This is a genomic window from Erwinia pyrifoliae DSM 12163 (assembly GCF_000026985.1).
In the GTDB taxonomy this organism is placed as follows: Bacteria; Pseudomonadota; Gammaproteobacteria; order Enterobacterales; family Enterobacteriaceae; genus Erwinia; species Erwinia pyrifoliae.
Genome location: NC_017390.1, coordinates 575,616 through 633,286, shown reverse-complemented (window position 1 = coordinate 633,286; position 57,671 = coordinate 575,616). Strand labels below are relative to the sequence as shown.

Genomic DNA, 57,671 nt, shown 5'->3' with positions numbered 1-57,671 from the left:
ACGTCTGCCCGTCAGCATCACTGAACAGGCAAACTGCCTGCTGCAGGTCAAAAATCGTCAAGTCAGCGACATAACCCGGTTCGAGCCGCCCAATCCCTGCCAGCCGCAGTCCGTCAGCAGCATGCGCGGTCACGCAGTCGATCACCTGTGGCAGCGTCATGCCGATATGCAAAAACTTCGACATAACGTGCGCCAGGCTATGCACCGGGCCGTTAACACGGTTGCGGCAATAAATATCCGAACTGATGGTGTGCGGCAAAATCCCCTGCGCAATCGCCGCCCGCGCCACCGCAAAGCTGAAGCTGGCGCTACCGTGCCCGACGTCAAGCCGCACCCCGCGCTGCAATGCGCGTGTGATGGAGGCACGCAAAATACCCGAGGGGGTGAGGATGCGGTTCGGCTTGCCGTTATAACAGTGGGTGATAATGTCGCCAGCAGTCAGTAGATCGGCGATCTCATCAAGATCCGGCGGATCGTTACCGATATGAACCATCAGTGGCAGCGGCCCGTTCTCCTGCTGTATCGCTTTGGCGTGCTCTAACGGTTTAATACCGTTTTTTTCTACCACGCTACTGCTGATACGCGCCTTGAGGCCACAAATAAAACCCGGATGTCGCTGCAGCGCGGCTTCCACCGCCTTCCCGTCCAGGCTGGCCATATCGGCCAGCTCGTTCTGGGTGAGGATGCCGCTGCGGGCAATATTCAACAGTGCATATACCCTGGTGTTGGCACAGCAAGTCAGTTGAAAAAAGTCATCAATATCGTCGGCTCCGGTACTGCCCGCATCAACTACTGTCGTCACGCCAGTTTCCACACCGATGCGATCGGCTTCATCATGGTAAATCGGTGATTTCGGGTAACAGTGGACGTGTGAATCAATCCACCCCGCGCTTAGCCAGTAACGCCCGGCCAGATGCCACTCACGCCGTGCCGAACCAGACAGCGTGCCAACGGCGGCAATTTTACCCTCCTTTATCGCAATATCGCTCAGTGAACCGTTACTCAGACGGGCCTGGCGAATAATCAAATCAAACATTGCGCACTCCTAAGCGTCGCAGCGGGCTGTCACTCCACAGGTGAGTTTAAAGTGCGACCGGGAAGATAGCGCCCAGCAGCATTGCACCGAGAATGGCCCCACCAGTAATCGGTTTATTCCACAGATAGAACAGCAGCGAGCCGAACAGGGAACCGAGGCCAATGGGAATTGATGCACTCATGGCAGACAAAATGATCAGTGGACCGAGGAAACGACCTGCTGCATTGCCTGCCCCCATCATTACGTCAGCTCCGTAGGTGGAGTCGCTGTTATTGATGGTGAATTTGCGCGCCAGAATGATCAGGTAGCCCACCGCCAAGCCGAGCGCCAGGCCGGTAACCAGCGCAGCGGCAAAGTTCGCCACCGGGTAGATAATCCCTGCCCCCAGCAGCAGCGCCGGTACGCCCAAGCCGATACCAGTCTGGATGGCACCACCAATATCGAGAATGCCGACCAGAGAACCTTCTATGATGCGCGCAAACAGAAAACTGGCACCGAAGGCCGCTACCGCGCCGTAGACGCCGGTTTCCATGCCGGAACGCAGCATTGAGACGAAAGCCACCTCGTTAAATGCCCCCAGTCCATAGACGTAATACATATGCGTGCCGGCAAACACCCCGGCGGAAAGCAGGCCGACAAAGATTGGAAATGACCAGTCCGCATACCAGAAACCGCTTTTTGACTTATCCATTGCCATCGTCCTTTTACTTACCGCTCAGGGAGTTGTGGAGCATATCCAGCCATATGGGCACGCCGAGCTGGAAGGATTGCAGCATCTGCATATCGAAACCACGGAAGAAACCGCTCAGCACAAACAGCAGGATAATGGCTACCATCATCACCCCGGTGACGCGATTCCAGCCGCTCTCCTCCACCCCTTTACCGATCAGGATGCCCAGCACCAGCCCCGGCACGGCGTTACCCATCATCAGCTGCGCTAATCCGCCAAAAATGGTGGCCCAGAAACCCGACTTTTTACCGGCGTCGATTGCCGCCAGCCAGAACAGCACCGGCATCACGGTATTCACCAGCAGATTAGCCGCCGGAACCAGCACCTTTACGGCGGTCACCTGCAAAGCAGCAGGCACGGCAGATGCAGTGGAATTAAGAAACGCCACCACAATCATGCCGATGAGGCCGCAGGCTATCGCCATTTTCTTCGGATCATGCAGGGTTTGCGCCAGGTTACGGTTTTTCACCATTAGCGCAGCCGCCCCCCAGTTGGGGATGATGCGATGGTCAACATCCTGGGTGAAAGAGCCTGCTGCAACGGAAGAGGCCCAGGCATTAAAGAAAAACCCCAGACCGAAGGAGAAGTGAGAGGCCGGATCGCCCTCACAGGAGTTCAGTTCACCGAGGGTACGAAATGCGCCCATGCCCTGCGTAGTGGGTGCATGGAACATACGTGCAGCGCCGGCTCCCACCCCCACACCGACCAGACCGCCAATAATTAACGACTTAAATAATATGATTAAAAACATCCACTTTCCCTTTGATGTTGTCGCCAAATATTGCTAGTTATTAACGGTGAACTCCACCCGATCGGTAGCAATCGCTGCAACATTTACTACGATCTCCAGCTCAACGCTGTACAGCCGTTTTTCACGCGCCAGGAAGAAAAAAAGAAACTTTTCCTTACTGACGCCCACCCCGGCACGCAGCACTTTCACCTCAACCGGCTCAATACGCAGCAGAACCTTATTGCTGGATTTCAGCACCGTGTTTTGCACCTGACTCAGCGCATCGGCAAAAGCTTTAGTTTTGCTGTTGCCTTTGCCGCTGACCTTCACCGTGGTGGTGAATTGCTCTTTCATCAGCCTTGCTTCTTGTGCCACGCCTGCACCAGGCGCTCACCCAGCTCTTCTTTGTCCATAAAGCCAAAGCCGAGCACGGTTGCACCTTCATTGATGGCGGTAACGCCTTCCTCTATGGAACGCATTCCATGTTTCGCCTTAAAGCCATATTTGTTCTGAGCCGTAATAGCACCAGCACCGCCGCTGCCGCAGAAGGAGATGCCGAAATCGGCGCTTTCTGCGTTCATCACATCTCCCAGCTTCATATCTGCCGCCACGCCCGGTACTACGATAGCTTTGCCGCCCGCTTTCTCAATACCTGCGGCGACTTTCTGACCCTTACCGAGACGGTCGCCGATAACAACGGTGATTTGAGGCATAGTGACTCCTTAATTTTGGTTTTCTTTGGCAACTTCAAAATGCACCGATAGCAGCCATGACTCTTCAACAGGCAGATTGCCAAACAGATCGACCACCTGCTGCGCCAGCGCCGTCGACTGCGGCGAAATATCTTCAAACAGGTCGGCTGCTATTTCAGGCAGCGCTTCACCGGTTAGTGAGCGCAACGCCATCGCCCGTACGTGGGACGCCAACATCTGTTGCTGTACCGGATTGGGTTGAATATTTCTGGCCGCAAACAGGCCGGCAATTTGCTTCATCACCCGTGCAGCCAATCGCTGAATATCGCCACCACATTCTGCCACTGCACTCACCGGCACCGTTCCTTTACTCACTGTCATTCCCCTTATTCGCAATGCAAATAAACTAGCCCGACGACGGCGGACTGTATAGAACGACTTTTTCCGCCGCGAAGTGGAAATAAATGGGTAATGGCTGACCTGAGTCGCAAAAAGCGTTGAAAGGTGTAAATATAAAAGCGCAAAGTGAGATAACTCACATGAAAACAGGGATATTTGCGCGCCGCTAAACGCCGTGTGGGGAAGGCGACTGACATTTTGTCTTAGCCTTATTCGTGATTCGTGCGGGATGGATTATGCGCCTGAGTTACACCTCAGCTGAACATCTGAAATCAATTGCACTATCCCCCCTATCATTAACGGGAATTAAAGCGTTTTTTGATATATTTGTTAATATTTAACGAGGAGACTCAAGTTCCTAATCAATAAATATGAAATTCAGGAATGATAAACTTTACTAAAATATCCTCTCTCTTTTTATGGGCGTCTGTGAAAGCTTCTCCAAAGCCAGTAAAAGGTAATTTTCTCATGTCAAATATCACCGGAGTTAAAAGCTCTTCGAATGAGCTTGGCATTCTCCTGAAAGACTTCGTCGGCGGTAATTCAACCAGTTTGTACGCCAGTGAGGAGAGGCTAAAAGATGAACTCAATACTTTCTTTGGTCCGTCTCGAAATCCCGTACCGGGGAACAACGACTTTCATGCAGCGTTAAATTCGTCAACAGCTGCAGTTGGCGTTGCACGCATTACCAAGCGCCAGGCTCCGCAACCGGGCCTNGCTGAGAAGTTAATTGCCTGTAAAAGTCAGCTTGATCAAGCCCGGCAAGGCAACGAATCCAGCCCTGGGTTAAAGCCGTCAGCAGCTGCAGTTGACGTTGCACACAGTACCAANCGCCAGGCTCCGCAACCGGGCCTNGCTGAGAAGTTAATTGCCTGTAAAAGTCAGCTTGATCAAGCCCCGAAAGGCAACGAATCCAGCCCTGGGTTAAAGCCGTCAGCAGCTGCAGTTGACGTTGCACACAGTACCAAACGCCAGGCTCCGCAACCGGGCCTCGCTGAAAAGTTAAAAGCTGTCGTGGACGCTGCCCGTGAAAGTCAGCTTAATCAAGCCGCGCAAGACAACGAATCCAGCACTGGGTTAAAGCCGTCAGCAGATTCTGTTCACGTTAAACAAAGTGTAAAGCGTCAGGCTCCGCAACCTCCCGTACAGGCGAATCAGGAGGTTGATAAAGCACAGCTGCTGTCAGAACTCGAAAAAACCAGGCAGGGCGCCCCACCCACTGCTTCAATAAAGGCCTTTATGGTGCAACTGGCTTCTGTCAGCCCTTTGAGACGGAAACTATGAGTGATTCGAATCCTCATTCAGGTTGGCGTTTGCCCTCAAAATAGTGTTATCACCCGGATTGGACATATTTATGGCGAGCATCGTGAGCGGCGTAGTTTGCCTGTAAGAAGCTTCAGTTGCTCACTTACGAGAGGGATAAGGGCAACGGTTTTCACCGTCGCCTTATCAGTACAGAGATAAGACGGGAAATTACTGCCCGGCTATCTTCATTTCAGGTAACAGAACCGACCCGCACTGAATATTGCTGCGCGTCTCAGTATCGCTACCCACCGAGACCATATTGCGCCACATGTCTTTCAGGTTGCCCGCGATGGTAATTTCACTCACCGGATACTGAATAACGCCATTTTCTACCCAAAAACCTGATGCACCTCGAGAATAATCGCCGGTAATCCCACTGACGCCCTGCCCCATCAGCTCAGTAACCAGCAGCCCGGTTCCCAGCTGCTTCAGCATGTCATCAAAACTGTGCCCCTGCCCGGCAATGCGCCAGTTATGAATTCCACCCGCGTGGCCGGTGCTCTTCAAGCCCAGCTTGCGCGCCGAATAGCTGGTCAGCAACCAGTTCTGCAACACGCCATCTTGGATGATGTCGCGCCGCTGGGTGCGCACGCCCTCGCTGTCGAACGGGGTTGAAGCCAGCCCTTTCAGCAGGTGTGGATGTTCTTCAATGGTCAGCCATTCGGGGAGGATCTGCTGGCCTAGCGAGTCAAGCAGGAAGGTTGATTTGCGGTAGACGCTGCCGCCGCTAATCGCCCCAACCAGATGACCAAACAGCCCGGTAGCCACTTCAGCGGCAAACATGACTGGCGCTTTCATCGTCGACAGTTTACGCGGCGACAGGCGCGATAGCGTGCGGCGTGCACACTCTTCACCGACATATTCCGGCGACTTGAGGTCTTCCATCGCACGACCAATGGTGTAAGCGTAATCCCGCTCCATATCCCCATTCTCTTCCGCGATAACGCAGCTGGAAAGCGAATGACGGCTGGAGCAATAACCCTGAATCATTCCGTGGCTGTTGCCAAACACTTTAATGCCGACGTGGCTGTTAAAGCTGCCGCCTTCGGTATTGGTAATGCGTTTATCTGATTTTAACGCCGCCTGCTCTGCGCGTGCCGCCAGTTCAATAGCGCGATCGGCATCGATCTCGCTCGGATGAAACAGGTCGAGATCCGGGGCAGTAAACGCCAGTAGATCAGGATCCGCCACGCCGGCATAAGGATCCGCCGAGGTGTAGCGCGCAATATCCAGCGCGGCCTGCACAGTGCGCTGAATGGCATCATGGCTCAGGTCAGTAGAAGACGCGCTGCCTTTACGATTCTGATGATAAACGGTAATGCCCAGCGCGCCATCACTGTTAAATTCAACATTTTCCACACTACCGTAGCGCGTGCTGACGCTGATGCCGGTGGTTTTAGTGACCGCGACTTCCGCTCCGTCGCTGCTGGCTTTTGCCAGTTCGAGTGCTGTCGCTACCGCCTGTTCCAGGGTTTTACGCTGTTCTGCAACTTGGGAGAGTAATTTCATCGACCTGCCATATAATTAAAAAGGGTGATTTTTCGGCAGTTTAGCCTGCGGGAAAATCGCGCTATGGTGATTAAGTTAATTTGAGTCTAACAGACTCAGAGAACAATTTCGCAGTAGCCGCGTAACCTGATAACATTAGCCTCTTTTTTTGGAGCCTGACCATGACCAAGCAGCCTGATGAGTGGCTCGATGAAGTACCCGATAACCAAGAAGAAGATGAAGAAGAGATTATCTGGGTCAGTAAAAGTGAAATAAAACGTGACGCCGAAGAGTTAAAACGCCTTGGGGCTGAACTGATCGAGCTGGGAAAAAACTCCCTCGACAAAATCCCGCTGGATGAAGAACTGCGCAACGCCATTGAGCTGGCGCAGAAGATTAAGAAAGAGGCGCGTCGCCGCCAGCTACAGCTGATCGGTAAGTTGTTGCGCTCGCGCGAAGAGGAACCGATCCGCACCGCGCTGGATAAGCTAAAAAACCGTCACAACCAGCAGGTCGCCCTGTTCCATAAGCTGGAGATGATGCGCGACCGTCTGGTAGAACAGGGGGATGATGCTGTCGCTGAAGTGCTTGCTCTCTATCCGGATGCCGATCGCCAGCAGCTGCGTGCGATGATCCGTAACGCGCAAAAAGAGAAAGCGGGCAACAAGCCGCCTAAAGCCTATCGTCAGATATTCCAATATCTGCGCGAGCTGGCCGAAGCCTGATCCCGTCAATGTTGCGCAGATAATATCGTGCGGATCTGAAAAGGGTTCGCCCTCTGGCACAGACTGGGCAGCCATGATGGCGTGTGGAGACCCGCTCTCCACACGCCGTGTGCGCTATGCCAGCCGATCCAGCAGCTTCTGATGGATACCGCCAAAACCCCCGTTACTCATCACCAGAATAGTATCTCCCGGATGGGCTACTTTGGCGATCGCCTCTACCAACGTATCAATATCCGCACTCCAGTGTGCTGGCTGGATGCAGGCATCTGCCACTTCTGATACCTGCCACGGAATGTGATGTGGCTGATAGAGGAACACTTCATCGGCTCGTCCTAACGCCGGAGCGAGGTCGTCCTTACTGATTCCCATCTTCATGGTATTTGAGCGTGGTTCCAGCACCGCCAGAATACGTGCCGTGCCGCCCACTTTACCGCGCAGGGCTGCCAGCGTGGCGTGAATGGCCGTAGGGTGATGGGCAAAGTCGTCGTAAACCTTGATGCCGTTGCTTTCACCACGTAACTCCAGACGACGACGGGCGTTGATAAAATCATTTAGCGCACGTCCGGCATCCTCCGGCTTCACCCCCACATGCCGCGCAGCGGCAATCGCCATCATTCCGTTACGCATATTGTGCTCGCCAACCAGTGACCAGTTGACCTCCGCCACCCGTTCGCCATCAAGCATCACTTCCCAGCATGAAGCATCCGGCGACAGTTTCTTCACCTGCCAGCAACCGTTTTCACCTACAGCTTCATGCTCGCTCCAGCACCCCATTGACATCATCTGCTTCAGGTTTGCATCATGCTCCGGCAGGATAATTTTCCCCTGCCCCGGCACGATACGCACCAGGTGATGAAACTGTTTCTGAATGGCGCGCAAATCGTCATAGATATCCGCATGATCGAACTCAAGGTTATTCAGGATCAGGGTGCGCGGGCAGTAATGCACAAATTTGGCGCGCTTGTCGAAAAACGCACAGTCATACTCGTCGGCTTCTATCACGAAGAATGGGCTTTTCCCTAAATTTGCCGAGACCTCGAAATTTCCCGGTACGCCGCCGATAACAAAGCCCGGCTCATAGCCGCAGGCCTGTAAAATCCATGCTGTCATGCCCGCCGTGGTGGTTTTACCGTGGGTTCCGGCTACCGCAATCACCCAGCGGTCACGTAGCACGAAATCATGCAGCCACTGTGGGCCAGAAAGGTAAGGAATATTGCGTTCCAGTACCGCTTCCACACAGGGATTGCCACGCGTCATGGCGTTACCAATAATGACCAAATCAGGTACAGGTTCGAGCTGTGAAGCATCATAACCCTGAATCAAATCAATACCCTGCTTTTCCAGCAGCGTGCTCATTGGCGGATAGACGTTAGCATCAGAGCCGGTAACTTCATGGCCAAGCGCGCGTGCCAGCATCGCCAGACCGCCCATGAAGGTGCCACAGATACCAAGGATATGAATACGCATAAAAGGTCCGTTTCGTAAAAGTTCAGCGCTAGTGTACCGCCCCCGTCGTGTGGAAGAAACGGATTTGCCCTATGTTCTTTACTATTCAATCGGCTAAACTGCAATCGCATATGCATACATGGGCAGTTTGTGAATTAAGCTGCTACTTAACCGCAGATTCAGGAATTGTGTTATGAAAACGTTAGGCGAATTTATCGTCGAAAAGCAACACGACTTTCCGCACGCCACCGGTGAGCTGACCGCGTTGATCTCCGCAATCAAACTTGGCGCAAAAATTATTCACCGGGATATTAACAAGGCTGGTCTGGTCGATATTCTCGGCGCCAGCGGCGCCGAGAATATTCAGGGCGAGCAGCAGATGAAACTCGATCTCTATGCCAATGAAAAACTGAAGGCTGCCCTTAAGGCTCGCGGCTTCGTGGCCGGTATCGCGTCTGAAGAAGAAGATGAAATCGTTATTTTCGAAGGTGTGGAAAACGGCAAGTACGTGGTGCTGATGGACCCCCTCGACGGCTCTTCTAATATCGACGTTAACGTATCTGTTGGCACCATTTTCTCGATTTACCGCCGTATCACCCCGGCGGGTACGCCAGTCACTGAAGAGGACTTCCTGCAGCCCGGTAGTCAGCAGGTTGCTGCAGGCTACGTGGTTTATGGTTCGTCCACCATGCTGGTATATACCACAGGCTGCGGCGTACATGCCTTTACCTATGACCCGTCGCTGGGGGTGTTCTGCCTGAGCGCGGAACGTATGACCTTCCCGGAAGCCGGTTATACCTATTCCATTAACGAAGGTAACTACATCCGCTTCCCACAGGGGGTGAAAAAATACCTTAAATTCTGCCAGGAAGAAGATAAAGCGTCGAGCCGTCCCTATACCTCGCGCTATATTGGCTCGCTGGTGGCGGACTTCCACCGTAATTTGCTGAAGGGCGGCATCTATCTCTATCCAAGTACCGCCAGCCACCCGAAAGGCAAGCTGCGCCTGCTGTATGAGTGCAATCCGATGGCTTTCCTCGCTGAACAGGCCGGTGGTAAAGCCTCAGACGGTAAAAACCGCATTCTCGACCTGGTGCCGGAAACGCTGCACCAGCGTTCACCGTTCTTCGTCGGCAACGACCATATGGTGAATGATACCGAACGTTTCCTGCGTGAGTACCCGGATAAATAAACGCCAAAAACTAACAAAGTGCGGTCCTGAGGATCGCCCTTTCTCACTCAGTCCCTGGCAGAAAAACCGCAAAATAAACGTGACGCCATTCATCCTGTGAACTCTGCCAGGCGCACCTATTTACAGTGAGTATGCATGTCAACACTGCCTTCCTCACGCCAAACGTCCCATGCTCCGGCTTTGCCCGGCGGACTATTTTGTGTCCACCAGCCATTTAACCAGGCTTTCCCGGCATACTTCACTTTCTGACAGGCTTGTTCATAAATAGTCGCGCTGTTCCAATCTGGTATGTCTTCAGGGGTTTCTTTTTGGTTATCAAGAGAAATCTTATATAAGACATTTTCTTCCACCTCGCCATCCGAGGATTTCAGTTTCAACGGCAGGATACCCATGAATTTCCCGTCAAGGATGCCAGGGTTTTTCCCGGGGTTAAACCGGACGTTAAATTCGGTATATTTATCAGAGGCCTTACAGGTGACAGAACTGTTCATCTGGGTTTCCGAGCAGGCTGTCCGCCGTGATACGTCCAGTATGACTTTTTGCATAAGATCTCTTTTTTCATCCCTGAGAATAACAGGCACCTCAGTCCTACCGTCAACGCGCCGAACAAGAGAGACAGGGCCCTGCTCCGTGTAAAATGCCACTAAACCGAGATTATCTTTACCTTCGTAGGCCCATGAAAGTTTCTCTGTCGTCTTCTCTTGCAGAACCAACTCTTTTACGATGGCTCTTTCTTCAGCGAAGGGGGGGCTAATGACATCATAAAAGCTTTCACTGATTTGGAACACGTTCTCTTCTTTATTTTGTTGCTCGTCATGCTGGGTTAAAAGGAGCCAGTATTTCTTCCATGATCCGTTAGTGAAATCCTTTTCCTCAACATCCATTGCGTACTTAAGGCTGGTTTTTCCGGGATTACGACAAAAAGGCTTTTTATCAATGGCGAATTTCCCGCAGTTATTCTCAAGCCAGAGTTTCAGTGATTTATTTTCATCCTTAACAACATCTCCTGTCTGCAGATTTTTTTTCATAAAAGTGACGAGGCTATAATCATACTGATGCTCAATATTTAATTCCGGGTCACTGGAAGAGAACCATATCGGCTTTTCTGAAATGGCCAGCTCTCCCTGGTAAGAAAATGGCGTGATTGATAGTTGGTTGGCATTGATCGCATACGATAGCGGCGGCTGGCTCTGGTTATTCTTATCAGTAATAAAAGCAGAAAGGTCTTTAATCAGAGTTTCCGCTCCAACAGCTAAATTTTTATCACTTCCACTTGCATAGTGAACACCCACTAACATCTGGCTTACTGTAGAAATGACCGGTGAGCCAGATGATCCACTGCGGGTATCACAATTGTAGGCCAGAACAGCTCCCGCGCTTAGCAATTTGCAGGGGCTGCCACTTTCAGTATCTGCCACATAAGCCGGGCGAATAGTCCCATTCCCGTATTGTGGGATATGCAATGCCTCCCCGATAGCTGGATTTTTTTTGCTAATTGCCAACCCACCAAATAATCTTTTTATATTGCCATATTTAAAGTCAAAAGGATCGGCGGTTAACAAAGCATAGTCTTTTGCACCACCACTACCGTGGGATAATAATTTATCTCCCTGAATTTTTATAGGTTTTTTTTCTGTCTTATCGTCTTCGCTACAGTTCCTGTGATACCAGTTTAGCCATATCTCGCCATTTTTCACCTCTTCCGTGGTTTTAACCACATGATGATTTGTTAAAAAGAGATTGTCTTTACCTAAAAGCGATCCCGATCCCTTGTTTCCCAGAAGCATATACACAGAGCTTAATCCATGTTCATATATTGCGTTGTTGTCGTCTTTATAGCAGACCAGGCGCCGACGTTCGTCCTTTTCTCCGATAATCGACCTGTCTTTAGCAGCCAGCGGCGTATATAAAATCCTTTTTAACACCAGCGATGCGGAGGAATAATCACTTTCCCTGGGAAAATGTACCTCCAGATTTATGGTATCCCCGGTAATTGTCATTGTTTGCCAGAGACCCTTTTTATCGAAATAAATATACTTCTCAGTGTTATCACGATTGCTCACGACAATCATCGTTTTTTCTGGCAAGTTTTGGCTATCTAATTCAGCGCGTAGCAATAACGCATCTTTCTGGGTGAATTGAAAGCTCTTTACCCTGTCACCCGGGTTTCCGTCGAGCAGATTTTTTGAGGTAATAACGACATGATCTATTTGATGGTTTTCTGGTAATCGTCGGGGTTTTTCTGCAAAAGCAGACACTCCATAAAGGTTAGCAATAAGTATCGTGCTTAATAATAATTTGTTGAATTTGGCTTCCATGTTATACGCCTTAATGTTTATTTAAATAAATGCTGTTACAGCAGGCCGAAACACGCCCTGCGACTCAAACCCTCATTTATTTTTAGCCAATTATAAACCTGTGACATCGACCACAAGAGTACTCTGCACACACGCGTTATAGCAGGCGAGCTGATTATCAAAGGCTGTTGCTACTCCCCCCCCGTAAATATCTAACAGACAACATCGTCTGCAGGCTGTGATGTTTCTGGTCAGATAGAAATAGCATGACGCCCAATGCAAGATATCACCCGATTTTGCACCACCTCCCGCGACTCTTTTCATTAGCGTTGATATCTCGATAAAGTTATTATTTTTATTCTGTGAGTGTTTGAATTGACTTTCAAACAACATGATAAAAAACAATCATAATATACAGAGTACAGCCTGCTCATTCATTGAATGCAAAACGCTACCACAACCCTTTATTTTTGATCACTTCATTTAATGAGTTTAATGCATATAATATAAATTAAGGATCGCACCATGGTAAATTCATCACTTTTATCATTAACCGATGATTTATTCCACTTGCAGAATGACATGTCTGGCGGGGGTGGGGCAGCCCCGCAAAAGGTCTGCCCCTTAATCAGGCTGGATATCAGGCCACCTGGGTGACCTTAAACACTGCCATAGTTTGCACCAGCTGCCGGGATTGCTCTTCCAGCGACTGCGTGACAGCGGCGGCCTCTTCGACCAGGGCGGCGTTATGCTGTGCCACTTCATCCATTTGCGTCACGGCGACATTCACTTGCTCAATACCGTGACTTTGCTCCTGTGATGCGCTGGAAATCTCTTTCATCAGCGTCGTAACGCGCATCACTTCGCTTGAGATCTCATCCATGGTTTCACCGGCTTTGGTTGCCATATTGGAACCTTCGCTGACGCGAGTTTGCGATTCGGCAATCAGCGTGCGGATCTCTTTGGCCGCCGTCGCGCTGCGTTGAGCAAGGTTACGCACTTCGCTGGCAACCACGGCGAAACCACGCCCCTGCTCCCCGGCACGCGCCGCTTCAACGGAAGCATTTAACGCCAGAATGTTGGTCTGGAAAGCAATACCGTCGATCACGCCCAGAATGTCGCCAACACGTTTAGAGCTGCTTGATATTTCCGACATTTTCTCCATCACATAACTGACCACTTCCGCCCCGCGTTCGGCGGTATCTGAAACGGACTTAGCCAGTAAATGCGCCTGCTGGGCATTATCCGCATTCTGCTTCACCGTGGCCGTCAGCTGTTCCATACTTGCTGCCGTTTGCTCTAGCGATGCCGCAGACTCTTCGGTGCGTTGCGAGAGATTAAGGTTGCCCGATGACAGTTCGCGGCTACCAATATCAATCTGAATACTGGCATCACGCACCTTAATGACCGAATGCTGTAGCGACTGCTGCATGATGCCGAGTGCCGCGTTCAGGCGACCAATTTCGTTCTTACTGCTTTCCGGAACTTGCTGGGTCAGGTCGCCTTCGGCAACGTGCTCCAGATGTTGGATAGCATTATCCAGTGGTTTCAGTAACAGTTCGCGCAGAATCATCCATGCCGCTGCCACCAGCATCAGCGTCAGTGCGCCGCTCACCAGAATCAGAATGGTCATCATCGATTGATTATTCGCCGCCTGCTCCAGCCGCGATGCGGTCACCTCGTTGGCATAACGACCAAAGTTGTCCACCGCATCACTATATTTACCCGCCAGTAATGAAAGGTTGCCTTCCAGTATCGCGTAAAAGTCACCTGGACTCTGCTTTTGCATCGCCGCCATCAGCGGGGTGATACCGTTAGCAAGATAATCGCGGTAGCTTACAGCTACCGCTTCGGCCAGAACACGGCCATGCTCGGTCACGGTTCCGGCTGCGATGAATTTTTTCAGCTCATTTTCTGAGGCAGCAACATAATTAAGGGCGCGTTCGCCGGTTTTAGCGGCTTTATCGGGCTTGCCCGTTTCCAGTTGACGCATTGCCAGCGAGGCTACGGCACGGGCGCGCAGCAGGCTGCCGTTGCTGATATAAAGCGCATTTAACTCAATACCCTGAATGCGGTTGACGGCGTCCAGCGAGCGATTGCCCTTTTGTATTGCAATAATGCCCATTACGCTGACTACAATGAGCAGCAGCGTCATCAGGCCAAGCAGGGCCAGTAAACCCGAACGTATTGAGATTCTTTTTAGCATGATGATTTTCCCGGTAGTGTTAAGCAAATAAATTCTCGTAAATCCAAATCGACCAAGTTATCGGCAGTAACCCCCGCTAACTTTACCGAAAATGATGATTTCATTAGTGGGTGAAAGACATGCATGCATTCATTCGTCATCAGGCCATCACTTCCGCAAACGACTGGTGTCACGCACCAGCACTCATTTTTCATATCCACTCACCGAGAGATGAACAGCGCGATCGACAATAAAGAGTAAAAATGCTTAACATTACCCGCTAAGACAAATTTCACTTCCTTCGTGTACGCCCTCAATGCTGACAACATCATCGATTCGCGACGGCGATATTATCTTCCATATAAGTCGGTACCGGCCGCCGTGCCGCTGCTGCCACGGAGCATTCCTAAAGCCCGAAAAAGGCGAGTACTTTGCCAATGAGATGGCTATAATATCGGGCACTTAACCTGAGATGATTGAAGGAATTTACCATGAGCCTGAACCACGTACCTGCTGGCAAAGACCTGCCGGATGACATCTATGTCGTTATTGAGATCCCGGCTAACGCTGCTCCAATCAAATATGAAGTCGATAAAGAGTCTGGCGCTCTGTTCGTAGACCGCTTTATGGCTACCGCGATGTTCTACCCGTGCAACTATGGTTACATTAATAACACCCTCTCTCTGGATGGTGACCCGGTTGACGTGCTGGTGCCAACGCCTTATCCGCTGCAGCCGGGTTCTGTGATCCGCTGCCGTCCGGTTGGCGTGCTGAAAATGACCGATGAGTCAGGCGAAGATGCGAAAGTGGTTGCGGTTCCGCACAGCAAACTGAGCAAGGAGTATGAGCATATCCAGGATGTAAACGACTTGCCGGAACTGCTGCGCGGCCAGATCAGCCACTTCTTCGAGCAGTATAAAGCGCTGGAAAAAGGCAAATGGGTTAAAGTTGACGGCTGGGAAGGCGTTGCTGCGGCAAAAGCTGAAATCGTCTCTTCTTTCGAGCGCGCCGCGAAAAAATAATGCGCTGCGCTGGCGCTATGGGTGCCAGCGTCAGAACCGGCATTTTTTGGTCGTCGTGCATAAAAAAACACCGCCTGCATGCAGGGGGTGTTTTTTTTTAACCGTTACTGAGCGGCAGCATCTTTTTGCAGCCAGTCCCCACTTTCGATGCGTTTTTTCCCCACCACTGACCGCTGATAGACATACAGCCAGGCGCTGCCGTAAGGGGTAGAGACCAGCTCGCGCCGGTACTCACCGCCTTTGGTTCTGAGCGCATCCAGTTCGCCCAGAGTTGCGGCGTCAATGCGATAGACTTCACAATAAACCCGTCCATCACCCATCACCACCCCAGGGTAATGGCCCAGGTTGTAAAGCGCGTAGCCGTCGATCGGGTGATCGCCCAGCCACTGCGCGTTGGTCATCCAGTGACTGTTACCCTGCTTACGCCGCAGGCTGCCGTAGACAATTATTCGCATGACTAAAACTCAAACTGATAGAGCAAATCCAGTGCCTGATCGACCCCAGACACCGCTTCCAAATAGAGCTTGGGCATCAGACGATAACGCAGCGTTAATGTCGCCAGTGAATCAAATATGCCAACACCGTATTTTACCTGTAGACCCGGCAGTACATAGCCGCTGACCTGCACCTTCTGGCTTTCGCCAACTCCGGTGGTATCCAGCGCCAGATTACTGACACCAAAGGTCTCGCCGATTTTACCCACAATCTGCCCACTTTGTGCAAGCCCCAATCCGACCAGTGCGGAGGTTAATGCGTCACTTTCGCTGCCGGAAGCGCCCAACCCCTGGCCGCGCAGCAGGTAGGACAAGGCTTCCTGCTGTGATTTCGCCGGATCCGAGAAAATCTCCACTTTGGGTTCATCCGCCAGCCCGGTCACACGTACCCCGGCGGTCACATCGTCTTCGGTGGCTTCCTGGTTACGGATCGCTTCAATATTCAGATACGGTTGATCCACCGGGCCAGAGAATTGCAGCTCGCCTTTACGCACGATCAGATCCTGTCCATAGGCGTGAAAGCGCCCGGACGGGATATTGATCTGGCCATTCAGTCCCACACCTCGCTTGTCCTGTACCATCTTCAAATCGCCATTCAGTTTCGCTTTCAAGCCAAAGGCGCTAAGGCGCACATCGTCACCGACATGAATAGTCAGATGGCTATTGATGGGGATCGAGGCTGATTTCGGTGCTATCGGCTTCAGATCCTTATCCAGCAGCACTTCGTCGGAAGAAACCCCGACAGCACTGGTTGGGACTTCCTGTACCGTGATACGCGCCCAGGGAATATCGACACGGCCTTCGAGGTTAAACAGCTGTGGAGTGGCTTCGAACACCAGATCCGGCGAGACGTCCATCCGCACCATTGGCGGCACGGTGATGCGTATCTTCTCCCCTTTCGTGGCAATACGCGCACGCCAGGCATTCAGCTGGCTCCAGTCAGCATTACCGTTAAGCGCTATCTGCCCTTGCGAGGTCTGAATCAGCCCCTCCAGCGTCGAACTCATGCCGTTAAAGGCCATGGTCAGGTTGGCCGCAGTGAGGTCGACCGGCATAAAGCTACCGTCGACATCGACGTTGCGCAGCCCCAGCTCGCCAAATACCTGAGGTTTTTGCAGGTTGCCGCCAAGACGCAAATGCGTGTTGAGCATTCCGGCCATTTTCTCACCCTGCATCAGGGCCGGATTCAGCATGGCCAGCGACAGGTTGGTGATATTGACATTACCGGACAGCGTGCGTCGCCCCTGCGGGTCGGCAATCTGCACGTTACCGTCAAGTTGCCCATTGTTGGCGATATGGATCAGCCAGTCGAGCTGCGCACGGCCATTTTTTAGCGCCGCGTTAAGGTTCAGCGTATCAAAGGCTATCGGCAGGGTATTGCCCTGCACGTCCTGATTGACCTTAACCCCGCGCCCCTTCAAGGCAACACGCCCGGTCGGCAGGCCGCCATCGGCAGTCCAGCTCACATCGGCATCGCCATTAAATACCCCGTCCAGCTGGGTGGTTTCAGGCATAAATGGTGCAATCATCGCCAGATCAAAGCGGTTAAGCACCACGCGCGCATGGCCGGATGGCCCGGCTTTTATCGTCTGTGGCACGCACAGCTCGGCGTTCGGGTTCTGCCAGCAGTGTGGCCCGATGCTCACCGCCTGTTTCGCATTAAGATAATCGAGCGCGATGGCACGGGTTAAGCGCCATTCCCCTACCGGGGTCGCGAAGCGGGTATTGTTCAGCGCGCCCTGCCAGCGCCCGCCTGCGCGGTCAAAAGCACCGTTAAGCGCCAGCTGCCCGGAAACCGGTTCACCCTGCACATTGAGTTTCAGCTGATGCTGTTTTTCCGTGCCGCTGGCATCAAGCTGCAGCAGCTTGACCGACAACGCATCCTGCTTCAGCTGCTCTACGCGCAGATTCACTTTTCCCTGAATCTGTTCGCCAGAGCGGATATCACCGTCCAGTTTTATACGGGCAACGCGCATCGCCTGCCAGCGTAAACCGCTGGCGGTTAAATCTGCCAGCAGCTGCGGCGTTTTCAGATCGCCACGCGCGCGGATACGGCCTTGCGCCGCACCGCCCAGGCCTGGCAGCGCATTATCCAGATGCCTGGCATCAATATCGGCATCAAGGTTCAGCTTATCGCCCAGCGCCCCTTTCAGATTAAGGTTATTGCGCCCCAGAACCAGCTTAATACCGGGAATATCCCACTGGTTGTAGCTGTTGCCGGATAAAGATCCGTCGGCGCTAACGGCGTTATTGCGCACGTTGCCTTTGAGCTTCAGCTCCGGCACACGCATCTGCCAGCTGCCGCCGTACAGACTGCCACGGGTAGTGATTACCCCCTCCAGCTTCGCTGGCCAGGCCGGGTAATGTTTTGCCGTATTGATACCGGACAGGGTCAATTTGCTGCGCCAGCTGATCGCTTTGCTCCAGTCAACCAGCGCCGTCAGATCGGTATTGCCCTGCAGCGCCGCCAGACGCAGCTTGTCGAGGGAGAACTGTTCGACATTGCCTTTACCATCCAGCGTCAGCGTAGCCGGTGGCATGCCTTCTCCCTGCAAGGCTGCTTTAAGCGACATCACATAGTCCGTGGCTTTACCGTTAATGCTGAAGTTGACATTGCTTGCCTGGAACTGCGCCGCTCCGTCCAGCGGCCAGCGCAGCTGCGGGCTTTGCAGGCGCATATTGAGCGGCAGGCCCGCTACGGCCAGCTGGCTGTCGGCATCCAGCTGCGCCCGCACCGGGCCGGACAGATTCAGCGCCAGCTTCGTCGTGTCGCGTAAGTCGCCGTCGAGGGTCATTTTGATCTTCTCGCCTTTAAGCGGCTCCACGTTGATCGCACTGTTGAGCGTAAAGTTCAGCGGCCAGCTACCGCTGAGGGTTGCCTGGCCCTGTGCATTCAGCTGCCCCTGGGGCGAGTCAACGTCAAGGCTTTGCAGCCATAGCTGATTTCGCTCGGTTTTGGCCTTTAACAGCAGCCGGTTGACGGTGATATCGCTATCCCCGGTGATACGCAGCTGTTCACCAAGGATCTGCTGCACGTTGACATCAAGCGGCAGGACAAATTCCGGCAGAATGGGCAGCAGCGGTTTGGCAAACAGCGCCTTAAGCGTTTCGCCCAACGGGGTATCTTGCGCCGCTGGTTGTTCAGTTTTCGGCGGTGCTACCGGCTCTTTCGCCACCTGTGCCGCCTTCGGCAGCGCCATCAACAGTCCCTGAATATGGGTCGGGGTGAGCGTCATCGCCCGTTCCTGCCAGTGCAGCCCGCTGGTGAAGTCGGCCAGTGAAATGGCCGTATCGTCGATCTTCACGTTGATGTTATGCAGCGCCAGCCTGCTCAGCGTTAGCGGATAAGGCGTGCTGATCTCGCCCGTGCTGCTTTCTTCTTCCACCGGCGGTTCGGCAGCAGGCGGCATCTTTTTGCTGTCTACTACCACGTTCACGTCTTTCAACGCCAGGTCGTTAATGCAGAACGCGCTCTGTTTCAGACAGCCAAGGCGCAGCGCAAGATGAAACTCGCCCGCTTCAACCGTCACGCCGGGCATTTTATAACTGATGCCTTTCAAAGTCAGGTTACGCCAGCCGCCGTCCACCTGCTGAATATCCAGCCCCGGTACCCAGCGTGCCGCCGAGTTCAATACCAGATGCAGGCCGGTGGTGGTGCCGAGTAAAAAAGCAATGCCGCCGAGCAGCAGGACGATAAAGATCAGAATGCCAATCAGGCCCTTTTTCCACCATTTCATAGCTCAGGCCCCAAACCAATGTAGAACTGAATATCACGCTTGTCCTCATCACCAATCGCTCGGGCAATGTCGAGTTTGACAGGCCCAATTGGCGACTGCCAGCGCACGCCAACACCGGCACCCGTCTTCACGTTGCTCTGCTTGATATCGTTGACCGCCTCACCGGAGTCAATGAACACCGCGCTCCACCATTTACCCGTCACGTTGTACTGGTACTCCAGCGAGCCGGTCGCCAGTTTCGAGGCACCGGTCAGTTTGCCATCGTCATCACGCGGCGAGATACCTTTGTACTTGTAACCGCGAATGCTGCGGTCACCACCGGCAAAGAAGCGCAGATCCGGCGGCACTTTTTCGAAATTATTGGTTTCAATCCAGCCGAGATTAGCGCGCGCGACAAAACGGTGCTTTTCAGCCAGAGTACGGATCCACACGTTCTGCGCCTGGATAACCGCGAAGTCGATATCCGATCCCCAGGTCGTATCAGAAACATCAAGAGAATAGCGCTGTGAGTCGCCCCAGGTCGGCATCAGCCCGCCGCGTGAACGGGTACGGTTAATACTGACCCCGGGGTAAATCAGCATGGTGGTATTGGTGACATTACCTTGTGTAAAGTGATCGAGGCTCCAGCGCAGGTTAATCGCACGCTGCCAGCCGCTGGAGCTGTCCCAGTAACGCGATGCGGCCAGGGTGGAGGAGTCCGCTTGGGTGTCGTTAAGATCGGTTCTTTTTAAGCCGCCCTGTAACAGGTAATACTGCTCCAGCGGGCTTTTAAGCAGCGGGATCTTGTAGCTAAAGTCGAGCTGCTGTTCCGGCGTGGAGAGGTTCGCGCTGGTGCTGAAACTGTGCCCACGGTCATTAACCCACGGCTTTTTCCACGTTGCTTTAACGCGCGGGCCGACGTCCGTCGAGTAACCGACGCCGGTTTCAATGGTGTTCTCGGTGCGCGGCGAGAAAACGCCGTGCAGCGGCAGCACCTTGCTGGCGCGTCCTTGATCAAATTCAGGCACCACCACCACCGAATTAAACCAGCCCGTCGCCGACAGGCGTCGATTCAGTTCCGCTAGGTCACGCGAGTTGTAATCATCGCCCTTTTTGAATGGCACCAGGTTTTTCAGATAGTCATCGCGGATTTGTGAACCAGAGAAGCTGACATCGCCAAAGCGATAACGTTGACCGCTGTCGTAGTCGATGTCCCAGAATGCCTCGTGCCGTTCTACGGACACGCCAAGCTGGCTTTTGCGGTAGTCCGCGTCGAAATAGCCTTTACGCAACGCCATATTACTTAGCGAGCTTTTAAATTTGTCGTAGTCGTTGTGATTAAGTACGCTGCCGAGCTTAGGTTTTGCGCCATTGACCAACCGGCGATAATCCTCATCGGTGCGTGCGCCGCCGCGCAATATCACCGTTTCTCCGGCCAGTTTAATCGGCTGTCCCGGTATGACTTTCGCCAGCAGCAGCGGGCGCTTGCCGCCTGTGGGTGGCGGCTGCAGCTCAAAATCAATCTGCGGTTCGTAATAACCCAGCGCCTTCAACCCTTCTTTCACCGCCTCGCTGACACGCGACATAAAGCGGCCATCGGCGCTCACTTCATCACTGGTGATGGTGGATAAACGCGCCCTGACATTTTTTTCCAGTTCGCCGGACAATCCTGTTACCTGCAAGCGGACATTCACCGCCTGCGCCACAGGGGCGGCGATCAGCAGACAAAACATGCAATACACATGGATTCGTGGCACGCGGACTCCCATTTATTATTGCCAGCCCTCAATCCTGAAGGCTTAACCTGATAACAATTCCCTATACCGTTCGCCGTAGCGGCGTTTCACCAGCAGGCTCGGTTTACCTGTTCAGCTGGCGCGGAACATCACAAAATTTCGTTGGCATTGTGTGCAAAGTCACGACAGGTTACAACACTGGATTGCGACCGAACGAGATAAACCCTCACAACCCGAGTTGCGGCAACCCACCTGCAGCTTGAAATGTGAAGGGTACGAAATAGTGTAACGCGCTATCAACTTCTTACCAGCCCAGCGCGTTTAACCAGCAAATAGCAGCAGAATAGCGTTCTGTTCACTGCCGCAATTGTAAGCGCTCGTCGCCGCAGTTATAATCTCTGCACAGTCCGCACCTCGGCCTGATTGCCCTTCTGCTCCGGCCGTATGCCGAACCGCAGACATTTTTGGCACGGATAGCCCTGAATCGCCGAACTTCCTGATGTGATATACGCAGAATCCGAATCCTGCGCGCTGCCCAGGCCAAAAATGACAAGTGATTAACCCGGCCCTCTCTGACAGCGCGATCGTCATCCTGATTGCCACAGAGCCAAGCCACCATATGGATGTTTTATGTTAGACAGTTTCCTTGTCATCGTCATGCTGATTGCGGTCAGCTCGTTTTTTTCTCTTTCAGAGATTTCGCTGGCTGCCGCACGCAAAATAAAACTTAAGCTGCTGGCCGATGAGGGTAATATCAACGCCCAACGCGTATTGAAAATGCAGGAAACCCCCGGCATGTTCTTTACCGTAGTGCAAATCGGCCTGAACGCGGTGGCGATCCTCGGCGGTATCGTCGGTGACGCGGCGTTTTCCCCCGCTTTCAAAGCGCTGTTTGAACGCTTTTTCGACGCTGAAATGGCGGAACGCATCAGCTTTATCTGCTCGTTCACCCTCGTCACCAGCCTGTTTATCCTGTTCGCCGACCTGTTTCCTAAGCGCCTGGGCATGATTGCACCCGAAAGAGTGGCGCTGAAAATTATCAACCCGATGCGTTTCTGCCTGTTTATTTTCCGCCCGCTGGTGTGGTTCTTTAACGGCGGAGCCAATATCATTTTCCGCCTGTTCAAAATCCCACTGGTGCGCAAAGACGATATCACCTCTGACGATATTTATGCGGTGGTTGAAGCCGGGGCGCTGGCTGGCGTGCTGCGTAAACAGGAGCACGAACTGATCGAAAATGTCTTCGAGCTGGAATCGCGTACCGTGCCCTCTTCCATGACCTCGCGCGAAAACGTGGTGTGGTTTGACCTGCATGAAGATGAAAGCAGTCTGAAAGAGAAGATCGCGCGCCATCCACACTCAAAATTCCTCGTCTGCAATGAAGATATTGACCATATCGTTGGCTACGTCGATTCAAAAGAGCTTCTGCTGCGCGTGCTGGGTAATCAGAGTATGACGCTCAACAGCGGCGTACAGATCCGCTCGGCGCTTATCGTGCCCGATACCCTGACGCTGTCTGAAGCGTTAGAGAGCTTTAAAACCGCCGGGGAGGATTTCGCCGTCATTATGAACGAGTACGCGCTGGTGGTGGGTATTATCACTCTCAACGATGTGATGACCACGCTAATGGGCGATCTGGTTGGTCAGGGGCTGGAAGAACAGATCGTTGCGCGCGATGAGAACTCATGGCTGGTCGAAGGCGGTACGCCGATCGAAGATGTAATGCGTGTTCTGCATATAGACGAGTTCCCGCAGTCGGGTAACTACGAGACCATTGGCGGCTTTATGATGTTTATGCTGCGCAAAATTCCGAAGCGTACCGACTTCGTTAAGCTGCACGGCTACAAGTTTGAGGTGGTGGATATTGACAGCTATCGCATCGACCAGCTGCTGGTAACGCGCATTGATGCGCGTCCGCTGGCTTCAGTACTGCCCAAAGACGCGGAAGAGACAGCATAATCAGCGGCGGCAATCCATAAAAAAAGGCGTAAATGCGCCTTTTTTGTTATTAGTTAAACTCGGTCTGCAAGCGCAGAACCTGTCGGTTCACTTCTGACATCACGCTATAATGTTGTTTATCTTTAACGCGTGGAATCAAAATTTTACCCTTATCGAATTCAAACGCGCCGACATCCTTGATGTAGAACCTTCCCCGAAACAGTGTCTTAACGTACTTAGCGACCTGTAATGGATTATATCGCTGGAAGATCTTCATTATCTTACTACTCCTGAAAAATTAACGACGTCTCTTCGCCGTCAAATGCGGCACGAGTTGATGAAACGCAAAGTACAGTGACTATAGAACATGGTTCGCTCCCGATGTTCTTAAAATTGAATTTTTTTACTGTTCTTACACATCATTACAGAACACCCTGTTACATGGCCGTTATTAACCAGTATAAACAGTCAACAAATAAGGTTTTGTGCGTCATATTACAAAGATGTCATAACGACGCGGCAGGTAGCATCATGCGCGCCGATTATTTCATTAGCATGACCCACCAACGGCACTTCTGAACCCGGGTCAGCGCTGGCATGACAAATAAAGAAGTTGAACGTTCAGGGATATCCTGGCAACAGCGAAAAGCAACAGTGGGTGGAACGGCTCCATCGAACTGATGCGCCAGATGAGTCCGCGTGCTGGCCGCTTAACAGGAGCAAGTCGGGTACGGAAGCGTCGCTAAGCCGATAGGTGTTATTCGCCCGGCGGGCGAACCTTTTTGTCGCCCACCCCAATGCCAGCTTGCAAGGTCAAAAAATGGATACGCGAAACCCCGGATTGAGGAATGATTCGCGCGGGGCATAATCAAGGGGTTTACCCTGCCAGTCATTAACGTGCGCACCCGCCGCCGCCGCCACCGCGTGGCCTGCACCGGTATCCCAGATATTGGTAGGCCCGAAGCGCGGATAGAGCTGTGCTTTCCCCTCTGCCACCAGGCAGAACTTCAGCGAGGAGCCAATCGCGGTGGTCTGATGGTCGCCGAGTTGCTTGAGGTAATCTTCCAGTTCGCTGTCGGCATGTGAACGACTGACTACCACCAGCGGCGGGCGCGCATCCTGCACCTGAATCCTGATTTTATGGCCACCCTCTTCCTTCCAGGCTTTGCCTTCGGCAGCGCAATACATCACCGCCAGTACCGGCGCATAGACCACTCCCAGTACCGTTTTTCCCGCTTTGATCAGCGCGATATTGACCGTAAACTCCCCGTTACGTTTGATAAACTCTTTGGTGCCGTCGAGCGGATCCACCAGCCAGTATTGCTGCCAGTGCTGGCGTATCTCCCAGCTCTGCGGCGCTTCTTCAGACAAAACCGGGATGGTGGGGGTTAACGCCTGTAGTCCGGCGACAATCACCTTGTGCGCCGCCATGTCTGCGGCAGTCACCGGTGAGTCATCGGGCTTCTGCGCCACATCCAGTGGAGCCTGTCCGTCATACACCTGCATAATGGCATCACCTGCTTCACGCGCCAGCTGGCAAATTTTTTCTAACACGGTCCACCTCCTGAATATTCTGGTGTTTTCATCAGCATAACGCACCTGTGATAGCGGAGCACGGTATACTGCCATTTTTTGAATAATCATAAAGTTAGTGGGATAGCATCCAATGTAAGCACACGTTATGACTGAATTATGCGTGCCGCGCCACATTTATCAGTGACCATTAGACAACGTTTCACCATACTCTGCGATAGTTACAGAAGTTTATCGAAGAACGTTTAAGGGAGAAAACATGTTCAAATCCTGCCTTACGTTGGGCGCACTGCTGGTGAGTCACACGCTGCATGCAGCCACCGTCGATTTCCGTATTCTGGAAACCACTGACTGGCACTGTAATATGATGGATTTTGATACAAAGAAAGATCGGTCCACAAATGATTATCGCCTGGTGCGTACGACTTTACCGATAAAAGGACGCACCGGCAGGCAATCAGCATCGTGTTAATTGATAATAAATAAGTAATAAAGAGAAGTATTCGATCGGCGATCTGACTCAACTTTATTCAATATAAAGCCCAGCTTCACCGGAATCTTGCAGCCTATTGCACCTTAAAAAAATAAGAAAAAACTGGGATCAATATTCCATACTGACCATACGAGTAAAAAATATAATTAAGCATTTTTAAACCAAAAGGGAAAGACGACATGTTAGAAACGATAGCTAATTACAGGAAATCAATTGGCAATAATCAGAATTATCATCACAGAAAAATCGGTAAATCCGTTACGTGTGTGCGGGCTGACAACTCAAACAACTCATCCACTCCAAATCCAATACGTCAATTTGGGGCGTATATTACCGAAGCCATCAATTCACCGGACGAAAAGCACCGAATACCATCCCAGCAAACTTCTCCACCAGGAAAGGTGTTAACACTCATTCAGTTTATGCTTCTGCTTGATAATATTACATTACCCATATCTGAGTCATGTTTGCCCGAGGAGCAAATGATATCAGCCAGCGGCAAAAATGTACTCCCCCGTCCCCAGAGTCACCCATCTGGGATTGAACAATCGACTCTGGCTAAGGTAAATAAAAACCAAGCTCCTTCCGCAGTAGAAGCAGGGAAATATCCTTCTCTGATACCAGGGGCGTACGCCGCGCCGATATTTAATGGTAATGAAGGTGTTATTCAGGTTATAGAGAATGACAGCTGTATGATTAACAGTGAACAGAAGAAGGATAAGCTGATTTCCGCCATAACTGAGCAAGTTGTGTCAAACGGGCAACTGTCAGCGGATGACGCTAATGATTTTGAATTCTCGCTGCGGTCTGAGGCTGCCGGGGCACCGATATACATTGCCCACTTGCATGTTACTCCAAAAAAAAGCCGCATAATACGTGAAGCGCAAAGCGCGCAAGACGAACGGATAATGGGACATATAAAGGGAACTTGCGCGTTTGAGGAAGAAATATATAACTCCAATGGAGAGAGTGTTGGTAAGACTTTTTTATTGTATGCCCAACGCGCTGAAAATCCGTTTCGCACGATTTATGATAATAAAGATGGTCGCCCCTCTCCTGAAACCCAAGGGCTTGCTGAAGGGCTAAATATTTCTGCTGACATTATAACACTCGGGCTGAAATCATTTATAGCGCGTTTAATAGCCAATAAATTGCGCGAGAAACATTACAGTGATCTAGGCGATAAAATTTGCGCTCAAAGGTTCAGTAATCTATTTATTGCGGATATGGGAACATCGCTTAATGCCGATGGACAGATATTTAAGCGAGGTAGTAGCTCCGGTAAAGTAAAACCTCACGAGCTTTTTAACGCCTTACCGGCACAGTCACGAGCAGCTTTTTATACCAGGAATTCTCAGACCGGTATAAGAACGGAAGTCCTGCTGGAGTTGAATCAGTTAAAAGGTTCAATCAATGACAATGGTAGAGTTATTTACCTTAAATCTACGGGGATCGACAATGAGTTCATCACCTACCATCCCAATGCCGTAAATCAGGGATTGCTACAGAAAAAAGTCATTGTCAATAACGATCTGAGATGGCGATATGCAGATACATTTGATTCCACCGGACTTAACGTTCAGACTCGAGAGGGGAAAAAACAAATTAATCTATATGGTGATTATTATGAGCTTAACCAGAATAGTGTAGGAAAATTCGAGATAGTAATAAAAAAAGAATCTGGAATTAGAGAAAATATCCCTGTATATATGGAGCCGCTGTCCAGAAATTGGCATTTGAATGTGCACAATGGACATCAGGTATTTAACAATGAACAAAAAGAAATAGTTTCAGCAATAAAAACGCACAAGGAGGATGGTTTTTACTATGTACCCAGGAGCAACAATAATGAGCCATACTATGGCAACGGTAAAATATACCATCAGGAAAAAGTGGGTGATGCAGGGCATTACCCCTGGGGTAGGTATATTGAAATTAACGGTGAGCTGGTTCCAGTAAGAAATGTTGAGCATAAAGGAAAGGGTATATTATATGAAATTTACGATATTAAAAATCCAGACAAAAAGGGATATGCGGTAGAATGGGATGGTGATCGTTGGTTGTTTGAAAAGCCGACTTCTGCTCATATCTCTAAAAATGTTGAGTCATTTTTAAGCGATTATAAACATATACAGAACATTGATGTCAGCAAACTTTCTGCACCCGACCACCATGGAGTGAGGTGGACTGTAGATGGAGAATCATATATAAAAGTCAACAATGAATTTTACAAAATGACGTTAACCGATGAAGGGGGCATCATTCATATCTCTGAGAGTGAAAGTCTCGGGATGAAACTATCATTTGGTAAAAATAAGTTTGAAAACGATGCATTATTAAGCAGTGCAACAAATAAAGATGTGTTAACGCCTAAAGCCCCAGCTCATACTGACCAAAGATTAAACAGACAGGGTGCCCGTAAAATCAAGAACACCAAAGCATTAGAGGATATAATAAGCAAAGATATAATTCGTACCGACTTTAAACCCGGGGACTTATCCCCTCAGAACTCAATGGGTATAAGGAAAGATGGTAGTGGCAACATGTATATTAAAGTAAAAAATGGATGGGTAAGCTTATCAAAAAGCGATACGGGTTACTCCATTCCTGTAGGAAAAGAAAAAATAAGAGTTGAATTCACGAAAAACAGATGGTCAGCGGCAGAGACAGCACCAGGATTTCCGGGGCAGCTTAATTATTTCCCAAGTGAACAAGCAAGTGTAACAGTATCTTGTACAGATGGCTACTCTACAACTTTCGACATTGATCCGACAAAAACGTTGACGAAAAATATCCTTGAACATTTTGATCCTATCGACGACGGATTACTGTTCGATATGAAAAAATCGCAATCAGACCACAAGCATGAATTTTTTAGTATAAATAAAGTAACGATAAAAACGTCAGATTCAGAAAGGTCTGTCTATTACCCAGATGATAAGCCCGGTGGATTAAAAAATTCTGACGTATTATTTGATGTTGTACCTATCAATTTTAAAACCTCTAAAAACATCCTTATCGCTCCAAATAAATACAAAACTGAAATGGTTTATACGCACTACCCATACGATTTACACGTTATGAAACAAGGAACAATTAAATCTTGTGGGTTTGCATGCATAACAATGATTGCAAAAGATCTAAAAAAGGTAAGAAATATAGATGAAAGCGTTATCAAACATTTTATGAGTTTAAACAAAGATAGTACCGATGGCGCTTTTTCTTTAACATTATCTGAAATAATGAGCGAATCAGGCGTTAGCAATAAATATTTACGTATTGAAGACCCCGCAAAATATATACAAGATAAAATGCGTGAGGACAGGTGGACAGGAATAGTCAATATTGATGGACACTTTTGCATCATTACAAAAGCAGATACACATGAATTCTACTTCAGAGACCCTTATCAAGGGATTCTCTCTTTGGAAAAGACAGATAAATTGAAAAATTTATCTATAGGTAAAGATATTATCGAAATGTAGAAAACACGCTCATTTCCCAAAGGTTAACCGCCTGAATGGTGGAATTTTCCGTTCGATTGCCGGGTGCCCCTTTGAAAGGGCACCCATTTGAGTTCCATACACCTTTTGAGATCCGGGACTAAGAATTCAGCATCCGGAATCCTTACGAAGTAAGGTTGTGCGGGAACTCATGTGGGCGCTCGCTATCACACTATCGGAATGCCGGCAAACTTACAGGATTTCCAGCAGCTCGACTTCAAACACCAGGGTACTGAAAGGCGGGATAGAAGCTCCGGCACCACGTTCGCCGTAAGCAAGGTTATGTGGGATCACCAGTTGCCACCTAGAACCGACCGGCATCAGGGTCAATGCTTCAATCCAGCCAGGGATCACGCCGCTGACCGGAAATTCAGCCGGTTCGCCGCGCTGCACGGAGCTGTCAAACACGCTGCCGTCGATCAGTTTACCGGTGTAGTGCACACGCACACGATCCTGGCGAGATGGGATGGGGCCTTCCCCCTGAGTCAGTACGCTAAACTGCAGCCCGGTTTCTGTGCTGTTGACGCCATCACGCTTCGCGTTCTCTTCCAGGAACGTCTGGCCTTCCACTGCCAGAGCCTGCTGACGCTCCTGACGAACGACTTCGGCGCGTTCGTGCACTTCACGCAGTGCGCGGTGAACGACATCTACAGGCACCGCCGGGGCATTCCCTTCCAGCGCATCGCGCAGACCTGCCAGCAGAGCTTCAGGCTGCAAACCCTGCAGACCCGATTCCTGCAGCTGCTGACCAACCTGTAAACCGATACCGTAACTTGCTTGCGCTTCAACGCTGTCAAAAGAAGGGGTTGTCATGGATTTTCCTTTCATCATTGATAAAACCGAGGACGAAGCATAACAGCGCAGACAACGGGCGTAAAATCCCATATTCCCCTGGTGACTTTTCACGGTGAAACGGAAACAATACCTTTCCTGTTTTCCAGCCGCAGAACGGCTACCGGACGGCTACGGATAACATCAGGTCACCGTGAGTCTGCTAAGCTACAAACTATCAGAGGTAAAAATGGGCCAAATAGCCCGCAGGCCAAGGAGAAGCCCGCCGCTTGTTGCCAGCCATATTAAAAAATGGCTTGCGCAAAGCTCACCGTTCGCGCGATTTTCGCGCCAGGAGGAGACCATAATGCCAGACGCATCGCCCGGTTCGCACTTCACATCATGGTCCAGTCGTCTCTGGCATCTGCCAGACCGGGTAAGCTGGATGGATCCCCTGCCCGCCCCGCATCGCCGTGGCATTATTGCCGCTGCGCTGTTGATGCTGCTGGCGTTTTTGTGGCCGTACCCCTCTAAGCAGCATAGCGTGCAGCCGGTCACTCCGCTGCACAGCGGCTCCGCCGCCACCGAAGCCCCGTTACAGGCGCAGCTCACTGATAGCTCACCTTCAACGTTCGCCCCCCAGTCTGATGCAGATGGCCAGTGGCGGAATTACACCGTTGCTTCCGGCCAGACGCTGGCACAGCTTTTTCGCGACAATAACCTGCCGGTTACTGATGTATTTGCCATGGCGCAGGTAGAGGGTAATGACAAGCCTCTCAGCACGTTGCACAGCGGTCAGACGGTGAAAATACGTCAGAATACGCAGGGAGTGGTGACCGGACTAACGCTGGAGGGTGCTAACGGCAATATACTGTTTACCCGCCAGCCGGATGGCAGCTTTATTCAGGCACCATAGAAACAAAAACGCCGACCCTGAGGTCGGCGTTTGGTATCGGGCTTTAGCGATTAAGCTTCAGCAACGATATTTACAATCAGTTTAGCGAAGACTTCGCTGTGAACCTGGAAGTCCACTTCGTGCTCACCGGTAGTACGCAGAACGCCGTTCGGCAGACGCACTTCGCTTTTCGCCACTTCAACGCCAGCTGCAGTGACTGCATCAGCGATGTCGCGGGTACCGATGGAACCGAACAGTTTACCTTCGTCGCCTGATTTAGACGCGAGGGTAACAGTGCCCAGTGCATTGATTTTCTCAGCACGCGCATTAGCTGCAGCGAGAACGTCAGCCACTTTGGCTTCCAGTTCTGCGCGACGTGTTTCGAAGAATTCAACGTTTTTCTTGGTAGCAGGAACAGCTTTGCCCTGTGGCACCAGGAAGTTACGAGCGTAGCCCGCTTTAACGTTTACCTGATCGCCCAGGCTGCCCAGGTTTGCTACTTTATCAAGCAGAATAACTTGCATTACCTTATCCTCTTAAAGTCGTTAATGGACAGTTGCCGTTACTGATGACGATCGGTGTACGGCAGCAGGGACAGGTAACGCGCGCGCTTGATAGCACGAGCCAGCTGACGCTGGTATTTTGCGCGAGTACCGGTGATACGGCTCGGTACGATCTTACCACTTTCAGTGATGTAATTTTTCAGCGTTGCGATATCTTTATAATCGATCTCTTGAACGCCTTCCGCGGTGAAACGGCAGAACTTGCGACGACGGAAATAACGTGCCATTTGGCTAGTCTCCAGAATCTATCAATTCAATCTGCTCGGCATGCAGTACGATTTTGTTCAGGCCATTGCGCCCTTTATGGCTACAAATAAACCCCTGAACCGTAAGCTGCGTGCCGACCGTTATACTTTGAGTAATGGCCTGATGGGCTTTGCCGCTGATGATCACCGGCATCCGACACCAGACTTGCCGGTTAAAACCGGCTTCCACCTGCTGTGAACGGTGCTCAAGCACGAACTGGCAGTGTGGAATTCCTGACGGGCTGACTTTTCGCATCGGTGCCTTGCACACGGTGCCGGACAGCGTCAGACGATTAGCCGTCACGGAAATTACTCTTCAGAATCCCCAGCATCTGCATCATCAGAGGTTTCGTTAGCAAAATCTTCACGACGCTCACGGCGCTCGTCTTTCGCTTTAACCATCGGAGATGCTTCAGTTACCGCGTGCTTAACGCGCATAACCATGCTGCGGATAACGGCGTCGTTGAAGCGGAAGTTAGTTTCCAGCTCATCGATCGCTGCCTGTGGAGCTTCCACGTTCAGCAGAACGTAGTGAGCTTTGTGCAGTTTATTGATCGGGTAAGCCAGCTGACGACGGCCCCAGTCTTCCAGGCGGTGGATCGTACCTTCTGCACCAGTGATGGTGGCAGAATAGCGCTCGATCATGCCAGGAACCTGTTCGCTTTGGTCAGGATGAACCATAAATACGATTTCGTAATGACGCATCGAATTTGCTCCTTACGGATTATTCAGCCTCCTGTCAGGGTCAGCCGTGGCCCATGGAAGCAAGGAACGTTGTTTGTGTACGGCTGAAAAATTGACGCGTAATCATACTGGCGAGACGGCGGAAACACAAGGTAAAGATCGCCTCTGGCGAAAAAGGAGCGCCATGAGTCACCTCTACACTATCTGGTGGCTTTTCCATCACCAGCGGATAATGGCAGGTGATGTGCGAAAAAACCGGTCAATGCCGACAGCGCCGGAGGAGTGATACGGTGCCCCACGCCTTTTTCGATCAGGTATGTCAGATTGCGATCCAGGCCGCTGCGGCGCAAGGCCTGCTCTAAACGCACGCTTTCGGCGACGGGCACCACTTCATCGGCATCGCCGTGCCATATCAGCAGGGGGCGGTTGGCGAAACGCGCCAGCTGATGACTCACGTCATACTCCGCCAGCTGTTTTTCCTGTTCAGCACGATCGGCCACCAGCGGCGGGAACAACGTGGACGCCAGCTGGCGGTAATAACCGGAACCCATCAGGCAGGCGCAGCTGTGTAGCTGTGGATAGCGCGCCAGCGCACCCAGCGCGGTCATTCCGCCCATTGAGGCTCCCGCCACCGCCAAACGTGCACCATCCACCAGCTGATGCTGGCGCAGCGCCCGCTCAATCTGTGGCAGCTCATCAATATTGGTGCGCAGAATGTCCCAGAAGCGCGTTAGCCGCCGCTGGTCATCACCGTCATAACGCGCACCGTGCATATCGGCATCCGGCAGCACGGCGCGATATCCCGCCTGCGCCAGCGCCACGGCAAAGTAGGCGTACACCTCTTTCGACGAGCTGTAGCCATGATAAAACAGCACGGTGGGTAACGCCTGATGCCGTTTACCGGAAGGGAAAGCATGTAAACATTCGATCTCTGCGAAACGTTCAGTATTCAGCTCAATCATGATATCTCCTGTTGATATTCAGCGCTTCCCGCCGCCAAAGCGGGCCGGATGGCGTTATTAACGTACGAAGCAAACGCAGCTAAGCATCAGCCCCAGGAAAAAACACTAGGAATAAGCCTTTAATTTTAAAGAGAATATTATAATTACCTGCCGTATAATCCGCGCATTCCCTCAAATGATACAAGGCATAACAATGAAGCGCTTCTTTCTCAAAACACGGAGCTTGGGCGTCCAGCTTTCAGTACTGACTTCGTTCAGCGTGGCGGTGCTGTTTTTAATTTTAACGCTAACCCTGAGTCATAATGCCGCACAGCAGGTGCGCGCCCTGGCCATAGTCGATATGCAAAATCAGGCGGACGATATTAGCGATATGGCCAGTATGTTTAACACCACCCTGCGCGAGGAAGTAATCAACTACAGCCGGCTGTTCCAGAGCTACCTGCCTGGACCTTTTTCGCTGGACGAGTCTCAAAGCATTCAGGTTGGCTCGCTTGCCACACCCGCGCTGCGCGCCGGCATGCGTAAGCTGAACCTCGATCATACGCTGGTCGATGATTTCCGGCAGCGCACCGGGGCAATTGCCACAATTTTCGTCCGTAGCGGCGATGAGTTTGTGCGTATTTCTACCTCGTTGCGTAAAGAGAATGGCGAGCGCGCTCTCGCTACCCGGCTGGATCACCATAGTCCGGCATGGGAGCCGCTAAACAAGGGCAAGGTTTTCCAGGGCATAGCCCTGCTGTTTGGCAAACCCTATATCACCCAGTACCAACCGTTGCGTGATGAGTCAGGCCGCATTATCGCGATTCAGTTTATCGGCATAGATATCAGCAAACAGTATGCCGCGATCCGTGAGAAAGTGCTGGCAAAACATCTCGGCGACAGTGGCTCTTTCTACGTGCTGAATAGCACTGCTGGCCCCGATCGCGGTCAGTATCTGCTTCATCCGAGCCGGGAAGGTCAGCTGCCGGGCCTGCCGCTGGAGGCGCAGCAGCAGATACACAGTCAGCCACAAGGTACGCTTGAATGCGTTGATGACACAGGTGAAGCGAAGATGCTCACCTGGCACTATCTGCCCGAATGGAGCTGGGTGGTGGTTGGCGAGGTTAACAAGAGCAGCCTGCTGGCCCCGGTGAAGCATACGCGCAATATGTTTCTGCTGATCGGCGCCGCGCTGGTGGTGATGTTTGCCGGGCTGTTCATCTGGGCGATCCAACGCTGGCTGAGCCACCCCCTGCACAGGGTGATTAACCTGGCGCAGCAGTATGCGGCTGGCAACCTGCTGGCCACGCTGGAAACCCGGCGCCAGGATGAGATCGGTCAGCTGATTGTCGCGATTAACGGAATAGGTGACGGCCTGCAGCAGGTGGTCGCCCAGGTGCGTACCGCCGCCGATGAGATATCCGGCGGTACAGATGCGATCGTCAGCAGCAGCAGTGATATCAGTGAGCAAATTACCTGCCAGGCCAGCAGCATGGAGGAAACCTGTGCCAACATGGAGCTGCTGGGCGCCACGGTAGAACAGAATGCGCACAACGTCATGCAAGCTCTGAAGCTGGTCGGTGAAGCTGCTGAAGCCGTCAGCCAGGGCAATGAAACCGTTGGTCGCTCAGCCGCCACGATGTCGGATATTAACTCTGCTGCGCAGAGCATTGCCGATATTACGCAAGTGATCGAATCTATTGCCTTCCAGACCAATATCCTCGCACTGAACGCGGCGGTTGAAGCAGCCCGCGCCGGGGAACAGGGCAAAGGCTTTGCCGTCGTCGCCGGAGAAGTGAGAGCCTTATCGCAGCGCAGCGCGCAAGCGGCTAAAGAGATCGATCGGCTGATCGCCGACTCGCTGGAAAAAGTGGTGCAGGGGCAACAGCTGTCGGGGCAGACGCGACAGGCGATGGATAATATCACCGCCCGCATTGAACAGGTGAAAGCGTTGATGGGGGATATCAACATCGCATCGCAGGAGCAGTCCAGCGGTATCGGTCAAGTGAGTCAGGCAATGGCACAAATCGGTCAGGCATCGCAGCAAAACAGCCAGCGAGTCGCCGATTCCGAAATGACGGCACAGGAGCTGAACTGCAAGGGGCATCACCTCAACGAACTGGTAAAGGTCTTCAGCGTCAGGTCATAAAATGACCTATAATAAGAGCTATCATTCCTGTGAGGTAATGATTATGCGTAAGATAGCCGCTGTACTCATCACGCTTCTGCTTAGCAGTTGCCATTCACTTTATAACTCGCCACAACCTTTACCTGTGCCGACAGCTCAGGCGCAGGAAATTGACCGTGCACAGAGTCACGGTTTGCCGCGCCTCGGCATTGCCAACGTAACGGTTGAAGGCTCTCCTGACGACGCTGGACGGGCGCTGGCGGCCAAAGCCAACGCCGCCGGCGCCCGTTACTACCAGATCCTGGCGCTCTCTGAAAAAAGGGGAGCCGGCATTTGGTATGGTTCAGCAATCTTATATGGTCCGGCAGGAGCGGCCACTGGCGCGTACTAAACAAGTCAGATAAATGACGTGATGGGCGAGTAGACTATCGGGGCGCAGAATGCGTCCCGATAGGTTTATTTCACGCTGCGCTGGCGCACCGCTTCGAACAGACAAACCCCGGTTGCCACCGAGACGTTAAGCGAAGAGACGCTTCCCGCCATCGGAATGCTGATTAACTCGTCACAATGTTCACGCGTCAGACGGCGCATTCCTTCCCCTTCGGCACCCATCACCAACGCCATCGGCCCGGTCATTTTGCTTTGATACAGGGTGTGATCGGCTTCACCGGCCGTGCCGACGATCCAGACATTCGCTTCCTGCAAAACGCGCATGGTACGTGCCAGGTTTGTCACGCGGACCAGCGGGATATGCTCCGCCGCGCCGCTGGCCACTTTTTTCGCCGTGGCATTCAGCGCCGCAGAACGGTCTTTCGGCACGATAATCGCATGGACTCCGGCAGCATCGGCGCTGCGCATGCAGGCCCCGAGGTTGTGCGGATCGGTGACGCCATCGAGGATCAACAGAAACGGATTATCCAGGCTCGCCAGCAGATCCGGCAGGTCGCCCTCCTGATACTGACGCCCGGGCTTGACGCGTGCAATAATGCCCTGATGAACCGCGCCTTCCGATGTGTTATCCAGCATCTGCTTGTTCGCCACCTGAATGACAATGCCCTGCGCTTCCAGTGCTTTCACCAGCGTCTGCAGGCGACGATCTTCGCGACCTTTCAGGATAAAAACTTCCTGGAAACGCTGCGGGTCGCTGTCAAGCAGCGCCTGTACGGCGTGGATACCAAAAACAATTTCACTCATGTTTCACATACTCAAAGGTCATTGATAGCGGCGATCTTTGTTGCGATCGCCCGGTGTGCATAGTTTGCCGCGTTGCGTTATGCGTCGTCGCTTTTCTTCGCACGTTTGGCACGCGTCGCGGACGCAATTTTACGACTTTTGTCCGACGGTTTACGCGACCTTTTCGGTTTTGCCGCCGCCGGAGCGCTATCAGCAGGTTTCGGCGTGCGGAAGGCGCTATCCGGCTCAACGTTTGCCCCCTTGCGCGGCGCACGACGGCGACTGCCGCTGTTCTTCGCCGCGCCACGTTTTTCGCGCTCGCGTTCAGTTTTGCCTTCGCCACGCGGTTTACGGCTGCTGGATATCAGCGCGAAGTCGATTTTACGTTCGTCCATATGCACAGCATCAACGCGGACTTCAACCGTATCACCCAGGCGATAGGTACGACCGCCGGACTCACCAATCAGGCGCTGGCCGACGGCATCAAAGCGGTAGTAATCGTTATCCAGCGTCGAAACGTGTACCAGCCCGTCGATAAACAGATCGGTCAGACGCACGAAGAAACCGAAGCCGGTCACGCTGGAGATCACACCACTAAAGGTTTCCCCGACCTGATCCTGCATAAAGTCACATTTCAGCCAGTCGGCGACGTCACGCGTTGCTTCATCGGCGCGGCGCTCGGTCATTGAACAGTGCTGGCCAAACTGCAACATCTGCGGCATTTCATAGTGGAAGCCACCATTTGGCGTGGTATTGCCCTGCAATGTACCCGCCTCTTTCGTTAACAGATACTTGATGGCACGGTGCAGCAGCAGGTCAGGATAACGGCGGATTGGCGAGGTAAAGTGCGCGTAGGACGCCAGCGCCAGGCCAAAGTGGCCACGGTTTTCCGGATCGTAGACCGCCTGCTTCATCGAGCGCAGCAGCATGGTTTGCAGCATTTCGTGATCCGGACGACCGGCGATCTGCTTCAGCAGCTCGGCATAATCCAGCGGCTGCGGCTTGTCACCGCCGGGCAGCGTCAGCCCCAGCTCGTTCAGTACCGAGCGGAAGCTCTTCACATTCTCCTCCCCTGGACGGTCGTGATCGCGGAACAGCGCCGGTTCGTTATTCTTCTCAACGTAGCGCGCCGAAGCGATGTTAGCGAGGATCATGCACTCTTCGATCAGTTTATGCGCATCATTGCGCACCACTTGCTCAACGCGTTCAATGCGGCGTTCGGCATTGAAGATAAACTTCGCTTCCTCGGTTTCAAACGAGATGCCGCCGCGCTGCTCACGGGATTTTTCCAGCGCCAGATACATGCGGTGCAGCTCTTCCAGGTCTTTCACCAGCGGCTCATAGTGCTGACGCAGCTCCTGATCCCCCTGCAGGATGTTCCACACTTTGTTGTAGGTCAGGCGGGCAAAGGAGTTCATCACCGCTTCGTAATGCTTATAACCGGTCAGCTTGCCGGTGGAGGAGATGGTCATCTCACACACCATGCACAAACGGTCAACCTCCGGGTTCAGTGAACACAGACCGTTAGACAGCACTTCCGGCAACATCGGCACCACCTGCGACGGGAAATAGACCGAGGTGCCACGGTTGACCGCTTCATCGTCCAGCGGCGTGCCGGGACGAACGTAGTAGCTGACGTCAGCAATGGCCACCCACAAACGCCAGCCGCCGCCTCGTTTGCGTTCGCAGAACACCGCATCATCAAAGTCACGCGCATCTTCACCGTCAATGGTCACCAGCGGCAGATCGCGCAGATCAACGCGGCCACGCTTGGCTTCTTCCGGGACTTCTTCACTCAGATGTGCAATCTGTTTTTCCAGCGCTTCCGGCCAGACATGCGGAATATCATGAGTGCGTAGCGCCATATCGACGGCCATGCTGGTGCCCATGTTATCGCCCAGAACTTCCACAATTTTGCCAACGGCTTTGGTGCGGCGGGTTGGGCGCTGACTCAGCTCTACCACCACCACAAAGCCCATGCGAGCGCCCATTAGCTCTTCGGCGGGGATCAGTATATCGAAGCTCAGACGGCTGTCGTCCGGCACCACAAAGCCCACGCCGGCATCGGTAAAGTAGCGGCCAACGATCTGACTTTTACGCGGTTCAACCACGCGAACCACGCGCGCTTCGCGGCGGCCTTTGCGGTCTGCGCCCATCGCCTGTGCGAGGATCACATCCCCGTGCATGCACATTTTCATCTGCTCGGCAGAAAGATAGAGGTCGTCCTTGCTGCCTTCAATGCGTAAGAAACCAAAGCCGTCGCGATGGCCTATCACCTTGCCTTTTAGCAGATCCAGGCGTTCCGGCAGCGCGTAACACTGGCGGCGGGTAAACACCAGCTGCCCATCACGTTCCATCGCACGCAGACGACGGCGCAGCGCCTCGGTTTGTTCTTCTCCGCTAATGTCTAATTCTTGCGCCAGCTCTTCGCGGCTGGCTGGCTTTTCGCGTTTGTCCAGATGAGCAAGAATGAATTCGCGGCTCGGAATAGGGTTGTCGTATTTTTCAGCTTCTCGTTCCTGAAAAGGATCGTGTGACATCGAGGTTCCTCCGTTGTCAGCGACTGAGTGAAGGGTATTCAATCAGCAAAATTGGGTAGAGCGGATGGTTGTCTTCAACCCGTTCGGCCAGGGTGTATCGGTCAAGCTCGTGCAGAAAACGTTGCACCCTGTCATGCCGGGCTGTTTTCCGGCGGCATGCCGGGGTGATGTGACAAAATTTACTGTTATTGGTCATCCGCCCCGTGCGCAGCGAAGCGGGACAGAACAGCGCGCGTAATCCATAATCTGTGAAACGGGTTAGCTGCACGGTAACCTCAGGGATTCAACGACAGCTGGCGTTGCCATCCGCTCAACAATGTATTTGTGAGCATTGATAATAAACCAGCCGTAGTGTAGCAGGCCAATATATTTAAGCAGCGGGAATTAACGACAACAACAGACGGGAACAGCAGAGCGCCGGTGCGGAGTAAGATCTGGCCGGGCAACGCCCGGCCTGAAACAGAATTATGCGTCAAACGGATCGCGCAGAATCATGGTTTCGCTACGATCCGGACCGGTAGAAATGATATCAACCGGCACGCCGGTCACCTCTTCAACGCGCTTAATATAATCGCGCGCTGCCTGTGGCAGACCGTCCAGCGTCTTCACGCCGAAAGTGGTTTCGCTCCATCCCGGCAGCGTTTCATAAATTGGCTCAATGCCTTCCCAGCCTTCTGCTGCCAGCGGTGTGGTGGTCACTTCGCTGCCATCCGGCATGCGGTAAGCCACACAGATCTTCACTTCTTTCAGACCGTCCAGCACGTCCAGTTTGGTCATGCAGAAGCCCGACAGGGAGTTGATCTGAACCGCACGGCGCACGGCGACCGCATCCAGCCAGCCGGTACGACGACGGCGACCGGTCGTTGCGCCAAACTCGTTGCCCTGCCTGCACAGGAACTCGCCGGTTTCATCGAACAGTTCGGTCGGGAAAGGGCCTGCACCCACGCGGGTGGAGTAGGCTTTAACAATCCCCAACACGTAATCGACATAGCGCGGGCCAATACCTGAACCGGTTGCTACACCACCGGCTGTGGTATTAGAAGAGGTGACGTACGGGTAAGTACCGTGATCGATATCGAGTAGCGTACCCTGAGCGCCTTCAAACATGATCAGATCGCCACGCTGACGCGCACCGTCCAGCAGTTCAGAGACGTCAACCACCATACTGGTCAGGATATCGGCAATCGCCATCACGTCCGCCAGCACTTTGTCGTAGTCGACCGCTTCTGTTTTGTAGTAGTTAACCAGCTGGAAGTTGTGATATTCCATCACCTCTTTCAGCTTCGTGGCGAAAGTCTCTTTATTGAACAGATCGCCCACGCGCAGACCACGACGGGCCACTTTATCTTCATAAGCCGGACCAATACCACGACCGGTAGTGCCGATCGCCTTCGCACCGCGTGCTTTTTCACGCGCCACGTCCAGCGCCACATGATACTCAAGGATCAGCGGGCAGGCTTCGGAAATGAACAGACGTTCGCGCACCGGGAAACCACGATCTTCCAGACCTTTCATCTCTTTCATCAGCGCAGCCGGAGACAGCACAACACCGTTGCCGATGATGCTGGTGACGTTTTCACGCAGAATGCCAGATGGGATTAAGTGGAGGACGGTTTTCTCACCGTTGATGACTAGCGTATGGCCAGCGTTATGACCTCCCTGGTAGCGTACTACGTATTTAGCACGCTCAGTCAGGAGGTCAACAATCTTACCTTTACCTTCGTCACCCCATTGGGTGCCCAGTACGACGACGTTCTTACCCATTTTTCAAAATCACCGATTGCTTAAAAAAGGATTCTACCATCGTCATTTTCCTCTTTCAGCTGTTTTAGCATACGATTGCGTTCTTTTTGGCTAAAATTTGCTTTGCGCGGCTTTTCGAACGTTCAACCAGCGTGAGTCCGGCTCAGCATGTAACAGACAACGATACCCGCGACCACCAGGCCGCCTCCCACCCGGTGCAGAAGGCTGTCCGGCATCTGCGCCATCGCAATAATCATGCGTCGCCACAGGCGCGGCCAGAGCATTAGCCCAATCCCTTCAAATATCAACACTCATCCCAGCGCCATCCATACGGTTATATTCATTTGTTCACTGACTGCCTTCGTTGCCACAAAAAAGGGCCGGAAAATCCGGCCCTTTGGCTGTTATAGCAAATGATTAACGCGTGGTGGTAGCAGGACTCTTCATAAAGCGGAAGAAGTCGCTATCCGGGCTAAGCACCATCACATCCTGGTTGCTTTTGAAACTGTTATCGTAAGCACGCAGGCTGCGCACGAACGCGTAGAAATCCGGATCCTTACTGAACGCATCAGCAAACAGTTTCGCCGCTTCAGCATCCCCTTCCCCCTGCGTAATCAGCGCCTGACGGCGGGCTTCTGCCAGCGTATGCTCAACCTCATAATCCGCCTGCGCACGCACTTTAGCCGCTTCTTCCGCACCCTGAGCACGCTGGCTACGGGCAACAGATTCACGCTCGGCGCGCATACGCGCATAGATGGCGTCAGAAACTTCGGTCGGCAGGTTGATCTGCTTGATGCGCACGTCAACGACCTGAATACCCAACGCAGCCATGCTGTTCGGGTTGATAGCCGGTTCGTTACTGTTGGTCTCCCGCTCCACGCGCTTGGCAACGGAGGCGATCGCATCATCGGCGGCCGGCGTCGTGACATCATCATCCTGACCCGCACTGCCGGTATTCAGCGCATCGCGTACGTCAGTGGTCAGACGGCCACGGGAATCGGTGACGATGTCCTTGACATCCAGACGACCAATCTCAGAACGCAGACGGTCACTGAACTTACGTTTCAGCAGAACTTCAGCCTGAGAAACATCACCGCCGCCGGTGGCGAGATAATAACGGCTGAAATCGCTGACGCGCCATTTGATGTAGGAATCAACGATCAGATCTTTCTTCTCTTTGGTGACGAAGCGATCGGCCTGGTTATCCATAGTCTGGATACGCGCATCGAGCGACTTCACCGACTCCAGAAATGGGATCTTGAAATGCAGACCTGGCGCGTACACCAGCGGTTTATTCTCGTTATCGCGCAGAACTTTGCCGAAGCGCATGACAATGCCGCGCTGGCCTTCCTGCACAACAAACAGTGACGTGTACAACACCACCAGCACAACAATCAATACAACGATTAATGGCTTACGCATCGTTTACTCTCTCCCTTCGCGCTGGGTATCGGAACGCAGAGCATTCACCCGGCGCTGATCCATAATGTCGTCCGGACTGGACGACGAACTGCTGTTGGCGCGTTCCTTGCTGCCTGAGGCAGGAGGCAGACGCAGCAGACTGCTGCTTCCGTCCTGAGAATTGCCGGTTGATGCGCCGGCCTGGCCGCGCATCAGCTGATCCAGCGGCAACACCATCAGGTTGTTGCCTTTATCGTTAACCAGCACCTTACGGGTATGGCCGAGTACGCGCTCCATGGTTTCGATATACAGACGCTCCCGCGTTATCTGCGGTGCGGCTTTATATTCCGGCAAGATACGTGCGAAGCTGTCCACTTCACCCTGCGCTTCCAGAGTGACGCGGGCTTTATAGGCACGGGCCTGTTCCAGAATACCCTGCGCATCACCACGGGCGCGCGGCAGTTTGTCGTTCGCATAGGCTTCGGCTTCACGCACCGACTGCTCACGATTTTCACGCGCGGCAATCGCATCATCGAAGGATGCTTTTACATCTTCCGGTGGGCGCGCCGTCTGGAAGTTGACGTCCAGCAGGGTAATTCCCATATCGTAAGGACGGATGGTTTCCTCCAGCTCGCGCTGCGTATCGCTACGCACCACGGTCCGGCCTTCGGTCAGAATGCGATCCATGGTTGAACGACCGATCACGCCACGCAAGGCGCTATCAGTTGCCTGCCGCAGACTGTCATCCGCGCTGGTAACGGCAAACATATAGCGTTCAGGGTTGGTCACGCGGTACTGCACGTTCATTTCAACGCGCACCACATTTTCATCCGAAGTGAGCATGGTGCCGGAGGCAGACAGCTCGCGCACCGCTTCCACGTTTACCGCACGCACCCGATCGATAAACGTCGGTTTCCAGTTCAGCCCCGGCTCCACCAGGTGGCTGAATTTACCAAAGCGCGTCACCACGCCACGTTCAGCCTCTTTAATGGTATAGAAGCCGCTGGCAGCCCAGATAACCACTGCGGCCACGGCCACGATGCCAACCAGACGTCCGCCATTTCCGGCTGCGCGCGGTGTGCCACCGTTGCCGTCAGCGCCTTTTTTACCACCGCCCAAGCCACCAAGCTTATTGCTCAGTTTACGGAAGATATCATCCAAATCAGGTGGCCCTTTGTCGCGCCCCCCTTTATTTCCCCCAGAGTTGCCGCCTTGATTATTGCTGCTTCCCCACGGGTCGCGGTCCTGTCCGTTATTTCCGGGCTGATTCCACGCCATGTTTATACTCCATTAATTGTGTGTGCGGTGGTACCCCAGGAAGGGGTACGCATGTCAGGCAAAATCAGGCTGCGTCCCGCCACTGCGCGCGAACCTCGCTGCCGGGACATAGCCTTGTTAAATAATGTAATCCACCAGCTCCGGCTCCTGTTTGCACAGGCGACGCCAGTCGACGATCGGCATACGCACCTGTAATCCCAGGCTGCCATCCTCTTCATTCCACTCTTTATCTATCGCCCGCAGTTGGTAAAAACGACTGCGCAGCCGTCCCGCTGCTGGCGGAAGACGTAACTCAAACTGCGCAATCTCACCGGCCAAACGCTCGGTCAGCGCCTGGAACAGCAGCGGGATACCTTCTCCGGTTTGCGCGGAAAGCCATACCCTGACAGGCAGATTTTCTTCATCACGATCGATACGCGGTACAAAGCCGTCCAGCATATCGATTTTGTTCATCACCAGCAGGCTGGGGATTTCAGCAGATTCTATCTCTTCCAGTACCACATTGACCGCGTCGATGTTCTCTTCGATCCGCAGATCCGCTGCGTCAACGATGTGCAGCAACAGCGCGGCTTCACGGGTCTCCTGCAGCGTGGCTTTAAAGGCAGCCACCAGGTCATGCGGCAAATGGCGGATAAAACCGACGGTATCAGCCAGCACCACTTCGCCGACATCGGCAACATCAACACGACGCAGCGTTGGGTCGAGCGTGGCAAACAGCTGGTCGGCGGCGTAAACCTCCGCCGAGGTTAAGCGATTAAACAACGTTGATTTGCCCGCATTGGTATAACCTACCAGCGACACGGTCGGCACATCCGCTTTGTTACGTGCCTGTCTGCCCTGCTCGCGCTGTTTAGACACGCGCTCAAGGCGGGAAAGGATCAGGGTGATACGGTTACGCAGTAAACGACGGTCGGTTTCCAACTGAGTTTCGCCCGGGCCGCGCAGACCGATTCCGCCTTTCTGGCGTTCAAGGTGGGTCCAGCCGCGCACCAGACGCGTGGCAAGATGGCGCAGCTGAGCCAGCTCGACCTGCAGCTTGCCTTCATGAGTACGCGCACGTTGGGCGAAAATATCCAGAATCAGCCCGGTGCGATCGATAACCCGACACTCACACAGCGCTTCAAGATTACGCTCCTGTGCCGGGCTAAGGGCATGATCGAATAGCACCACCGTGGCACCGCTCTCTTTTACCGCATCGGCAATTTCTACAGCTTTTCCTTCACCGACAAAAAACTTGGGGTGGGGCGCTTTACGGCTGCCGGTCACGACACGCAGCGCTTCAACACCGGCGGATGACACCAGGGTTTCAAATTCCTGTAAATCATCCGTATCTTTGTCTTGCGAGAAATAGATGTGCACCAGTACGGCCTGCTCACCGGCATCATAACGGTCAAACAAACTTAAAACCTCTCAATACCTTGTTAAACCTGCTGCGCTTTGGCCATACTGCGTCAATATCAGATTCGGGATGCGCGTCCGGTTTAAAGAACGGCGTTTTGTATGGCCTCACGCCATATCAGCTGCGCGATGTGGCAAACCAGACGATAGTTCATTACCACTTTGAGGTACTGCCAGGACGGGGGCCGGGACACAAAGACTCCCCGTCGTGGAGAAACGGTCACGCTGGTTATTCGGCGTCAACACTGTCTTGCTGCGGCTGAGAAGAAGGCGCCTGATTGCTACTGCTATGGTGATAGTTGTTGCTTCCGCCACCGGTATTATTGCTATGATGGGAAACCGGACGGGACGGAACAACGGTAGAAATAGCGTGCTTATACACCATCTGACTGACCGTATTTTTCAAAAGAATTACAAACTGGTCAAACGATTCGATCTGGCCCTGCAGTTTAATACCATTTACTAAATAAATCGAAACCGGAACACGTTCGCGACGCAGTGCGTTTAAGAACGGGTCTTGTAATGATTGCCCCTTAGCCATTCTGTCTTTTCCTTATATGCTTGTTGTTGTAACTTGAGAACCATGCGGTTCGAAATACGACGAAAAAAATTTGCGCAAAGTAATGCACCAATTGTACACAATCACCCAGGCTTCGCACTAAGAACCTGTAACACTCTGCTATACGCCGCATCAGGCTGTTCGCTGTCAAGCCATTGAACATCTTTCCAGCCACGTAGCCAGGTCATCTGGCGCTTAGCCAACTGCCGGGTGGCACAAATTCCCCGATAAACCATATCATCGTAGTCAATTTCACCCGATAAATATGACCACATCTGGCGATAACCGACACAACGAATGGAAGGCATTTCCGTATGCAAATCGCCTCGTGCAAAGAGCGCCCGAGCCTCCGCTTCAAATCCTGACGCCAGCATCTGGTGAAACCGCTGCTCGATGCGCTTATGGATCAGTTCGCGGCTCGCCGGAGCGATAGCAAACTGTGAAACATCATACGGCAGAGCTTTACCCGACGTTTTTATCAGTTCGGTTAAAGTTTTACCCGAAATAAAAAAAACTTCCAGTGCTCGCGAGAGTCTCTGCGGATCATTCGGATGAATACGATGGGCCGCCACGGGATCTATGTCACATAATTGGCGATGCAGCGCTTCCCAACCGGCTTCGCGCGCCATCTGCTCTATACGCTGACGAACTGCCGCATCGGCCGAGGGCAGCGGCGATAATCCTTCCAGTAACGCCTTGTAATAGAGCATGGTGCCGCCAATAAGCAGCGGAATATTGCCCCGCCGGGTAATCTCCGCCATTTCAGCCAGCGCATCGCGACGAAATTCGGCAGCAGAATAGGCCTGCGAAGGGTCGCGGATGTCCAGTAAACGATGGGGCGCAAGCGCCAGTTCTTCTGCGGAGGGTTTAGCGGTGCCAATATCCATACCGCGATAGATCAGCGCCGAATCAACGCTAATCAGCTCTACCGGCAGCGCCTGGCGTAGTGCAATCGCCAGTGCGGTCTTGCCGGAGGCCGTCGGCCCCATCAAAAATATGGCCCTGGGCAGGCCAGCCGTGGATTGTTCACTCATGCTTCAGGGCGTTCATCGCCATTTCAATATCGACGTTTTGTAGTAATCCAGAAGGTGGCGATTTAACCAGCTGCGGGCTAAGTCTTTCAACTTCTGCCAGCAGGGTAATCGCCTGCGAATGATTCCAGTGCTGAGGCTCCGATGCCGACTGACGCGCCAGCCACTGCGCCAACTGATATGCTGTAACCTCTTGATGCCGGGTCAAATACCCTAACATTTCTGGAATCAAGTTTTGTAAATTTTGTTGGCGTAACGGTAAAGGCACGGCACGCAGCATCACATGATGCGCGTCAAACTGCAGGTCAATGCCCATCTGATTCAGTAACGCGCTGCAGCGGCTCCCGGCGTCACGTTCAGCCTTGTCCAGCTTCAGCCGTAGCGGAATCAACAACGGCTGCGGTTTCAGCCCCTCACTGCCGGGTTCCAGCTGCGCCTGCTTCAGCCAGCGCGCAGCCACCGCCAGCGCCAGCAGCGCCAGACCATTCTTGCCTTCAAGCAGCGCATACCGTTCCTGAACCACCGTCAGCACGCGGCCAAAGCTATGCGTATGCCCGCTTAGCGGAGGCTCTTTGTTCGGCGCTGCGGATGCAGGTGGCGGCTCTTCACTGCGCGCAGGCGTTTGCAGCAGCTGTTGATAGACCGCACCTTCACGCTTTTGATATAGCGGCTCCTGACGCTGCCAGCTGCCGCCGCCGGGTGAAGCCGGACGCGGTGCGGCGGCGGCGGGGGTGGAGAAGTGGTTGCCTCCCGCCGCCTGGCGGTTTTCCGGCTGCCGGTGTTCAGCGGGCTGAACAGTGGCGATTTCCGGTAGCGTCTCCACTCCGCTCTCCTGCAACACGCTGATCACGCCCTGATAGATAAAGTCGTGCACCAGCCGCGACTGATGGAAACGCACCTCATGTTTGGCCGGGTGGACGTTAACATCCACCTGGTGCGGATCGATCTCCAGATAGAGCACGTACGCCGGCTGATGCCGATCTCCCAGCTTGTCCTGATAGGCTTGACGGATAGCATGATTAATCAGGCGATCACGCATCATGCGGCCGTTAACGTAACAATATTGCAGTTCACTCAACGCTTTAGAACCCACCGGATCCGCCACCCAGCCGTGCAGACTCAGCTCACTATGCTGCCAGGCAATCTTCAGGGCGTGAGTGAGAAAGGCGGTGCCGCATATGGCACCAAGACGACGCTCGCGCTGACCGTCATCGCTCACGGCACGATATTGCCGTACCAGCTTGCCGTTGTGACTGAGCGAAATGGCCACGTCAAAGCGCGCCAGCGCAATGCGCCGAATAATCTCATCAATATGGGTGAATTCGGTTTTCTCGGTGCGCATAAATTTGCGGCGCGCCGGGGTATTGTAAAACAGATCGAGCACTTCAAGCGTGGTTCCCACCGGGTGCGCGGCGGGCTTTACGGTCACCGCCTGATCGCGCCCTTCCGCATAGGCTTGCCAGGCTTCACTTTGCGCTTCAGTACGCGAAGTCAGCGTCAGGCGAGATACCGAGCTGATACTGGCCAGCGCTTCGCCACGAAAACCGAGGCTGATAATCGCCTCCAGGTCATCCAGGCTGGCGATTTTACTGGTGGCATGACGGGCTAACGCCATCGCCAGTTCGTCTTTATCTATCCCGCAGCCGTTATCACGAATGCGGATCAGCTTCGCACCGCCCTTTTCGATGTCGATATCAATACGCGTGGCCCCGGCATCCAGGCTGTTTTCCACCAGCTCCTTCACCACCGACGCCGGGCGTTCTACCACCTCACCGGCGGCGATCTGGTTAGCCAGCTGCGGCGGTAATACCTGAATGAGCATTGAATATCCTTAGGTTATGAAGTGGGTATGGTCAGCGTCTGCCCCAGCATCACATTCTGCGACTTCAGCTTATTCGCCTGCTGGACAGCCTGTGGACTGACGCCGTAATGGGCGGCAATGGCCGTGAGCGAGTCACCACGCACCACTTTGTGCTTTACTGACTTTTCACGCTTTGCCACGCTCACGGCCTTGCTTGCTGCCGGTACTTTCAGCCGCTGCCCCACCCATACCACATCATTTTTAAGGGTATTCATCGCCCGCAGAGTCGCCATGCTGACGCCGTAATGGGCGGCAATGCCGGACAATGTCTCCCCGCGTTTCACCATATGGCGCTGGCTGGCAGCAGCAGACAGCGTACCTGCAAGAGCCGGGTTAATCACTGGTTCAACCGCCGCTGCGAACTGCAACGGTCGGTTTTCCTCCTTTGGGACAGATTGCAGCGGGTGCGCCAGGAAGTAGTTGCGCAAACCTTTATATATCGACTCGGCAATCTTCTGCTGGTAAGCGCTGCTGCCAAGCAGCCGCTCCTCCGAAGGGTTGCTGATAAAGCCGGTTTCTACCAGCAGTGAGGGGATATCCGGCGAGCGCAGAACGCCCAGGCTGGCATGTTCCGGTTTACGCTTGTGCAGGGCGCCTACACGTTGCAGCTGCGCGATCACTTTTATTGCCACATCATAACCCACGCGCTGCGAGTGACCGAATTGCAGATCCAGCACTGCCTGGCTCAGATACGGATCCGTCTGGCTGTTGGCCAGCAGGTCTCCGGCACCGCCCAGCAGCTCGGACTGCTTCTCATGTTGCTCCAGCCATCCCGCCATTTCGCTATTGGCACGCCGGTTAGACAGCACCCAGACCGAGGCACCGGAAGCGCTGCGAGCAGGCGCAGCGTCTGCGTGAATGGATACCAGCAGATTGGCATTCTGCTTACGCGCCACGTCCGAACGCCCCATTACGGAAATAAAATAGTCGCCGTCACGGGTCATCACCCCTTTAAACATCGGGTCGGCATTCAGCAACGCTTTCAGTTTGTGGGCGATGGCAATGGTCACGTTTTTTTCTTTCAGACCGCCGCCGCCAATCGCGCCGGGATCCTGTCCGCCGTGTCCGGCATCAATGGCGACAATCACCGTATCGTTGCTGCTGCGCGCCCTGCGCGGGCGGGCGACCTCATTGCCGCTGCTGACCCGCGTCACGCGATTTTCATCAAACGGACTTTTTGGCGGGCTGCTGGTACGCGTATTAACGTTGCCGCTGGCATTTATACTGCGGCTTGCCACGGGTGCGGTTCGGCTGCCGGTGATGGTAAACACCACGTTGTAATGGCTACCTTCACGCCGGGTAACCGCACGAGTTTTGCCGGGCCGGGTGAGATCAAATACCAGGCGAATGCTGTGACTGTCTTTTGCCGTGCTGGCTCGAATGCGTTTAACGATATTATCACCGCTGAAATCCAGCGGCAGCCCGCGCACAATGGCGCTTTGCCGAACGTCCAACACCACGCGTTCAGGATTATGCAACGGGAAAAAGGCATAAACCGGCTGACCGGCAAAGCTCAGGGTGATTTGCGCTTCGTTGCTGCCATTAGACACGTTGATATCTGACAGATTGGCGGCTACGGAGGCGAACGAGCAGCAAAACAGCGCCAGCATCCACCAGCACATCAGGCGTCGCATCATGCTTCACCCCGTTCAGCGGCAATGCGCTGTACCATCACTTCACCGGCCAGTGAGCAGGCTCGCAGCAAAGCTTCACGCGCATGGCCCTGGTAACTGAGATGCAGTTCCAGATCCGGTTCAGGCAGCACGCCTGCGCCCTGCTGCGGCCACTCTACCAGGCACACACTGTCAGAGCCGAAGTAATCACGAATGCCCATAAACTCCAGTTCTTCCGGGTCAGACAGGCGATAAAGATCGAAGTGGTACACGCGGCGATCGGGCAACACATAAGGCTCGACCAGAGTATAAGTAGGGCTTTTCACGTTGCCCTGGTGACCAAGAGCCTGCAAGAACCCCCGGCTAAAGGTGGTTTTACCCGCTCCCAGGGAACCGTAAAGATAGAGAGTGGCCGCGCCTTCACAGGTGCGGGCCAGGCTGGCACCCAATTCAAGGGTTGCGGCTTCATCGGGCAATGCAATTACACAGGTCTTCATGCTTTCGTATTCGAGATCTCAGGATTGACAAACAAATACAGCTCGGAGAAGAGATCGGTGGCTAACATGCCGCGTGTACCACGGCGTTGTGCCACCGCATCAGCCGCCGCGCCATGCGCTACGCATCCTGCGCAGGCCGCATCGAACAGTGGAAGCTTTTGCCCCGCCAGGCTGCCGATGATACCAGATAAAACATCTCCCATCCCCCCGCTGGCCATACCGGCGTTACCGACGTCAGCAAATGCCAACTTATCCCCGCCGGCAATCAGCGTACCGGCACCTTTCAGCACCACCACGCCGCCATAGCGCTTGACCAGTCGGCGTACGGCAAGTAAGCGGTCGCTTCCAATCTCGGCGGTTTTGACATTCAATAATCGGGCTGCTTCACCGGGATGTGGCGTAATGATTCGATTTTGACGTTTATCGGGGCTGATTGCCAGCAGGTTAAGCGCGTCAGCGTCCCAAAGCATGGTTTTCGGAGAGTTTTCTACCTTCTTCAGCGCTTCCTTACCCCATTGCCCCTGGCCCAGCCCCGGGCCAATGACAATCACATCTGCCCACTCCAGCCCGGCATCGAGGGTTGAGCGGCTCAGTTCCTGTACCATCAGCTCCGGTCGCGCGGTAAGCAGCGGGCCAATATTTTCTTTGTGAGTAAGTACTCGCACCATTCCTGAACCGCAGCGCAGTGCGGCTTCTGCCGTCATACGAATGGCACCTGCGGTGCCGTGATCGCCACCAATCACCAGCAGCCGACCATGATTGCCTTTATGCGAGGTCGGGCGGCGCGGTGGCAGCCAGTTTGCCAGATTGCTGGCATCATAGCGTGCCATCGGTGCTGGTTGAGCGTCCAGCCACTGTTGCAGACCAAGACTGTGATGGTGCAGCTGCCCCACGCAATCACGCGCCTTACCCGTTAGCAGGCCCGGTTTTAGGGCAATAAAAGTGAGCGTATGCGAAGCATGTATCACCATTCCTGGCGTTGTGCCGTTAGCAGCCACTAACCCAGACGGGATATCCAGCGCAAAAATCGGCGCGGGATGGCGGTTGGCCTGGGCGATCAGCGCTGCATAAGCCGCCACTGGCGCACGATTCAGCCCGGTGCCTAACAGGGCATCGATTATCAGCTCTGTCGATTCAGGCCAGGCGATCGCCGCATCATGGATAACGCCGCCTGCCGCCAGCCATGCCTCACGCGCCTGCTGCGATTCTTCCGGCAAGGGTTTACTGCCATCAACGGCGACCAACGTGACTGCCAGCCCGGCGGACTGCGCCAGCCGGGCCACAATATAACCATCACCGCCGTTATTGCCGTTCCCACAAAGGATCAGCCAGTGTTGCGCTGACGGCCATTGCGTACGCAGCAGATTAAAGGCCGCCTCTCCGGCGCGCTGCATCAGCTCAAACAGGGTTATCCCAAGGCAATCGGCTCCCTCTTGCTCCAGATGCGTCAATGATTCCGCTGGCCAGACAGAATCAGGCAAACTGGCGTGGTCGTTTTGCAGGTTCAGGTGATTCATGTCGCATCCTCTCGATTTACACCAATATAACTTTAAGCATGAATCACTCTGGCTGGTTAAGCCAGACCACGCTGGCGGGGACTGCAATCCGTTACGCTCCGGCGGGCCAACGTATACACTGACAGACTGCCCGCGTGCTGAAAATCGGCATCAGGGGAATGTGATGCATTTTTGCGCCGGGCAGCATCACCCGAAAATATTGCGTAACGGCGTGATTCGCCTGGTGGGATTAGAACCGTTCGGGGATGCAGGCAGTAAAACGAGCTGAAAAAAGACAATTATGGCGTCACTGAAGGAGAGGATGGCTTAACCCACAGGTAGGAAGCTAAAGCGCCCGGTACGGCGGTGAGAAAAGGATTATCTCTGACGCCCGACCTTGCAAACGGGATCGGCTTTATTCGCCTGTGAAGTTTTCCACACGCTGTGCATAAAAATAAAAAAGCGTTGTCATTCAACCGTCACAGAAAACACAAGCGATTAAAATAACAAATTGAAATATTCGCAATAGCTTAAATAACAGTGAGTTAGAGAGTAAGTGTAAGATTTTCCCAACGTTAAACGAACACCTGGCGCGAACAGACGTTGTGGATAACTCTGTTTACAACAGTTTTCCAATGCGGGTTAATGCGTTATCGCAAACAGATATTATCTGTGGATAATTTTCAAGCAAACGGATGAGTGAAATATGATTTGGAGCGGGAAACGAGACTCGAACTCGCGACCCCGACCTTGGCAAGGTCGTGCTCTACCAACTGAGCTATTCCCGCTTAGGAGTGATGCTAAAATCTTGCACTAAAAAGCTGTAACTGATTGATTGCTATAACTTTTAACTCTTACTTCCGCAAGAGAGGTCGCTATTATGGATCTGTTTTTGGGCGCTGGCAAGGCTTGCATGCAAAAAAATTCAAGCCGCGCTGATATTGCGCACCCGACCTGTTAAACCGTTGCTCACATGCGGTTATTTCGACCACCATGGGCGTCGCCCGTTTCCGACAATATTGACGCCAGTATTCCCGGTGACGCGTCACCGGCCGAACGGTGCAAGGGCAGACGCGGCCGGGCAATCAGGGAGGTCTTAGGTGATGGCAATACGGAAACAAAAAAAGAGCCGTATGGCTCTTTTTTTGATGGTTTGCAACGTATATAACGCGCCTGCAAACTGAATTTTGGAGCGGGAAACGAGACTCGAACTCGCGACCCCGACCTTGGCAAGGTCGTGCTCTACCAACTGAGCTATTCCCGCTTGGGTGACTGCTGAATCAAATAATGTTTAATTACCTGATTTTTAAATCTTTTATCACATGCCTCTTCAGGAATGCGGCGAATTATAGGATGATTTATTGCCTTGTGGCAAGCCCTGATTCGATATTTTTTTGCTACGGGGTTAACTGCGCTAAATTTCATCAAACGCTTAACGCTGCCATTCTATCCAGAGCAACCAAAAATTCATTTTTATGCACAAATTATCAATAATTTGCTTTAAGTACCTATCCCACCTTTTACTTCCGGCACTTATGGTTAATCTGAACAGATTGAGTGATCAAGACATAAGTAATTCTTGATAAAAAAGTGCGCAGCGCTATCATTTTGCGAGATATCTCGCAAAATCTAACTTTTCTTCGGTGAGTTCATGCCGAATATTGGTGAAAGTAAGCTGCTGTAAGGAGACTGCATGTGATAACCGAAGGCCCAAGTCATTCCGCAAACTTTGCTTTTCTGGCTGAGCACGATCCCCTGTTTATCAAAATCACCACTACCGCCGAACAGGTGTTTTCCAGCGATCCGAACACGACCCTGATGAAATTGCGCCAGTTTGCAGAGGCGCTGGCGCAAAATATTGCGGTCAGGCTGAATATTGCCACAGAAGGTAATCCCTCTCAGCAAGAGCTGTTATACCGACTCGACAGGGAATTGCAGTTTGACCCGGCGATCCGTCAGCTGTTCCATACCTTACGACTTGAGGGAAACCGAGCGACGCATCAGTTTCAGACCCCACATCGTGAAGCGATGGATGCACTAAAAATCGCGCGTGCGCTGGCGATCTGGTTCCATCAGACCTTTGGTAAAAACAACGATGCTTTCAATCCTGGCCCTTTTGTTCCCCCGCGCGATCCCAGTGAACAGCTGCGCAAGTCGCAGGCTGCCATTGAGAGTCTGAAGCAAGGACTGCTGGCGGCGCTCAGCGGTACAAAACGCGGCCGCAGAAAAACCCGTTAACAAAGCGGCGTTTAGCAAATAGAAAATTGCCGGTAAGCTTAAATTTTAGCCGTTGTAACACTAAGTCCGGCGAGCCTGACCAATCAGGATCCGCCTGAAACCTTTATAGAATTAGTCAGGTAATTTAATTAACTCGCCCTCTTTTTTCTGCAGATAGCTGTTTTTTTCAAAACCGTAAATAAGGTTACCCTCGCGATCGGTGTCAATATTCATCAGCTGGTTTTTCTCGATGCAGTTATTCTTTTCTTTCATATCATCGAAGCAGAGGCGATCATACTTTGCACGCTCCATATAGCCTTCACCAAATGCCCATATATAAACCTTCAACATACCCGCAGCGGATTTGACCGGTATATGATATTTATCCCTGATGCTTTTCTGGTTTTTTTTCCACCAGTTTATTTTATTATCATCTGTTAAAGGAAGATGGTCGACTATGATACTGGCACTGTATTGGTCATAATGTGCATCGATGATATTAACAGACCTGCTGTTGAAAAAAATAACGCATCCTGAGACAAGCAAAAGCGCTATTATCACAATAACTTTTATTTTTTTCACGAAAATTGATCCCCGATGGTAACAGTGGCTTCCATATTTGTCATAAACGGCTTAAAACCAAACGCCTTATAGTGCTGAAGTACAAACCACATTCTGAAGAAGCGGTGTTGTTTAAATTTCATTATCTAGTTGCAAGCTTTTATAAGGATGAGCGTGGTTGTTCTGCAAGTTATTAATCATTTCTCTAATCAGGTGGCTGTAGGGGCCGGCCATTGAGTATATGAAAGAATTGTTTCTCATTTCATCGAATACAAAATGAGAACATTTACCGGGTGAAATTTTTCTTCCTTTCACCATAAACATGGGTGAACATAGAGCGCGGTGACTCAAAGGGTGTACGATGAGTCATTGTCAATGGATCGACTGAATCTGAAATATCAACTAAGCCATAATGGTTTTTAAACTGTGAATCTGAAAGATCGCCATATTTCATATCAGGTGCGGAGTAATCTTAACATCTGTGTTTAGTTGTGAATGCTGTAAATGGGAATCTCAAGGCCGGCATAAGATGGTTCCTTTTATATCACTTTCCATAAATAATCTATTGCTATCAAACTTGGTTCTGCCCGTGGGAAGTATAGTGCCAGCCGTTACTCTTGTCACAGATATCTATATGACATGGCCTGAACTCAATATCCCTGAGAGGGGCGGTATCCGGTCGCCTCTGCGGTTTCACGGAGCCTCAGTTCTTTTGCCTGCAGGTAGTGGAGCAAGTCATTAAAGCGAATGGTCGAAGACGGGCTACATGCTGCGGGTGGGCCGTGGATGGCAACAGCAATATCCCCGGCCCGGATGAAACCTGACAAGCCCAAAACGGTCGCCTGGCGAAAATTACCCGCAACGAAAAAAGGACCCGAAGGTCCTTTTTTCGTTGCATGACAAAACCTGAAACCGTTCTGCCACTAAAATTTGGAGCGGGAAACGAGACTCGAACTCGCGACCCCGACCTTGGCAAGGTCGTGCTCTACCAACTGAGCTATTCCCGCTTAGGCGTAACGATAAAATTCATCACCGTTACGGGTAGCGCATTATACGAGGATTTCTTTCTACCGCAACCCTGTAAGCCACAAAATTTTAATTTTACACGCTGACCGCTGATTAAATCAGCGTAATGATGATTTAATCAGCAAAACAGGCGATATTATCCCGGCAATTCCACGCCGTTAGTCGGCCTGAGGCGCTGCCAGCTGAATAAAGTGTTCACGGTAATAAGCCAGCTCCGCCACCGATTCACGAATGTCATCCAGCGCCTGGTGGGCGCCCTGCTTCTTAAAGCCCGCCAGGATTTCCGGCTTCCAGCGGCGCGCCAGTTCTTTTAACGTGCTGACATCCAGGTAACGGTAGTGGAAGTAAGCTTCCAGCTCCGGCATATATTTGAACAGAAAGCGGCGATCCTGACCAATACTGTTACCACAAATCGGTGAACTGTTAGCAGGCACCCACTGTTGCAGAAACGCAATGGTCGCCAGCTCGGCGGCACGGTCATCGACCTGGCTGGCTTTTACCCGCTCCACCAGCCCGCTGTTGGTATGGGTGCGCACGTTCCACTCATCCATCAGCCCCAGCTGCGCATCGGACTGATGCACGGCAAATACCGGTCCTTCAGCAAGGATATTCAGATCGGCATCGGTCACCAGCGTGGCAATCTCAATAATGCGGTCCTGTTCCGGGTTCAGCCCGGTCATCTCAAGATCAATCCAAATCAGGTTGTTAGCATTTGCGGTCATAGTGCGTCTCGGCGGCATCGTAGTGAATTAAGGTGTATGATAGACGTTTTGCCCTGCCAGGGCGAAATATGCCGAAACGGTGTGAGGAACAGTGAGTAAAAACAAACTATCCAAAGGTCAGCAACGTCGCGTCAGCGCCAACCACGATCGTCGCCTGAAGCAGCGCGCTGACAAACCCGAACCAGACGACAATCTGTTCGGCGAAGCGCGCGACGGCGTGGCGATCAGTCGGTTTGGCATGCATGCCGACGTAGAAGATGCGGATGGTTCCGTGCACCGCTGTAATATCCGCCGCACCATTCGCTCACTGGTGACCGGCGACCGGGTGCGCTGGCGGCCGGGCGTGGCGGGCGGTGCCACCGTAAAAGGTATCGTCGAAGCGGTGCATGAGCGCACCTCGGTGCTGACCCGTCCCGACTTCTACGACGGCGTAAAACCGATTGCCGCCAATATCGACCAGATCGTGATCGTCTCGGCTATTCTGCCGGAACTGTCGCTGAATATTATCGACCGCTATCTGGTTGCCAGTGAAACCCTGGGCGTGGAGCCGCTGCTGGTACTGAACAAAACCGACCTGCTCGACGATGAAGGCCGCGAGTTCGTTGATGAGCAGATGGAAATCTACCGTCATATCGGTTATCGCGTGCTGATGGTTTCCAGCCACAAAAAAGAGGGGCTGCGTGAGCTGGAAGGGGCGCTGACCGGCCGCGTCAGCATCTTCGCCGGTCAGTCCGGCGTGGGTAAGTCCAGCCTGCTGAACGCGCTGTTGGGGCTGGAACTGGGCAGCGAAGAGATCCTGACCAACGATGTTTCCGATGTCTCCGGCCTTGGCCAGCACACCACCACCGCCGCCCGCCTGTATCATTTCCCGCACGGCGGCGACGTCATCGACTCCCCCGGCGTGCGAGAATTTGGTTTGTGGCATCTCGAACCGGAACAAATCACCCGTGGATTTGTCGAATTTCGTGATTACCTCGGCGGTTGCAAGTTCCGCGACTGTAAACATGATACCGATCCGGGCTGTGCGATCCGTGCAGCGGTAGATAAGGGCGAAATCGACGCGTCACGCTTCGTCAACTATCACCATATTCTGGAAAGTATGTCTGAAGTGCAGGCGAAAACCCGCCGTAGCTTCTCTGCGGATAAAGAGTGAAAACCTGCTGGCGCCACCGTCATAGCCTAAAACCCCGGGCGCTGATACAATCCGCCCCCTTAATTTTTTTGCAGTTCGCTTAAGCCAGGAGGCTAACGTGTTAGATCGTATTAAACTCGGCTTGAATCATTTACTGCCCAAAAAAGCCCTGACTGAACTGGCCGGCTGGGGAGCCAGCAAGCGCGCCGGGTGGTTGACCAAAGCGGTCATCGATGCTTTCGTCTGGTATTTCAAGGTTGATATGAAAGAGGCGCAGAAGCCCGACACTGCCAGCTATCGTACCTTTAATGATTTCTTCGTGCGCCCGCTGCGCGACGAAGCACGCCCGATAGAAACCGACCCTAACCAGCTGGTTCTGCCAGCCGATGGCGCGATCAGCCAACTCGGCCCTGTTGAGGGCGACCAGATTTTCCAGGCAAAGGGCCATACCTATTCGCTGGAAGCGCTGCTGGCGGGCAATGCCGCGATGACCGATATGTTCCGCAACGGCGAGTTTGTCACCACTTACCTTGCAC

The 57,671-nt window shown here is 52.8% G+C and carries 52 protein-coding genes, 3 tRNA genes and 1 pseudogene (2 of these 56 cut by a window edge); 13 read left to right on the top strand and 43 right to left on the bottom strand.

The features are described from left to right. The 7 genes from EPYR_RS02835 to pmbA all read right to left on the bottom strand — a co-directional run. Nucleotides 1-1,036: the 5' portion of an amidohydrolase/deacetylase family metallohydrolase gene (locus EPYR_RS02835; protein WP_012666901.1), read on the bottom strand. 98 nt of this gene lie to the left of the window's left edge; 1,036 of the gene's 1,134 nt are visible here — the first part of the coding sequence; the start codon lies at nt 1,034-1,036; its stop codon lies beyond the left edge, outside the window. A gap of 46 nt (nt 1,037-1,082) precedes the next feature. Then, entirely contained in the window at nt 1,083-1,727 is a 645-nt protein-coding gene (locus EPYR_RS02830; RefSeq protein ID WP_012666900.1) for a DUF4310 family protein, read from the bottom strand. Between the two features lie 13 nt (nt 1,728-1,740). Then, complete coding sequence (locus EPYR_RS02825) at nt 1,741-2,517, bottom strand: DUF4311 domain-containing protein (RefSeq protein ID WP_012666899.1); 777 nt, start codon at nt 2,515-2,517, stop codon at nt 1,741-1,743. Between the two features lie 33 nt (nt 2,518-2,550). After that, nucleotides 2,551-2,850 (bottom strand): DUF4312 family protein, encoded by a 300-nt coding sequence (locus EPYR_RS02820; protein WP_012666898.1) that lies wholly within the window; start codon nt 2,848-2,850, stop codon nt 2,551-2,553. Continuing rightward, nucleotides 2,850-3,209, bottom strand: a complete 360-nt coding sequence (locus tag EPYR_RS02815) for an SFCGS family glycine-rich protein (RefSeq protein ID WP_012666897.1) — start codon at nt 3,207-3,209, stop codon at nt 2,850-2,852. Before EPYR_RS02815 ends, EPYR_RS02820 begins: the two co-directional genes overlap by 1 nt. Before the next feature lie 9 nt (nt 3,210-3,218). After that, entirely contained in the window at nt 3,219-3,563 is a 345-nt protein-coding gene (locus tag EPYR_RS02810) for a glycine dehydrogenase (RefSeq protein ID WP_012666896.1), read from the bottom strand. A gap of 1,497 nt (nt 3,564-5,060) precedes the next feature. Beyond that, nucleotides 5,061-6,401 carry a metalloprotease PmbA gene (gene pmbA / locus EPYR_RS02800; RefSeq protein WP_012666893.1) on the bottom strand — a complete coding sequence of 447 codons (1,341 nt, stop codon included), beginning with the start codon at nt 6,399-6,401 and terminating at the stop codon, nt 5,061-5,063. A gap of 161 nt (nt 6,402-6,562) precedes the next feature. On the opposite strand from pmbA, the gene yjgA reads away from it, so the two are divergent. After that, nucleotides 6,563-7,105 carry a ribosome biogenesis factor YjgA gene (gene yjgA / locus EPYR_RS02795; RefSeq protein ID WP_012666892.1) on the top strand — a complete coding sequence of 181 codons (543 nt, stop codon included), beginning with the start codon at nt 6,563-6,565 and terminating at the stop codon, nt 7,103-7,105. 114 nt (nt 7,106-7,219) lie between these two features. Here the strand turns inward: yjgA and mpl are convergent, their stop codons facing one another. Next, nucleotides 7,220-8,572, bottom strand: coding sequence for a UDP-N-acetylmuramate:L-alanyl-gamma-D-glutamyl-meso-diaminopimelate ligase (mpl, locus tag EPYR_RS02790; RefSeq protein WP_012666891.1), 1,353 nt, complete (start codon nt 8,570-8,572; stop codon nt 7,220-7,222). A 172-nt stretch (nt 8,573-8,744) separates the two neighbouring features. Between mpl and fbp the strand changes: the two genes are divergently transcribed. After that, nucleotides 8,745-9,743: a class 1 fructose-bisphosphatase gene (gene fbp, locus EPYR_RS02785; protein ID WP_012666890.1), complete on the top strand. Its 999-nt coding sequence runs from the start codon at nt 8,745-8,747 to the stop codon at nt 9,741-9,743. A 116-nt stretch (nt 9,744-9,859) separates the two neighbouring features. Here the strand turns inward: fbp and EPYR_RS02780 are convergent, their stop codons facing one another. Together EPYR_RS02780 and EPYR_RS02775 are read right to left on the bottom strand one after the other, a co-directional pair. Beyond that, nucleotides 9,860-12,061 (bottom strand): trypsin-like peptidase domain-containing protein, encoded by a 2,202-nt coding sequence (locus EPYR_RS02780; protein WP_012666889.1) that lies wholly within the window; start codon nt 12,059-12,061, stop codon nt 9,860-9,862. 619 nt (nt 12,062-12,680) lie between these two features. Continuing rightward, a complete protein-coding gene (locus EPYR_RS02775) occupies nt 12,681-14,246 on the bottom strand; it encodes a methyl-accepting chemotaxis protein (protein ID WP_012666887.1) in 1,566 nt (521 codons plus the stop codon). Between the two features lie 470 nt (nt 14,247-14,716). Here EPYR_RS02775 and ppa point away from each other — a divergent pair, with 470 nt between their 5' ends. Further along, entirely contained in the window at nt 14,717-15,247 is a 531-nt protein-coding gene (ppa, locus tag EPYR_RS02770) for an inorganic diphosphatase (protein WP_004160088.1), read from the top strand. 104 nt (nt 15,248-15,351) lie between these two features. On the opposite strand, the gene EPYR_RS02765 is transcribed toward ppa, so the two are convergent. Genes EPYR_RS02765 through tamA form a run of 3 tightly spaced genes read right to left on the bottom strand, consistent with a single transcriptional unit; the run spans nt 15,352 to nt 21,190 of the window. After that, complete coding sequence (locus EPYR_RS02765; protein WP_012666886.1) at nt 15,352-15,702, bottom strand: gamma-glutamylcyclotransferase family protein; 351 nt, start codon at nt 15,700-15,702, stop codon at nt 15,352-15,354. 2 nt (nt 15,703-15,704) lie between these two features. Then, nucleotides 15,705-19,478, bottom strand: a complete 3,774-nt coding sequence (gene tamB, locus EPYR_RS02760; RefSeq protein ID WP_012666885.1) for an autotransporter assembly complex protein TamB — start codon at nt 19,476-19,478, stop codon at nt 15,705-15,707. Beyond that, nucleotides 19,475-21,190: an autotransporter assembly complex protein TamA gene (gene tamA / locus EPYR_RS02755; RefSeq protein ID WP_187298261.1), complete on the bottom strand. Its 1,716-nt coding sequence runs from the start codon at nt 21,188-21,190 to the stop codon at nt 19,475-19,477. Before tamA ends, tamB begins: the two co-directional genes overlap by 4 nt. Nucleotides 21,191-21,823: 633 nt before the next feature. On the opposite strand from tamA, the gene paeA reads away from it, so the two are divergent. Next, the gene (gene paeA / locus EPYR_RS02750) at nt 21,824-23,152 is read left to right on the top strand and encodes a polyamine export protein PaeA (RefSeq protein ID WP_012666883.1); all 1,329 of its coding nucleotides are present in this window, start codon (nt 21,824-21,826) and stop codon (nt 23,150-23,152) included. Nucleotides 23,153-23,201: 49 nt separating this feature from the next. Here the strand turns inward: paeA and EPYR_RS02745 are convergent, their stop codons facing one another. Beyond that, on the bottom strand, nt 23,202-23,408 hold the full coding sequence (locus EPYR_RS02745; protein ID WP_012666882.1) for a DUF1107 domain-containing protein: 207 nt from the start codon (nt 23,406-23,408) through the stop codon (nt 23,202-23,204). 536 nt (nt 23,409-23,944) lie between these two features. Beyond that, a complete protein-coding gene (gene cysQ / locus EPYR_RS02740) occupies nt 23,945-24,685 on the bottom strand; it encodes a 3'(2'),5'-bisphosphate nucleotidase CysQ (protein ID WP_012666881.1) in 741 nt (246 codons plus the stop codon). A 238-nt stretch (nt 24,686-24,923) separates the two neighbouring features. On the opposite strand from cysQ, the gene EPYR_RS02735 reads away from it, so the two are divergent. After that, complete coding sequence (locus tag EPYR_RS02735; protein ID WP_014538519.1) at nt 24,924-25,136, top strand: 2',3'-cyclic-nucleotide 2'-phosphodiesterase; 213 nt, start codon at nt 24,924-24,926, stop codon at nt 25,134-25,136. Between the two features lie 200 nt (nt 25,137-25,336). After that, nucleotides 25,337-28,642: a cysteine peptidase family C39 domain-containing protein gene (locus EPYR_RS02730; RefSeq protein ID WP_012666880.1), complete on the top strand. Its 3,306-nt coding sequence runs from the start codon at nt 25,337-25,339 to the stop codon at nt 28,640-28,642. A gap of 210 nt (nt 28,643-28,852) precedes the next feature. On the opposite strand, the gene fklB is transcribed toward EPYR_RS02730, so the two are convergent. Then, nucleotides 28,853-29,473, bottom strand: coding sequence for an FKBP-type peptidyl-prolyl cis-trans isomerase (gene fklB / locus EPYR_RS02725; RefSeq protein WP_014538518.1), 621 nt, complete (start codon nt 29,471-29,473; stop codon nt 28,853-28,855). A gap of 325 nt (nt 29,474-29,798) precedes the next feature. Here fklB and EPYR_RS02720 point away from each other — a divergent pair, with 325 nt between their 5' ends. Then, nucleotides 29,799-30,347: a LysM-like peptidoglycan-binding domain-containing protein gene (locus tag EPYR_RS02720; protein ID WP_012666878.1), complete on the top strand. Its 549-nt coding sequence runs from the start codon at nt 29,799-29,801 to the stop codon at nt 30,345-30,347. A 50-nt stretch (nt 30,348-30,397) separates the two neighbouring features. Here the strand turns inward: EPYR_RS02720 and rplI are convergent, their stop codons facing one another. From rplI to yjfP, 5 genes are all read right to left on the bottom strand, one after another. Then, nucleotides 30,398-30,850: a 50S ribosomal protein L9 gene (gene rplI / locus EPYR_RS02715; RefSeq protein ID WP_004160101.1), complete on the bottom strand. Its 453-nt coding sequence runs from the start codon at nt 30,848-30,850 to the stop codon at nt 30,398-30,400. A 38-nt stretch (nt 30,851-30,888) separates the two neighbouring features. After that, the gene (gene rpsR, locus EPYR_RS02710; RefSeq protein WP_000135199.1) at nt 30,889-31,116 is read right to left on the bottom strand and encodes a 30S ribosomal protein S18; all 228 of its coding nucleotides are present in this window, start codon (nt 31,114-31,116) and stop codon (nt 30,889-30,891) included. Nucleotides 31,117-31,120: 4 nt separating this feature from the next. Continuing rightward, a complete protein-coding gene (priB, locus tag EPYR_RS02705) occupies nt 31,121-31,438 on the bottom strand; it encodes a primosomal replication protein N (RefSeq protein WP_012666877.1) in 318 nt (105 codons plus the stop codon). 5 nt (nt 31,439-31,443) lie between these two features. Further along, complete coding sequence (rpsF, locus tag EPYR_RS02700; protein ID WP_012666876.1) at nt 31,444-31,839, bottom strand: 30S ribosomal protein S6; 396 nt, start codon at nt 31,837-31,839, stop codon at nt 31,444-31,446. A gap of 179 nt (nt 31,840-32,018) precedes the next feature. After that, the gene (yjfP, locus tag EPYR_RS02695; protein WP_012666875.1) at nt 32,019-32,780 is read right to left on the bottom strand and encodes an esterase; all 762 of its coding nucleotides are present in this window, start codon (nt 32,778-32,780) and stop codon (nt 32,019-32,021) included. Between the two features lie 193 nt (nt 32,781-32,973). Here yjfP and EPYR_RS02690 point away from each other — a divergent pair, with 193 nt between their 5' ends. Continuing rightward, complete coding sequence (locus EPYR_RS02690; protein ID WP_012666874.1) at nt 32,974-34,908, top strand: methyl-accepting chemotaxis protein; 1,935 nt, start codon at nt 32,974-32,976, stop codon at nt 34,906-34,908. A 43-nt stretch (nt 34,909-34,951) separates the two neighbouring features. After that, entirely contained in the window at nt 34,952-35,278 is a 327-nt protein-coding gene (gene bsmA / locus EPYR_RS02685; RefSeq protein WP_462486255.1) for a biofilm peroxide resistance protein BsmA, read from the top strand. 65 nt (nt 35,279-35,343) lie between these two features. Here bsmA and rlmB read toward each other — a convergent pair whose 3' ends face one another. The 14 genes from rlmB to nnr all read right to left on the bottom strand — a co-directional run bounded on the left by rlmB (nt 35,344) and on the right by nnr (nt 51,498). Further along, nucleotides 35,344-36,081 carry a 23S rRNA (guanosine(2251)-2'-O)-methyltransferase RlmB gene (gene rlmB, locus EPYR_RS02680; protein WP_012666872.1) on the bottom strand — a complete coding sequence of 246 codons (738 nt, stop codon included), beginning with the start codon at nt 36,079-36,081 and terminating at the stop codon, nt 35,344-35,346. 77 nt (nt 36,082-36,158) lie between these two features. Beyond that, nucleotides 36,159-38,600: a ribonuclease R gene (gene rnr, locus EPYR_RS02675; RefSeq protein WP_012666871.1), complete on the bottom strand. Its 2,442-nt coding sequence runs from the start codon at nt 38,598-38,600 to the stop codon at nt 36,159-36,161. Nucleotides 38,601-38,616: 16 nt separating this feature from the next. Next, nucleotides 38,617-38,868, bottom strand: a complete 252-nt coding sequence (locus tag EPYR_RS18820; RefSeq protein WP_014538516.1) for a helix-turn-helix domain-containing protein — start codon at nt 38,866-38,868, stop codon at nt 38,617-38,619. 197 nt (nt 38,869-39,065) lie between these two features. Beyond that, the gene (locus EPYR_RS02670) at nt 39,066-40,364 is read right to left on the bottom strand and encodes an adenylosuccinate synthase (RefSeq protein WP_012666870.1); all 1,299 of its coding nucleotides are present in this window, start codon (nt 40,362-40,364) and stop codon (nt 39,066-39,068) included. Between the two features lie 122 nt (nt 40,365-40,486). Then, nucleotides 40,487-40,654, bottom strand: coding sequence for a DUF2065 domain-containing protein (locus EPYR_RS02665; RefSeq protein WP_226060698.1), 168 nt, complete (start codon nt 40,652-40,654; stop codon nt 40,487-40,489). Nucleotides 40,655-40,760: 106 nt separating this feature from the next. After that, entirely contained in the window at nt 40,761-41,765 is a 1,005-nt protein-coding gene (hflC, locus tag EPYR_RS02660) for a protease modulator HflC (RefSeq protein ID WP_012666868.1), read from the bottom strand. Between the two features lie 3 nt (nt 41,766-41,768). Further along, complete coding sequence (gene hflK, locus EPYR_RS02655) at nt 41,769-43,022, bottom strand: FtsH protease activity modulator HflK (protein WP_012666867.1); 1,254 nt, start codon at nt 43,020-43,022, stop codon at nt 41,769-41,771. A gap of 117 nt (nt 43,023-43,139) precedes the next feature. Continuing rightward, nucleotides 43,140-44,420 (bottom strand): ribosome rescue GTPase HflX, encoded by a 1,281-nt coding sequence (hflX, locus tag EPYR_RS02650; RefSeq protein ID WP_012666866.1) that lies wholly within the window; start codon nt 44,418-44,420, stop codon nt 43,140-43,142. A 229-nt stretch (nt 44,421-44,649) separates the two neighbouring features. After that, on the bottom strand, nt 44,650-44,961 hold the full coding sequence (hfq, locus tag EPYR_RS02645; RefSeq protein ID WP_012666865.1) for an RNA chaperone Hfq: 312 nt from the start codon (nt 44,959-44,961) through the stop codon (nt 44,650-44,652). A 101-nt stretch (nt 44,962-45,062) separates the two neighbouring features. Further along, on the bottom strand, nt 45,063-46,013 hold the full coding sequence (gene miaA / locus EPYR_RS02640) for a tRNA (adenosine(37)-N6)-dimethylallyltransferase MiaA (RefSeq protein ID WP_012666864.1): 951 nt from the start codon (nt 46,011-46,013) through the stop codon (nt 45,063-45,065). Next, the gene (gene mutL / locus EPYR_RS02635) at nt 46,006-47,832 is read right to left on the bottom strand and encodes a DNA mismatch repair endonuclease MutL (RefSeq protein WP_012666863.1); all 1,827 of its coding nucleotides are present in this window, start codon (nt 47,830-47,832) and stop codon (nt 46,006-46,008) included. Before mutL ends, miaA begins: the two co-directional genes overlap by 8 nt. 14 nt (nt 47,833-47,846) lie before the next feature. Then, a complete protein-coding gene (amiB, locus tag EPYR_RS02630; RefSeq protein ID WP_014538513.1) occupies nt 47,847-49,505 on the bottom strand; it encodes an N-acetylmuramoyl-L-alanine amidase AmiB in 1,659 nt (552 codons plus the stop codon). After that, nucleotides 49,505-49,981 carry a tRNA (adenosine(37)-N6)-threonylcarbamoyltransferase complex ATPase subunit type 1 TsaE gene (gene tsaE, locus EPYR_RS02625; RefSeq protein WP_012666861.1) on the bottom strand — a complete coding sequence of 159 codons (477 nt, stop codon included), beginning with the start codon at nt 49,979-49,981 and terminating at the stop codon, nt 49,505-49,507. Before tsaE ends, amiB begins: the two co-directional genes overlap by 1 nt. Then, the gene (gene nnr / locus EPYR_RS02620) at nt 49,978-51,498 is read right to left on the bottom strand and encodes a bifunctional ADP-dependent NAD(P)H-hydrate dehydratase/NAD(P)H-hydrate epimerase (protein WP_012666860.1); all 1,521 of its coding nucleotides are present in this window, start codon (nt 51,496-51,498) and stop codon (nt 49,978-49,980) included. The genes tsaE and nnr overlap by 4 nt, the downstream gene beginning before the upstream one ends. Here nnr and EPYR_RS20570 point away from each other — a divergent pair. Then, nucleotides 51,497-51,766, top strand: coding sequence for a hypothetical protein (locus EPYR_RS20570; protein ID WP_012666859.1), 270 nt, complete (start codon nt 51,497-51,499; stop codon nt 51,764-51,766). The genes nnr and EPYR_RS20570 overlap by 2 nt on opposite strands. Nucleotides 51,767-52,189: 423 nt before the next feature. Here EPYR_RS20570 and EPYR_RS02610 read toward each other — a convergent pair. Further along, nucleotides 52,190-52,265 (bottom strand) — tRNA-Gly (locus tag EPYR_RS02610). Between the two features lie 400 nt (nt 52,266-52,665). Further along, a tRNA-Gly gene (locus EPYR_RS02605) sits at nt 52,666-52,741 on the bottom strand. A gap of 431 nt (nt 52,742-53,172) precedes the next feature. On the opposite strand from EPYR_RS02605, the gene EPYR_RS02600 reads away from it, so the two are divergent. After that, nucleotides 53,173-53,715 carry a DUF4145 domain-containing protein gene (locus EPYR_RS02600; protein WP_014538511.1) on the top strand — a complete coding sequence of 181 codons (543 nt, stop codon included), beginning with the start codon at nt 53,173-53,175 and terminating at the stop codon, nt 53,713-53,715. 111 nt (nt 53,716-53,826) lie between these two features. On the opposite strand, the gene EPYR_RS02595 is transcribed toward EPYR_RS02600, so the two are convergent. The 6 genes and pseudogenes from EPYR_RS02595 to orn form a co-directional block, all read right to left on the bottom strand. Beyond that, nucleotides 53,827-54,276, bottom strand: coding sequence for a DUF943 family protein (locus EPYR_RS02595; RefSeq protein ID WP_012666858.1), 450 nt, complete (start codon nt 54,274-54,276; stop codon nt 53,827-53,829). Then, nucleotides 54,273-54,395 (bottom strand): annotated as a pseudogene (locus tag EPYR_RS20940) (DUF3289 family protein); the annotation flags it as partial. The pseudogene EPYR_RS20940 and the gene EPYR_RS02595, both read right to left, overlap by 4 nt. Continuing rightward, entirely contained in the window at nt 54,388-54,516 is a 129-nt protein-coding gene (locus EPYR_RS21325; protein ID WP_244910215.1) for a DUF3289 family protein, read from the bottom strand. The pseudogene EPYR_RS20940 and the gene EPYR_RS21325, both read right to left, overlap by 8 nt. Before the next feature lie 25 nt (nt 54,517-54,541). Then, nucleotides 54,542-54,709, bottom strand: a complete 168-nt coding sequence (locus EPYR_RS21320) for a DUF3289 family protein (RefSeq protein WP_012666857.1) — start codon at nt 54,707-54,709, stop codon at nt 54,542-54,544. Nucleotides 54,710-55,186: 477 nt separating this feature from the next. Further along, nucleotides 55,187-55,262: transfer RNA gene (locus EPYR_RS02590), tRNA-Gly, on the bottom strand. A gap of 177 nt (nt 55,263-55,439) precedes the next feature. Beyond that, nucleotides 55,440-56,003 carry an oligoribonuclease gene (gene orn, locus EPYR_RS02585; RefSeq protein WP_014542387.1) on the bottom strand — a complete coding sequence of 188 codons (564 nt, stop codon included), beginning with the start codon at nt 56,001-56,003 and terminating at the stop codon, nt 55,440-55,442. 91 nt (nt 56,004-56,094) lie between these two features. Between orn and rsgA the strand changes: the two genes are divergently transcribed. Together rsgA and asd are read left to right on the top strand one after the other, a co-directional pair. Next, the gene (rsgA, locus tag EPYR_RS02580) at nt 56,095-57,156 is read left to right on the top strand and encodes a small ribosomal subunit biogenesis GTPase RsgA (protein WP_012666855.1); all 1,062 of its coding nucleotides are present in this window, start codon (nt 56,095-56,097) and stop codon (nt 57,154-57,156) included. Between the two features lie 97 nt (nt 57,157-57,253). After that, on the top strand, nt 57,254-57,671 hold the start of the coding sequence (gene asd, locus EPYR_RS02575; RefSeq protein ID WP_012666854.1) for an archaetidylserine decarboxylase. It continues 482 nt past the right edge of the window; only the first 418 of its 900 coding nucleotides appear in the window; the start codon lies at nt 57,254-57,256; its stop codon lies off the right edge, out of view.

Coding starts and splice junctions, on each gene's coding strand:
- EPYR_RS02830 (WP_012666900.1), bottom strand. CDS start 1,727: ATGGATAAGTCAAAAAGCGGTTTCTGGTATGCGGACTGGTCATTTCCA.
- EPYR_RS02825 (WP_012666899.1), bottom strand. CDS start 2,517: ATGTTTTTAATCATATTATTTAAGTCGTTAATTATTGGCGGTCTGGTC.
- EPYR_RS02820 (WP_012666898.1), bottom strand. CDS start 2,850: ATGAAAGAGCAATTCACCACCACGGTGAAGGTCAGCGGCAAAGGCAAC.
- EPYR_RS02815 (WP_012666897.1), bottom strand. CDS start 3,209: ATGCCTCAAATCACCGTTGTTATCGGCGACCGTCTCGGTAAGGGTCAG.
- pmbA (WP_012666893.1), bottom strand. CDS start 6,401: ATGAAATTACTCTCCCAAGTTGCAGAACAGCGTAAAACCCTGGAACAG.
- yjgA (WP_012666892.1), top strand. CDS start 6,563: ATGACCAAGCAGCCTGATGAGTGGCTCGATGAAGTACCCGATAACCAA.
- mpl (WP_012666891.1), bottom strand. CDS start 8,572: ATGCGTATTCATATCCTTGGTATCTGTGGCACCTTCATGGGCGGTCTG.
- fbp (WP_012666890.1), top strand. CDS start 8,745: ATGAAAACGTTAGGCGAATTTATCGTCGAAAAGCAACACGACTTTCCG.
- EPYR_RS02780 (WP_012666889.1), bottom strand. CDS start 12,061: ATGGAAGCCAAATTCAACAAATTATTATTAAGCACGATACTTATTGCT.
- EPYR_RS02775 (WP_012666887.1), bottom strand. CDS start 14,246: ATGCTAAAAAGAATCTCAATACGTTCGGGTTTACTGGCCCTGCTTGGC.
- ppa (WP_004160088.1), top strand. CDS start 14,717: ATGAGCCTGAACCACGTACCTGCTGGCAAAGACCTGCCGGATGACATC.
- EPYR_RS02765 (WP_012666886.1), bottom strand. CDS start 15,702: ATGCGAATAATTGTCTACGGCAGCCTGCGGCGTAAGCAGGGTAACAGT.
- tamB (WP_012666885.1), bottom strand. CDS start 19,478: ATGAAATGGTGGAAAAAGGGCCTGATTGGCATTCTGATCTTTATCGTC.
- tamA (WP_187298261.1), bottom strand. CDS start 21,190: ATGTTTTGTCTGCTGATCGCCGCCCCTGTGGCGCAGGCGGTGAATGTC.
- paeA (WP_012666883.1), top strand. CDS start 21,824: ATGTTAGACAGTTTCCTTGTCATCGTCATGCTGATTGCGGTCAGCTCG.
- EPYR_RS02745 (WP_012666882.1), bottom strand. CDS start 23,408: ATGAAGATCTTCCAGCGATATAATCCATTACAGGTCGCTAAGTACGTT.
- EPYR_RS02735 (WP_014538519.1), top strand. CDS start 24,924: ATGTTCAAATCCTGCCTTACGTTGGGCGCACTGCTGGTGAGTCACACG.
- EPYR_RS02730 (WP_012666880.1), top strand. CDS start 25,337: ATGTTAGAAACGATAGCTAATTACAGGAAATCAATTGGCAATAATCAG.
- fklB (WP_014538518.1), bottom strand. CDS start 29,473: ATGACAACCCCTTCTTTTGACAGCGTTGAAGCGCAAGCAAGTTACGGT.
- EPYR_RS02720 (WP_012666878.1), top strand. CDS start 29,799: ATGCCAGACGCATCGCCCGGTTCGCACTTCACATCATGGTCCAGTCGT.
- rplI (WP_004160101.1), bottom strand. CDS start 30,850: ATGCAAGTTATTCTGCTTGATAAAGTAGCAAACCTGGGCAGCCTGGGC.
- rpsR (WP_000135199.1), bottom strand. CDS start 31,116: ATGGCACGTTATTTCCGTCGTCGCAAGTTCTGCCGTTTCACCGCGGAA.
- rpsF (WP_012666876.1), bottom strand. CDS start 31,839: ATGCGTCATTACGAAATCGTATTTATGGTTCATCCTGACCAAAGCGAA.
- yjfP (WP_012666875.1), bottom strand. CDS start 32,780: ATGATTGAGCTGAATACTGAACGTTTCGCAGAGATCGAATGTTTACAT.
- EPYR_RS02690 (WP_012666874.1), top strand. CDS start 32,974: ATGAAGCGCTTCTTTCTCAAAACACGGAGCTTGGGCGTCCAGCTTTCA.
- bsmA (WP_462486255.1), top strand. CDS start 34,952: ATGCGTAAGATAGCCGCTGTACTCATCACGCTTCTGCTTAGCAGTTGC.
- rlmB (WP_012666872.1), bottom strand. CDS start 36,081: ATGAGTGAAATTGTTTTTGGTATCCACGCCGTACAGGCGCTGCTTGAC.
- rnr (WP_012666871.1), bottom strand. CDS start 38,600: ATGTCACACGATCCTTTTCAGGAACGAGAAGCTGAAAAATACGACAAC.
- EPYR_RS02670 (WP_012666870.1), bottom strand. CDS start 40,364: ATGGGTAAGAACGTCGTCGTACTGGGCACCCAATGGGGTGACGAAGGT.
- hflC (WP_012666868.1), bottom strand. CDS start 41,765: ATGCGTAAGCCATTAATCGTTGTATTGATTGTTGTGCTGGTGGTGTTG.
- hflK (WP_012666867.1), bottom strand. CDS start 43,022: ATGGCGTGGAATCAGCCCGGAAATAACGGACAGGACCGCGACCCGTGG.
- hfq (WP_012666865.1), bottom strand. CDS start 44,961: ATGGCTAAGGGGCAATCATTACAAGACCCGTTCTTAAACGCACTGCGT.
- miaA (WP_012666864.1), bottom strand. CDS start 46,013: ATGAGTGAACAATCCACGGCTGGCCTGCCCAGGGCCATATTTTTGATG.
- mutL (WP_012666863.1), bottom strand. CDS start 47,832: ATGCTCATTCAGGTATTACCGCCGCAGCTGGCTAACCAGATCGCCGCC.
- amiB (WP_014538513.1), bottom strand. CDS start 49,505: ATGCGACGCCTGATGTGCTGGTGGATGCTGGCGCTGTTTTGCTGCTCG.
- tsaE (WP_012666861.1), bottom strand. CDS start 49,981: ATGAAGACCTGTGTAATTGCATTGCCCGATGAAGCCGCAACCCTTGAA.
- EPYR_RS20570 (WP_012666859.1), top strand. CDS start 51,497: ATGTCGCATCCTCTCGATTTACACCAATATAACTTTAAGCATGAATCA.
- nnr (WP_012666860.1), bottom strand. CDS start 51,498: ATGAATCACCTGAACCTGCAAAACGACCACGCCAGTTTGCCTGATTCT.
- EPYR_RS21325 (WP_244910215.1), bottom strand. CDS start 54,516: ATGAGAAACAATTCTTTCATATACTCAATGGCCGGCCCCTACAGCCAC.
- EPYR_RS21320 (WP_012666857.1), bottom strand. CDS start 54,709: ATGAAATATGGCGATCTTTCAGATTCACAGTTTAAAAACCATTATGGC.
- orn (WP_014542387.1), bottom strand. CDS start 56,003: ATGACCGCAAATGCTAACAACCTGATTTGGATTGATCTTGAGATGACC.